52 protein-coding genes (1 of these 52 only partly in view) are annotated in these 56929 nt (G+C 72.2%); 21 read left to right on the top strand and 31 right to left on the bottom strand.

Going from position 1 to position 56929, the window contains the following annotated elements:
• The first annotated feature begins 10 nt into the window (after positions 1-10).
• The gene (locus ISG29_RS06745) at positions 11-916 is read left to right on the top strand and encodes a serine/threonine-protein kinase (protein ID WP_194502605.1); all 906 of its coding nucleotides are present in this window, start codon (positions 11-13) and stop codon (positions 914-916) included.
• Here the strand turns inward: ISG29_RS06745 and ISG29_RS06740 are convergent.
• Positions 889-2526 carry an adenylate/guanylate cyclase domain-containing protein gene (locus tag ISG29_RS06740; RefSeq protein WP_194502604.1) on the bottom strand — a complete coding sequence of 546 codons (1638 nt, stop codon included), beginning with the start codon at positions 2524-2526 and terminating at the stop codon, positions 889-891. The two genes, ISG29_RS06745 and ISG29_RS06740, sit on opposite strands and share 28 nt — an antisense overlap.
• A gap of 224 nt (positions 2527-2750) precedes the next feature.
• On the opposite strand from ISG29_RS06740, the gene ISG29_RS06735 reads away from it, so the two are divergent.
• The gene (locus ISG29_RS06735) at positions 2751-3560 is read left to right on the top strand and encodes a sigma-70 family RNA polymerase sigma factor (RefSeq protein WP_194502603.1); all 810 of its coding nucleotides are present in this window, start codon (positions 2751-2753) and stop codon (positions 3558-3560) included.
• Between the two features lie 51 nt (positions 3561-3611).
• Here the strand turns inward: ISG29_RS06735 and ISG29_RS06730 are convergent, their stop codons facing one another.
• A complete protein-coding gene (locus ISG29_RS06730; RefSeq protein ID WP_194502602.1) occupies positions 3612-3896 on the bottom strand; it encodes a hypothetical protein in 285 nt (94 codons plus the stop codon).
• A 129-nt stretch (positions 3897-4025) separates the two neighbouring features.
• On the opposite strand from ISG29_RS06730, the gene ISG29_RS06725 reads away from it, so the two are divergent.
• The 3 genes from ISG29_RS06725 to ISG29_RS06715 all read left to right on the top strand — a co-directional run bounded on the left by ISG29_RS06725 (position 4026) and on the right by ISG29_RS06715 (position 7137).
• On the top strand, positions 4026-4949 hold the full coding sequence (locus ISG29_RS06725) for a MerR family transcriptional regulator (RefSeq protein ID WP_194502601.1): 924 nt from the start codon (positions 4026-4028) through the stop codon (positions 4947-4949).
• 145 nt (positions 4950-5094) lie between these two features.
• A complete protein-coding gene (locus ISG29_RS06720; protein WP_194502600.1) occupies positions 5095-5757 on the top strand; it encodes a helix-turn-helix transcriptional regulator in 663 nt (220 codons plus the stop codon).
• Positions 5758-6042: 285 nt separating this feature from the next.
• Positions 6043-7137 (top strand): hypothetical protein, encoded by a 1095-nt coding sequence (locus ISG29_RS06715; protein ID WP_194502599.1) that lies wholly within the window; start codon positions 6043-6045, stop codon positions 7135-7137.
• Between the two features lie 120 nt (positions 7138-7257).
• Here the strand turns inward: ISG29_RS06715 and ppsA are convergent, their stop codons facing one another.
• From ppsA to ISG29_RS06700, 3 genes are all read right to left on the bottom strand, one after another.
• Complete coding sequence (gene ppsA, locus ISG29_RS06710) at positions 7258-9714, bottom strand: phosphoenolpyruvate synthase (protein ID WP_194502598.1); 2457 nt, start codon at positions 9712-9714, stop codon at positions 7258-7260.
• Positions 9711-10598 (bottom strand): pyruvate, water dikinase regulatory protein, encoded by an 888-nt coding sequence (locus ISG29_RS06705; RefSeq protein ID WP_328828240.1) that lies wholly within the window; start codon positions 10596-10598, stop codon positions 9711-9713. The genes ppsA and ISG29_RS06705 overlap by 4 nt, the downstream gene beginning before the upstream one ends.
• Before the next feature lie 122 nt (positions 10599-10720).
• On the bottom strand, positions 10721-12265 hold the full coding sequence (locus ISG29_RS06700) for a fatty acyl-CoA synthetase (protein ID WP_194502597.1): 1545 nt from the start codon (positions 12263-12265) through the stop codon (positions 10721-10723).
• Positions 12266-12446: 181 nt separating this feature from the next.
• Here ISG29_RS06700 and ISG29_RS06695 point away from each other — a divergent pair, with 181 nt between their 5' ends.
• On the top strand, positions 12447-12947 hold the full coding sequence (locus ISG29_RS06695) for a pyridoxamine 5'-phosphate oxidase family protein (protein ID WP_194502596.1): 501 nt from the start codon (positions 12447-12449) through the stop codon (positions 12945-12947).
• A 280-nt stretch (positions 12948-13227) separates the two neighbouring features.
• Here the strand turns inward: ISG29_RS06695 and ISG29_RS06690 are convergent, their stop codons facing one another.
• From ISG29_RS06690 to ISG29_RS06680, 3 genes are all read right to left on the bottom strand, one after another.
• A complete protein-coding gene (locus ISG29_RS06690; protein WP_194502595.1) occupies positions 13228-13533 on the bottom strand; it encodes a GIY-YIG nuclease family protein in 306 nt (101 codons plus the stop codon).
• A 365-nt stretch (positions 13534-13898) separates the two neighbouring features.
• Complete coding sequence (locus tag ISG29_RS06685) at positions 13899-14819, bottom strand: dihydropteroate synthase (protein WP_194502594.1); 921 nt, start codon at positions 14817-14819, stop codon at positions 13899-13901.
• Positions 14816-15589, bottom strand: coding sequence for a dihydrofolate reductase family protein (locus ISG29_RS06680; RefSeq protein WP_235958674.1), 774 nt, complete (start codon positions 15587-15589; stop codon positions 14816-14818). Before ISG29_RS06680 ends, ISG29_RS06685 begins: the two co-directional genes overlap by 4 nt.
• Positions 15590-15647: 58 nt before the next feature.
• On the opposite strand from ISG29_RS06680, the gene ISG29_RS06675 reads away from it, so the two are divergent.
• From ISG29_RS06675 to ISG29_RS06655, 5 genes are all read left to right on the top strand, one after another.
• Positions 15648-16826, top strand: coding sequence for an acyl-CoA dehydrogenase family protein (locus ISG29_RS06675; RefSeq protein ID WP_194502592.1), 1179 nt, complete (start codon positions 15648-15650; stop codon positions 16824-16826).
• Between the two features lie 74 nt (positions 16827-16900).
• Positions 16901-17197: a type VII secretion target gene (locus ISG29_RS06670; RefSeq protein WP_194502591.1), complete on the top strand. Its 297-nt coding sequence runs from the start codon at positions 16901-16903 to the stop codon at positions 17195-17197.
• Between the two features lie 1037 nt (positions 17198-18234).
• The gene (locus ISG29_RS21825; protein WP_407940171.1) at positions 18235-18840 is read left to right on the top strand and encodes an Mbeg1-like protein; all 606 of its coding nucleotides are present in this window, start codon (positions 18235-18237) and stop codon (positions 18838-18840) included.
• A 29-nt stretch (positions 18841-18869) separates the two neighbouring features.
• Positions 18870-19406, top strand: a complete 537-nt coding sequence (locus tag ISG29_RS06660; protein ID WP_194502589.1) for a hypothetical protein — start codon at positions 18870-18872, stop codon at positions 19404-19406.
• The gene (locus ISG29_RS06655) at positions 19403-19906 is read left to right on the top strand and encodes a hypothetical protein (protein WP_194502588.1); all 504 of its coding nucleotides are present in this window, start codon (positions 19403-19405) and stop codon (positions 19904-19906) included. The genes ISG29_RS06660 and ISG29_RS06655 overlap by 4 nt, the downstream gene beginning before the upstream one ends.
• A 10-nt stretch (positions 19907-19916) precedes the next feature.
• On the opposite strand, the gene ISG29_RS06650 is transcribed toward ISG29_RS06655, so the two are convergent.
• Positions 19917-20630, bottom strand: a complete 714-nt coding sequence (locus ISG29_RS06650) for a TetR-like C-terminal domain-containing protein (RefSeq protein WP_194502587.1) — start codon at positions 20628-20630, stop codon at positions 19917-19919.
• Between the two features lie 120 nt (positions 20631-20750).
• On the opposite strand from ISG29_RS06650, the gene ISG29_RS06645 reads away from it, so the two are divergent.
• Positions 20751-21668: an NAD-dependent epimerase/dehydratase family protein gene (locus ISG29_RS06645; RefSeq protein ID WP_194502586.1), complete on the top strand. Its 918-nt coding sequence runs from the start codon at positions 20751-20753 to the stop codon at positions 21666-21668.
• Between the two features lie 18 nt (positions 21669-21686).
• Here the strand turns inward: ISG29_RS06645 and ISG29_RS06640 are convergent, their stop codons facing one another.
• Positions 21687-22736, bottom strand: a complete 1050-nt coding sequence (locus tag ISG29_RS06640; RefSeq protein WP_194502585.1) for a DNA polymerase IV — start codon at positions 22734-22736, stop codon at positions 21687-21689.
• Complete coding sequence (locus tag ISG29_RS06635) at positions 22733-24166, bottom strand: aldehyde dehydrogenase family protein (protein ID WP_194502839.1); 1434 nt, start codon at positions 24164-24166, stop codon at positions 22733-22735. Before ISG29_RS06635 ends, ISG29_RS06640 begins: the two co-directional genes overlap by 4 nt.
• Before the next feature lie 37 nt (positions 24167-24203).
• On the opposite strand from ISG29_RS06635, the gene ISG29_RS06630 reads away from it, so the two are divergent.
• Complete coding sequence (locus ISG29_RS06630; protein ID WP_194502584.1) at positions 24204-25877, top strand: FAD-dependent oxidoreductase; 1674 nt, start codon at positions 24204-24206, stop codon at positions 25875-25877.
• A 141-nt stretch (positions 25878-26018) separates the two neighbouring features.
• Here ISG29_RS06630 and ISG29_RS06625 read toward each other — a convergent pair whose 3' ends face one another.
• Genes ISG29_RS06625 through ISG29_RS06600 form a run of 6 tightly spaced genes read right to left on the bottom strand, consistent with a single transcriptional unit; the run spans position 26019 to position 31713 of the window.
• Positions 26019-27596 carry a long-chain-fatty-acid--CoA ligase gene (locus ISG29_RS06625; RefSeq protein ID WP_194502583.1) on the bottom strand — a complete coding sequence of 526 codons (1578 nt, stop codon included), beginning with the start codon at positions 27594-27596 and terminating at the stop codon, positions 26019-26021.
• 47 nt (positions 27597-27643) lie between these two features.
• A complete protein-coding gene (locus ISG29_RS06620; protein WP_194502582.1) occupies positions 27644-28099 on the bottom strand; it encodes an SRPBCC family protein in 456 nt (151 codons plus the stop codon).
• Between the two features lie 2 nt (positions 28100-28101).
• Positions 28102-29010, bottom strand: coding sequence for a phosphoribosylaminoimidazolesuccinocarboxamide synthase (locus tag ISG29_RS06615; protein WP_194502581.1), 909 nt, complete (start codon positions 29008-29010; stop codon positions 28102-28104).
• Positions 29011-29047: 37 nt separating this feature from the next.
• Positions 29048-29635: a hypothetical protein gene (locus ISG29_RS06610; protein WP_235958607.1), complete on the bottom strand. Its 588-nt coding sequence runs from the start codon at positions 29633-29635 to the stop codon at positions 29048-29050.
• 52 nt (positions 29636-29687) lie between these two features.
• Complete coding sequence (locus ISG29_RS06605; RefSeq protein ID WP_194502580.1) at positions 29688-31118, bottom strand: phytoene desaturase family protein; 1431 nt, start codon at positions 31116-31118, stop codon at positions 29688-29690.
• A gap of 10 nt (positions 31119-31128) precedes the next feature.
• Positions 31129-31713, bottom strand: coding sequence for an antibiotic biosynthesis monooxygenase (locus tag ISG29_RS06600; RefSeq protein WP_194502579.1), 585 nt, complete (start codon positions 31711-31713; stop codon positions 31129-31131).
• Positions 31714-31767: 54 nt separating this feature from the next.
• Between ISG29_RS06600 and ISG29_RS06595 the strand changes: the two genes are divergently transcribed.
• On the top strand, positions 31768-33198 hold the full coding sequence (locus tag ISG29_RS06595) for an MFS transporter (protein ID WP_328828229.1): 1431 nt from the start codon (positions 31768-31770) through the stop codon (positions 33196-33198).
• Here the strand turns inward: ISG29_RS06595 and madM are convergent.
• The 3 genes from madM to ISG29_RS06580 are packed head-to-tail and all read right to left on the bottom strand — an operon-like array spanning position 33168 to position 35919.
• The gene (madM, locus tag ISG29_RS06590) at positions 33168-33929 is read right to left on the bottom strand and encodes a malonate transporter subunit MadM (protein ID WP_194502578.1); all 762 of its coding nucleotides are present in this window, start codon (positions 33927-33929) and stop codon (positions 33168-33170) included. The genes ISG29_RS06595 and madM overlap by 31 nt on opposite strands.
• Positions 33926-34333, bottom strand: a complete 408-nt coding sequence (madL, locus tag ISG29_RS06585; protein ID WP_194502577.1) for a malonate transporter subunit MadL — start codon at positions 34331-34333, stop codon at positions 33926-33928. Before madL ends, madM begins: the two co-directional genes overlap by 4 nt.
• On the bottom strand, positions 34333-35919 hold the full coding sequence (locus tag ISG29_RS06580) for an AMP-binding protein (protein ID WP_207792818.1): 1587 nt from the start codon (positions 35917-35919) through the stop codon (positions 34333-34335). Before ISG29_RS06580 ends, madL begins: the two co-directional genes overlap by 1 nt.
• A gap of 110 nt (positions 35920-36029) precedes the next feature.
• On the opposite strand from ISG29_RS06580, the gene ISG29_RS06575 reads away from it, so the two are divergent.
• Positions 36030-36689, top strand: coding sequence for a GntR family transcriptional regulator (locus tag ISG29_RS06575; protein ID WP_194502576.1), 660 nt, complete (start codon positions 36030-36032; stop codon positions 36687-36689).
• A 316-nt stretch (positions 36690-37005) separates the two neighbouring features.
• Here the strand turns inward: ISG29_RS06575 and ppc are convergent, their stop codons facing one another.
• From ppc to ISG29_RS06545, 6 genes are all read right to left on the bottom strand, one after another.
• Positions 37006-39870, bottom strand: coding sequence for a phosphoenolpyruvate carboxylase (gene ppc, locus ISG29_RS06570; protein ID WP_194502575.1), 2865 nt, complete (start codon positions 39868-39870; stop codon positions 37006-37008).
• 97 nt (positions 39871-39967) lie between these two features.
• Positions 39968-41398 (bottom strand): adenylosuccinate lyase, encoded by a 1431-nt coding sequence (gene purB / locus ISG29_RS06565; protein WP_194502574.1) that lies wholly within the window; start codon positions 41396-41398, stop codon positions 39968-39970.
• Positions 41399-41411: 13 nt separating this feature from the next.
• Complete coding sequence (locus ISG29_RS06560; protein WP_194502573.1) at positions 41412-41993, bottom strand: Uma2 family endonuclease; 582 nt, start codon at positions 41991-41993, stop codon at positions 41412-41414.
• Positions 41994-42096: 103 nt separating this feature from the next.
• Complete coding sequence (gene purD / locus ISG29_RS06555; protein WP_194502572.1) at positions 42097-43356, bottom strand: phosphoribosylamine--glycine ligase; 1260 nt, start codon at positions 43354-43356, stop codon at positions 42097-42099.
• Positions 43357-43366: 10 nt separating this feature from the next.
• Positions 43367-43918: a hypothetical protein gene (locus ISG29_RS06550; protein WP_194502571.1), complete on the bottom strand. Its 552-nt coding sequence runs from the start codon at positions 43916-43918 to the stop codon at positions 43367-43369.
• Positions 43828-45411: a hypothetical protein gene (locus tag ISG29_RS06545; RefSeq protein ID WP_194502570.1), complete on the bottom strand. Its 1584-nt coding sequence runs from the start codon at positions 45409-45411 to the stop codon at positions 43828-43830. The genes ISG29_RS06550 and ISG29_RS06545 overlap by 91 nt, the downstream gene beginning before the upstream one ends.
• Before the next feature lie 129 nt (positions 45412-45540).
• Here ISG29_RS06545 and ISG29_RS06540 point away from each other — a divergent pair, with 129 nt between their 5' ends.
• The gene (locus tag ISG29_RS06540) at positions 45541-46434 is read left to right on the top strand and encodes a DUF559 domain-containing protein (RefSeq protein ID WP_194502569.1); all 894 of its coding nucleotides are present in this window, start codon (positions 45541-45543) and stop codon (positions 46432-46434) included.
• Between the two features lie 56 nt (positions 46435-46490).
• On the opposite strand, the gene ISG29_RS06535 is transcribed toward ISG29_RS06540, so the two are convergent.
• Positions 46491-47774, bottom strand: coding sequence for an adenylosuccinate synthase (locus ISG29_RS06535; protein WP_194502568.1), 1284 nt, complete (start codon positions 47772-47774; stop codon positions 46491-46493).
• Between the two features lie 185 nt (positions 47775-47959).
• On the opposite strand from ISG29_RS06535, the gene ISG29_RS06530 reads away from it, so the two are divergent.
• Positions 47960-48871, top strand: coding sequence for a diacylglycerol/lipid kinase family protein (locus ISG29_RS06530; RefSeq protein WP_328828220.1), 912 nt, complete (start codon positions 47960-47962; stop codon positions 48869-48871).
• Between the two features lie 16 nt (positions 48872-48887).
• On the opposite strand, the gene ISG29_RS06525 is transcribed toward ISG29_RS06530, so the two are convergent.
• Positions 48888-49877, bottom strand: coding sequence for a helix-turn-helix transcriptional regulator (locus tag ISG29_RS06525; RefSeq protein ID WP_328828217.1), 990 nt, complete (start codon positions 49875-49877; stop codon positions 48888-48890).
• A 97-nt stretch (positions 49878-49974) separates the two neighbouring features.
• Here ISG29_RS06525 and lysS point away from each other — a divergent pair, with 97 nt between their 5' ends.
• Complete coding sequence (gene lysS, locus ISG29_RS06520) at positions 49975-51711, top strand: lysine--tRNA ligase (RefSeq protein WP_194502567.1); 1737 nt, start codon at positions 49975-49977, stop codon at positions 51709-51711.
• Positions 51712-51756: 45 nt separating this feature from the next.
• Here lysS and ISG29_RS06515 read toward each other — a convergent pair whose 3' ends face one another.
• From ISG29_RS06515 to ISG29_RS06505, 3 genes are read right to left on the bottom strand one after another with little or no spacing between them, the layout of a single operon-like run.
• Entirely contained in the window at positions 51757-52191 is a 435-nt protein-coding gene (locus ISG29_RS06515) for a DUF3151 domain-containing protein (RefSeq protein ID WP_194502566.1), read from the bottom strand.
• Between the two features lie 47 nt (positions 52192-52238).
• On the bottom strand, positions 52239-52991 hold the full coding sequence (locus ISG29_RS06510; protein WP_194502565.1) for an IclR family transcriptional regulator: 753 nt from the start codon (positions 52989-52991) through the stop codon (positions 52239-52241).
• Positions 52992-53037: 46 nt separating this feature from the next.
• Positions 53038-54249, bottom strand: a complete 1212-nt coding sequence (locus ISG29_RS06505) for a 4-hydroxybenzoate 3-monooxygenase (RefSeq protein ID WP_194502564.1) — start codon at positions 54247-54249, stop codon at positions 53038-53040.
• A gap of 104 nt (positions 54250-54353) precedes the next feature.
• Between ISG29_RS06505 and pcaH the strand changes: the two genes are divergently transcribed.
• The 3 genes in view from pcaH to ISG29_RS06490 are tightly spaced (each overlapping or abutting the next) and all read left to right on the top strand, a layout consistent with a single transcriptional unit that may run on beyond the window.
• Positions 54354-55130, top strand: a complete 777-nt coding sequence (gene pcaH, locus ISG29_RS06500; protein ID WP_194502563.1) for a protocatechuate 3,4-dioxygenase subunit beta — start codon at positions 54354-54356, stop codon at positions 55128-55130.
• Positions 55130-55732, top strand: a complete 603-nt coding sequence (gene pcaG / locus ISG29_RS06495; protein WP_194502562.1) for a protocatechuate 3,4-dioxygenase subunit alpha — start codon at positions 55130-55132, stop codon at positions 55730-55732. The genes pcaH and pcaG overlap by 1 nt, the downstream gene beginning before the upstream one ends.
• Positions 55729-56929, top strand: the 5' portion of a protein-coding gene (locus ISG29_RS06490) for a lyase family protein (protein ID WP_207792816.1). The gene runs 50 nt beyond the window's last position; 1201 of the gene's 1251 nt are visible here — the first part of the coding sequence; the start codon lies at positions 55729-55731; its stop codon lies off the right edge, out of view. Before pcaG ends, ISG29_RS06490 begins: the two co-directional genes overlap by 4 nt.

Here is a 56929-nt window from a genome sequence, read left to right as displayed (position 1 = left end):
GGGAGCATGAATGGGCAGCGAACACGCGTCGACCCCGCGCGACGACACACGACTGGCGGGTCGATACCGCCTACACGAAGTCATCGGTCGGGGCGGTTTCGCGGAGGTGTTCCGGGCCGACGACGCCCGCCTGGGGCGCGCCGTGGCCCTGAAGCGGCTGCGCTCCGACAAATCCGACACGGCGTCCCGCGCCCGACTGGCCGAGGAGACACGTGTCATGGCCGGCCTCCAGCACCCGCGGATCATCCGGGTGCTCGACGCCGCGCCCGCCGAGGGCTGGATGGTGCTCGAGCTCGTGGAGGGCCGTGACCTCTCCGCGGCGATCGCCGACGGCCCGCTGCTGGCCGACCACGTGACCCGCATCGGCATCGAGTTGTGCCACGCCCTCGCCCACGCGCACAGCCGCGGCGTGGTGCACCGCGACGTGAACCCGGCGAACGTGCTGCTCGACCAGCGCGGCCACGCCCACCTCACCGACTTCGGCGTCGCCGCCACCGAGGGCTCACCGGCCCACGACACCGAGGGGCGCACCCTGGGCACGCGCGCCTACCTCGCCCCGGAGCAGGTCCGGGGCGACACCGTCACCGGGCGCACCGACGTCTATGCCGCCGGACTGGTGCTGCTCGAGGCGCTGACCGGTCGGCGCGAGTACCACACCGGCAACAGCGACGAGATCGCCTTCGCCCGACTGGCCCGATTCCCGACCATCCCGGCCTCCCTGCCTCGCGGCTGGCCGCGCCTGCTCGCCTCGATGACCGCGCTGGAGCCGCAGGAGCGACCGGCTGCCGAGGACGCCGCCAACCAGATGCTCTCGCTGCTGCGCGGCGGGGGCGTCCCCGAGCACGACCGAGCGACCCGACCGGCCGGCGCGACGACGACCTCGACGATTCAGACCCCGCCGGTCTCCATCGCCTGACTCCGCTCCCCGACCTCGCCGTCATGCTCGCCCCTCGGCTCGGCTGCGCTCGTCGGGCGCGCCAAGCGGGCCACCCGCGTCTGCTTAGACCGGCCGCGCAGCGTGAGGGTCTCGCCCCGGCACCAGTGCGCCTGCTCCTCCGGGCCGGCCGCCTCGATGGTGCTGACCGTGCTCGCGACCCGGCCCTCGACGCCCTTGGCGACCTCGGTCAGCCGCGAGGCGGCGTTCACCGCGTCGCCGATCACGGTGTACTCGAAACGCTCCTGGGTGCCGACGTTGCCGGCGACCACCGTGCCGGCGTAGACCCCGATGCCGGCAGCGATCTGCGGCTGCTCCTCGGCCAGGCGCCCAGCCATGCGCCGCGCGCACCGGACGCCGCGGGCGGCGTGGTCGGGTAGGTCGGTGGGGGCGCCGAAGACCGCGAGCACCGCATCGCCCACGAACTTGTTCACCAGACCGTCTTCGCGCAGCACCTCCTCGACCACCACGTCGAAGAAGCCGTTGAGCATGTCGACCACGACCGCGGGCTTGTGGTCGGCGGCGAACCGGGTCGAGCCCACCAGGTCGACGAACAGCACCGTGACCTCCCGCGACTCACCGCCCAGGGCGACCTCCTTGTCGGCGGCCGCGCGGGCGACGTCCTGGCCGACATGGCGGCCGAACAGGTCGGCCAGCCGCTCCCGCTCGGCCAGCCCCTCGGCCATGTGGTTGAAGCCGTCCTGGAGGCGGCCGAGCTCGGTGGCGTCGTAGACGGGGAGCCGCAGGTCGAGCCGGCCGCTTTGCACCTCGGCCATCCCCTCGCGCACCGAGGCCAGCGGCGCCACGACCGACCGGGCGTTGAGGGTGGTGACGAAGAATCCGAAGGCCAAGACGACACCGCTGACGACCAGCACCTGCACCGCCAGCCTCGTGACCGTGACGTCGTCGCGCACGAGGGCTGCCACCGCGCCGAAGGCGAGGCCCACCAGCGGGGCTCCGGTGCCGAGCAACCAGAACGTCAACTGCCGCCCGCCCACGCCGAGTCCACGCGGTCGCGCCTCGGCCCCGGCGGCCATCGCCAGCGCAGAGAGCGGGCGCAGAGCGAACTCGCTGAGCAGATAGGTGATCGTGCACACGACGATGGCGCCGATGCCCACCGTCGGCGCGATGCCCAGCACCCGCTCGGGCTGGATCAGCACCGCGAGCACGACGAACAGCACGAGGCCGAGCCCCCAGAGGACGCCTGAGAGAAGCGTCAGGTTGAGTGGCACGCGCAGTGCGCGGCGCCGCTCCCGCAGGGTCGGCTCGCGCTCGTCGAGCACCCACAGCAGTGCCCCGAAGGAGACCCGGGTACCCCACACGGATCCGACCAGCACGGCAAGCGCCACGTAGACCGGGACGCCGATCACCGTCGCCAGGCCCATCGCGTGGTTGGCGCGTGGCGCGGGCACGACCAGCACGCTGAGCACCACGACGACGCCGGCCCCCAGCAGGTGCGTGGTGGTGATGAAGACCGTGAGCAGCATCTGGATGCGCCACCGCAGCCGGCGCGGCGACTGTCCCTGCGGCCCCAGCAGCCACGAGCCGAACGGGCTGCGCTGCGAGGGGGGATACGGGGGCACGGGAGGCATTCTGCCCGGCTCGCGGCGCGCACACAGGCAACCGCGACCACAGGCGGCCCCGATTCCCGCGGGAGCCGGGAGGGTGCGACCGCGGGGAAACCCGGTCGGGATCTCGCATCGGGCCATCCGCCCGACGGTCCGCACCGAGGGCCCCCAGACACCTCCGCTACCGGCGTCGAAACCGAAGGGGTGATCGCTGTACAAGGTTTGTAGAAACTTCTACAGTCTCTGCCATGACCACCTCCCCCCGCGAAGAGCGAGCACCGAGGTTCTCCCTCAGCCACGAGGAGCGGGCCGCCCGCACGGCGGACCTGCTCATCGGCGCCGCGGAGGCCGCCGCGCGCGGGGACGACGCCGAACGCGCCCGATGCCTCGAGGGCGTCGTCGAGTTGAACATGCGCATCGCCGAGGCGCTGGCTCGTCGCTACTCCAACCGCGGCATCCCGCTCGAGGATCTCACCCAGGTCGCCTACCTCGCCTTGGTGCGCGTCGCGCGCAGCTTCGACCCCGCGCACGGCCGCGACTTCCTCTCCTACGCCGTGCCCTCGATGACCGGCGAGATTCGCCGCCACTTCCGCGACCACGGGTGGACCATCCGTCCCCCGCGGGGCGTCCAGCGGGCGCACTCTCGACTGCTCCGCTCCGAGCGAGACTTCGACCGCCTCGACGAGCGCAGCGTGTCCGAGCTCGCCGCCCAGGTCGAGGAATCGGTCGAGACGGTGCGTGAGGCGCTGGCGGCACGGTCGTGCTTCTCGCTCACGAGTCTCGACGCCCCGGTCGGCGACAGCGAGGCCCCCCGCGACGTGCCCGCGGGCGACCGCGCGGCCGAGCAGACCGAGGCGCGGCTCGTCGTGGAGCCGTTGCTGGCTCAGCTCTCAACGCGCGAGCGCGACGTCGTCCGACTGCGTTTCGCCGACGAGCTCTCCCAGCGCGAGATCGCCGAGCAGTTGGGTATGACCCAGATCCAGGTCTCCCGCCTCCTGCGCCGCGTCCTCTCACAGTTCGCCGGCGCCCTGCACGCGCCTCATCCGGTGGCCAGCTGAGCCGAACGAAGCCGAGGAGGCGCCTACGATGGGCGTGGGAGCGGGGCGACGTCAGCTGTCGTCGCGTGCGTCGACACCGTCGAGCTCGGCGGTGTCCCATCGTCCCGACGGACGCATCGGGATGTCGGTCTGGGCTGCGGCCTGGTGCATGCCCACGCGCTCCATCCAGGTCAGACCGGGCGACCAGGTCGATCTCATCGAGACCTGCCCGTCCGGCTCCAGAACCTTGAGCAGCACGACGGCACCCAACACGAGCTCGCCCTCCGCAGGCTCGTGGCCCACGCCGAGTTCGTCGATGAGCGATCCCAGGGGCCGCGATGGTGGTGGCGCGGTCATCGCACGGGCCTCCCTGCGTACTCGTTCTGCTCTTCCATGCCCCCCCGGTATCCCGCCTGGCACGCAAGTAATCGACACCAGGCCCCGAACCTGCGAAACCGCACCCGAGGCCGCCAGAATGGGTCGGCCATGACTGAATCGACCGAGCGTGTCCGCATCGGCGCACTGGCGACCCGCGTGGGCGTCAGCGAGACGGTGCTGCGCGCCTGGGAGATGCGCTACCAACTGCTCGACCCCCAACGCACCGCCGCCGGCTACCGGCTCTACGGGCCGGACGACGAACGCCGGGCCCGCGCCATGCTCGCGGCGCGCGAGCGCGGCGTCCCGGCCCGACAGGCGGCCTCGGAGATCCTGGCGAGCGAGCGCGTCCGCACCCACGGGCCCACCTCGACCGCACACGCCGCCGCACACGGGCTCGACGTGAGCCAGGCGGCGTCCGAGCTCGAGGCCGCGATGGTGGCCTACGATCTCGGCTCCATGCACGAGGTGATCGACCGCGCCTTCGCCGCGATGTCGGTCGAGGCCGCGATCCGCGACGTGCTGCTGCCCTTCATGGCGGCCGTCGGCGATGGCTGGGCCAGGGGAGCCTTCGACGTGGCCGACGAGCACTTCGCCAGCGACCTGGTGCGGGCCCGCTTGGCCGCGCTCTCCGTGGGCGCGGTCTCGCGCACAGGCCCGACCGCTCTCCTCGCGTGTCCGCCCGACGAGAGTCACGACATCGCCCTCAAGGCGTTCGAGGTGGTGCTCCAGCGCGCCGGCTGGCGCACCCGGTTCCTCGGACCCAACACCCCCGTGTCGTCGATCGTCGCGGCAGCCGAGGTGATCGGGCCCGACCTGGTCGTGCTGGCCGCCGCGTCGCCCGTTGCCCTCGACCTCGACACCGAGGGGCTCCGTGATCTGAGCGTGCTGACCGAGCGGTACGACGTGGCCGTCGCCGGGTCGGGAGCCGACGCCTCCGTGGCGCTGCGGATGGGTGCGCGTCATCTGGCCGGCGACCCGGTCACGGCCGCGCGGTCACTGGTCGAGGAACGCCGACGCCGCACCAGCCACTGAGCGCTGCGGCGTTCGCTCTCCACAGCCTGTGGAAGGTTTGTGGAAACCGAAAGGGTGAGCCGACTCAGCTCCGCTCCTCGCGGTTACCGAGCAGGTGTTGATGCCCGTGAGGGCACCCCCCAATCGATCACACGAGGTGGAACTGATGACTCGGAACGACAGCCCGCTCATCGCGACGATCGTCGATGACAACGACCTGGCCGTGGCTGGCCTGAACTGCCTGCTGGAGTCCTACGACTCGCGGGTCCACCTGGTCGACGTCCGCACCGCCCTCGCGCACCCCGAGGACGTCGATGTCGTGCTCTACGAGCCGATGGAGCAGTCGGCCTTCAGCGCCTCGATGCTGCGCGACCTCCAGAACGCGGCCGGGGCCCAGGCGATCGTGTTCAGCTGGGCGCCGTCGGACCAGCTGCCCTCGAACGCCAACCCGTACCTCTCCAAGTCGATGACCGCCGCCCAGCTCGTGGTCGCGCTGGAGGATCTCAAGGCGGGTCGCGGCGTCCCGGCGCCGCCGAAGCACACCCTCGCCCAGCCGGTCCAGGTCGTCGAGCCGCCCGCACCGATCCGCACCCCCCAGGCCCCCGTCGGCAGCCGGCTCACCCCGCGCGAGCTCGAGATCCTCACCCTCATCACTCGCGGCCTGACCAACGGCGAGATCGGCGAGGAGCTGGGGCTCTCGATCAACTCGATCAAGACCTACATCCGGCAGGCCTACCGCAAGATCGACGTCGAGCGCCGCACCCAGGCCGTCGCCTGGGGTATGGCCAACGGCCTCATGCCCGCGGTCGACGAGGCCGCCGCCGGCTGAGCGCGCCTCTCCCCCTCCCCCCGGGACACCCCCGCAGCCCGCGCGGGTGTCACACCACGACGCCGACCCAGGCACCCCGGTCGGCGTCGTGGTGTTTTTTCTTCGCAGAGCAGTCAGGCCGCTCCCCGTCGCGGCCTAGTCATTGCGGGCCATCTAGGCCGCCGATCGGACCGCACGTGCGAAGACCGCTGCACGCCGGCCTGCGCCTGCCCTAGCGTCCTCTCGGGCGCTCCCACCCCCCGGCGGAGTGCTGTCCTTTGGGAGGGAGACCCAGTGAAGTTCCAGATGAAGCGTTCCCTGATCACGGGAGCGATCAGCGTGGCCCTGGTGGCGGGCGGTGTCGCCACCGGCGGCGGAGTGGCCGTCGCATCCCCGGCATCGAGCGGCATCAGCACGCTCGCGATGGCGACGACGTCGTGCGCCGAGGCGAAGGGCGACGTGCGGCAGGCCCGCACCGACCTCGCGAGGGCCAAGCGGCAACTGCGCCGTGCCAAGCACGCGACCAGCCACCGCGCCGCCAAGGTGCGCCGGGCCAAGCATCGCGTGGCCGTGCGCAGGCATCGCCTCGGCCAGGCCCGTGACCAGCGCGACCAGGCGTGTGCCGCCAGCCCCACCGACCCGGCGTCCGTGCTCGCGGAGATCACGAAGGCCCAAGACCAGCTCGGTGCGCTGCCGACCGGTCAGCTCGACGGCCTCCTGCCCGCGGAGCTCACCACCGCGCTGGACGACGCGATCGCCCAGCTCACCGCCGCGCTCGACCAGCTCGCCGCGCAGGCACCGACCGCCACGCCGGAGGAGCTCACCTCGCTCCTCGCTGCTCTCGCCGCTCTCGACGTCCCGGCCCTGGTCAGCGCCGTCGAGGGGCTGCTTCAGTCCCTGACGAGCATCCCCGGGCTGGGCGACGCCGGCGACGGCCTCCAGGTGCTCATCGACCTGCTCCAGGGCAGCCAGCTGCCCGACGGCGGGGCACTCCCGGGCGACCTGGGCAGCTACCAGGCGCAGTTCACCCAGGCGATCGCGCAGCTCCAGGCAGCGGCCGGCGCGGCCGACCCGACGCAGCTCGCCGCCCAGCTTCAGGCCGCGGTGGCCACGCTGCAGGGTCTCGCCGGCGGCTTCGGCGGCGACAACGCTCCCTTGGGCGACCTGCTCGAACTGCTGGCCCAGCTGCAGGATCTCGGCCTGGTCACCCCCGGCGACCCGAGCGCCCTCGGCGACTTCGGCGCCGTCCTCAGCGCGCTCATGACGGTGCTGGACGAGCCGGACGCGTTCTTCTCGGACCTCGGCGACCTGCTCGCCAGCGGCGGCCTCTCGACCCTGCTCAGCCTGATCGGACAGCTCCCGAGCCTCCCCGGCCTGCCGACCCTGCCGCGCACCGCCTGACCCGCGAGGGGTCGCATATCGTCCCTCGAGGAGTCAGAAATTGCTCCTCGAGGGGCCGGGCGATCGACCGGCCGAGAACGATATGCGACCCCTCGGGCAGCAATTCGCGACCCCTCGCGGTTACTCGGCGGCGACCCCGCCGAGCCGGAGCCAGGTGTCGACGACCGTGTCGGGGTTGAGCGACATCGACTCGATGCCCTGGTCGAGCAACCACTGTGCGAGGTCGGGGTGGTCGGAGGGGCCCTGACCGCAGATGCCGACGTACTTGCCCTGCTTGCGGCAGGCCTCGATGGCCAGCTCGAGCATGTGCAGCACCGCGGGGTCGCGCTCGTCGAACTTGTCGGCGACCAGGCCGGAGTCGCGGTCCAGGCCCAGGGTCAGCTGGGTCATGTCGTTGGACCCGATCGAGAAGCCGTCGAAGTGCTCCAGGAAGCGCTCGGCGATCACCGCGTTGCTGGGCAGCTCGCACATCATCACGACCTGCAGGTCGTTCTCGCCGCGCTTGAGGCCATGGCTGGCCAACAGGTCGATGACGCCCTCGGCCTCGCCCAGCGTGCGCACGAACGGGATCATGATCTTGACGTTGGTCAGCCCCATCTCGTCGCGCACGTGGCGCAGCGCCTCGCATTCCATCGCGAAGCAGTCGGCGAAGTCGGGCGAGAGGTACCGCGAGGCGCCGCGGTACCCGATCATCGGATTCTCCTCGTCGGGCTCGTAGTGCGTGCCTCCGACGAGGTTGGCGTACTCGTTGGACTTGAAGTCGCTCATGCGCACGATCACCGGCTCCGGCGCGAACGCCGCCGCGATCGTGGCGACGCCCTCGGCCACGCGCTTGACGAAGAAGTCGCGGGGAGAGTCGTAGGCGGCGATGATCTCCTCGACCTCGGCGCGCAGTCCGGCGTCGAGGGACGACGGGTCGGCGGCCAGGTCGAGCAGCGCCTTGGGATGCACGCCGATCTGGCGATTGATGATGAACTCCAACCGCGCGAGACCGACACCGCTGTGCGGCAGCCGCGAGAACGCGAACGCCTGCTCCGGCGTGCCGACGTTCATCATGATCTTGACCGGCACCTCAGGCATCGAGTCGAGCTCGGTGCGCTCGACGGAGAAGTCCAGTGCGCCCGCGTAGACCAGGCCGGTGTCGCCCTCGGCGCAGGAGACCGTGACCTCGGTGCCGTCGGCCAGGTCACGCGTGGCACTACCGGTGCCGACGACGGCCGGGATGCCCAGCTCGCGGGCGATGATCGCCGCGTGGCAGGTGCGGCCGCCGCGGTTGGTGACGATGGCCGAGGCGCGCTTTATGATCGGCTCCCAGTCGGGGTCGGTCATGTCGGCCACGAGCACGTCACCCTCGACGAAGTCGTGCATCTCGTCGATCGAGGCGAGCACGCGCACGGCGCCGGCACCGATCTTCTGACCGATCGCGCGGCCCTCGACGAGCACGTCGGCACCCTTCGTGACCGACGGGTCGATCTTGAAGCGCTCGAGCGCCCCGGTGCGGCGCGACTGCACCGTCTCCGGGCGGGCCTGGAGGATGTAGAGCTTGCCGTCGAGACCGTCCTTGCCCCACTCGATGTCCATCGGGCGGCCGTAGTGCTCCTCGATGACCAGCGCGTGCCGGGCCAGCTCGGTGACCTCGTCGTCGGTGAGCGAGAGCCGGCGCGACTCCTCCGCGGGCACGTCGACGAACTCGGTGGTGCGCCCCACGGTGGTGTCCTCGGTGTAGACCATCTTCATGGCCTTGCCGCCGACCCCGCGCTTGAGCACCGCGGGTCGCCCGGCCCGCAGCGCGGGCTTGTAGACGTAGAACTCGTCCGGGTTCACCGCGCCCTGCACGACGCCCTCGCCGAGCCCGAACGCGGAGGTGACGAAGACGGCGTCGGTGAACCCCGACTCGGTGTCCATCGTGAACATGACGCCCGAGGAGCCGACGTCGGAGCGCACCATGCGCTGCACACCCGCGGAGATGCCGACGGCGTCGTGAGCGAAGTCGTGGTGCACGCGGTAGGCGATGGCGCGGTCGTTGTAGAGGGAGGCGTAGACCTCGCGGATCGCGGTGAGGATCGACTCGACCCCGCGCACGTTGAGGAACGTCTCCTGCTGGCCGGCGAACGAAGCGTCGGGCAGATCCTCGGCCGTCGCCGAGGAGCGGACGGCGAACGAGGGCTCCTCTCCGCCGGCGCCGCGCGCCTCGGTGGCCAGGGTCTCGAACGCCGTCCGGATGTCGGCCTCGAGGTCGTCGGGGAACGGCTGGGAGAGCACCAGGTCGCGGATCTTCTTGCCGGTGGCGGCGAGCGCGCGCGTGTCGTCGGTGTCGAGCCCGGCCAGCGCCTCGGAGACCTGCGAGGCGAGCGTGCCGTGGCCGTCGACGTCGGTGGCGATGAAGCGGTAGAAGGCATCAGCTGTGGTGGCGAACCCGTTGGGCACCGACACGCCGAGGTCGGAGAGCTGGGAGACCATCTCGCCCAGAGAGGAGTTCTTGCCGCCGACCTGCTCGAGGTCGCCGAGCCCGAGGTCGGCGAACCACCGGACGTTGCTGTGCCCCGCGGCGGGCTGAGGCGTGGACTGGTCGGTCATGCGGTGGTTCCCCTTCGGGTGGTGCCGGCGGCATGGCTGATGCTCGCGCGCATGCGCGCCCTGCGACTCTGCAGGATGAGCGTGGAGATCTCCTCGACCGAGCGGGCCGAGGAGTCGATGACGGGCAGGTCGTGGGTCTCGAAGAGACGGGCCGCCTGACGCAGCTCCCACCGGCACTGCTCGACCGAGGCGTAGCGGCTGTTCGGACGGCGCTCGTTGCGGATGCGCGTGAGCCGCTCGACCGTGGTGGTGATCCCGATGCAGCGGTCGGCGTACTCGCGCACGGGCCGGGGCAGCTCGGTGGTCTCGAGATCCTCGTCGACGAGCGGGTAGTTGGCTACGAAGAAGCCGTGCTGGAGCGCGAGGTACATGCTGGTGGGCGTCTTGCCGCAGCGCGAGGGTGCCAGCAGGATCACGTCGGAGCGGTCGAGTGCCCGCAGGCTCTGGCCGTCGTCGTGCTCGATGGTGAACTCCACCGCGGCCATCCGGGCGTTGTAGCGCTTGATGTCGCCCACGCCGTGCAGACGGTGCGCCTGCCGCACGCCGCGCTGGCCGAGGATCTCCTCGACCCGGCTCATGTGCATCTCGAAGAAGTCGATGATCGGCGCCCTGGTGCGGGCCAGCTCGGCGCGCACCGCGTCGTCGGCGGCCGTGGTGAACACCAGCGGGTGCTCGCCCTCGTCGACCAGCGCATCGAGCATCTCGACCACCTCGCTGGCCTGCGCGGCGTCCGCGATGAAGGGGATCGTGGTCTTCTCGAAGGTCGTGTCGGGGAACTGGATGAGCAGGGCGTTGCCCATCGTCTCGGCGCTGATGCCGGTGGAGTCGGAGAGGTAGAAGACCGGCACCACGCGCTCGGCGTCGACCATCACCACTCCTCGCACTGGGCCTAGCCTCCCTCGGCGGGCAGGCCCCGGGTTGTGAACCGTAGCGTCGCCGCCGCGGTTCGCGACAGTGTCCCTCAACTCGTCCGTTCCGCGGACGTGTCGCTGGTCACGTCGTCGGGTCAGACGTCGCGCAGCACCCGCTTGAGGAGCTTGCCCGACTGGTTGCGCGGGAGCTCCCCGACGAACCGCACCGACTTGGGTCGCTTGTAGCCCGCGAGTCGGCCACGGGAGTGCTCGATCAGAGCGGCCTCGTCGGCGTCGTGCCCGTCCTTGAGGACGACGAACGCGGTGACGGCCTCGATCCAGCGGTCGTCGGGGGTGCCGATGACCGCCACCTCGGCGACCGCCTCGTGGGTGTAGAGGGCGTCCTCGACCTCGCGCGAGGCGACGAGCACGCCGCCGGTGTTGATGACGTCCTTGATGCGGTCGACGACCGTGATGTAGCCCTCGGCGTCGATGCGCACGAGATCGCCGGAGTGGAACCAGCCGTCGCGAAACGCCTCCGCGGTCTCCTCGGGCTTGTCCCAGTAGCCAGCGCAGAGCTGCGGTGAGCGGTAGACCACCTCGCCGGTGCCCTCGCCCTCGACGAAGGCGCCGTCCTCGTCGATGACCGCGAGCTCGACGAACAGCACCGACCGGCCGCACGAAGCCGGGCGCGCGTCGTGCTCCTCGGGCTGGAGCACCGTGGCGAGGGGGCCGATCTCGGACTGGCCGAAGCAGTTGTAGAGCGCCAGGCCGGGCAGGGCGTCGCGCAGCCGCTGGACGATCGGGCCCGGCATGATCGAGGCGCCGTAGAAGGCCTTGCGCAGCGAGCCGAGGTTCCGGGTGGCGAAGTCGGGATGGTTGGCCAGCGGCACCCACACGGTCGGGGCGAGGAAGAGGGCGGTGACCTCGCGCTCCTCGACCGCCGCCAGCACGGTCGGCACGTCGGGCGTCTCGAGGAGGTGGTTCTCGGCTCCCACCGCGAGGTAGGGCAGCAAGAACACGTGCATCTGCGCGGAGTGGTAGAGCGGCATCGGGTGCAGCGGCCGCTCGTCGTGGCGCAGGTCCAGCGCCACGATGCAGGAGAGGTACTCGTGCACCAGCGCCCGGTGCGTCATCATCGCGCCCTTGGGCTGTGACGTCGTGCCGGAGGTGTACAGCAGCTGCACGAGCTCGTCGTCGGCCACCGGCGGCTCGCCGTCGGGCAGCGGCGTGTCGGGCACCGGCCCCGAGCTCGACGCCTCGAGCAGGGAGCCTGCGGCGTCGCGCAGCGGCATCACGCACGCGACGTCCGGCAGGTCGACGGCGTCGAAGGTGTCCCGCAGCCCCGGGTCGACCAGCGCCGCCCGGCACCCGGCCTGGTCGACCAGGTAGGCCAGCTCGGCGCCGGTGAGGGCGTAGTTCACGGGCACGTGCACGAGCCCGGCCCGGGCACAGCCGAGGAACCCCAGCAGGTAGGCGTCGGAGTTGCGACCGAAGGCCGCGACCCGGTCGCCGCGCTCGAGCCCCAGCGACCGCAAGGACGCCGCGGCGCGCGACGTGGCGGCGTCCAGCTCGGCGTAGGTCCAGGACCGGTCGGCGAACCTCAGGGCCACGTGGTGAGGGGTGCGCGCCGCCGAACGCGCGAGGACGGCGTCGACGGTGCTGACGTGCTGGATCGGGCCGATGCTCGGAGCGGGCATGGAGCCAGCAGACCACACCGTGACCCTGGTCACCTCACCTGCACCAGTCCTCCACGAACGGCCGGCTCAGCCCCTAGGCTCGGCGACGTCGTGTTCCTCGGGGGAGGCACGACGACACGAGGGCTCCGCCGCGGCACCCGGCGGGGCCTTCGTGCTGCCCGGAGCCCCTACGCTCGGGCCCATGGGTACCAACCAGCGCTCGCAGATCGTCATGAGCGACGAGGAGATCGACGCCTTCATCTCCGGCCGGCGCACCGCCGTGCTCACCACCCTCGGCCCCACCGGGCATCCGCACTCGGTGGCCATGTGGTTCGCCTACCTCGACGGTGTGCTGTGGTTCGAGACCAAGGCCAAGGCGCAGAAGGCCGTGAACCTGCGTCGCGACCCGCGCGCCACGATCCTGCTCGAGGACGGACTTACCTACGACACGCTGCGCGGCGTCTCCCTCGAGGGCACCGCCGAGGTCGTGGACGACGCCGACGCGCTGTGGCGGGTCGGCGTCGACGTCTGGGAGCGCTACAACGGCCCGTACACCGAGGATCTGCGCCCCTTCGTGGAGGTGATGCTGCACAACCGGGTCGCCGTGCGCTTCGACGCCACCCGCACCCGGTCGTGGGACCACCGCAAGCTCGGCCTCGACCCGATCCCGCTGGGCGGGAGCACCGCCCCCACCGCTGGTTGAGCCGGACGAGCCGCCAGGCCAGACCGCGTCGAAACCCGGCGAGGCCACAAGCAGCCCCACCCCACCGGTGGTCGAGCCGGACGAGCCGCCAGGCCAGACCGCGTCGAAACCCGGCGAGCCGACAAGCAGCCTTTCCCCACCGGTGGTTGAGCCGGACGAGCCGCCAGGCGAGACCGCGTCGAAACCCGGTGAGGCGAAAGGCGGCGCTGTCTTCAGAGTTGCCGGGTTTCGACGCGCTCGGCCGTGGACGGCCTCACGGCTCAACCACCGGCGGACCGGGTTAGCTCCCCTGGGCAGAAGGCCGATAGCCCTTGCGCGAGAGACCCGGTAGGTCGGTGTAGCGCCCCGCAATGAGGGCTTCACGCTTGGCGCGGCTCCAACCCTGGACCCTCTTCTCGAAGTAGAAGGCGTCATCGATTCGATCGAACTGCGCAGACCACACCAATCGCACCGGCCTCCGACCCGGTGCGCGCGTATAGGCCGCGCCCTCGCCCAGGGCATGTTCGGAGAGACGACGTTCGATGTCGACGCTGCTGCCAACGTAGTAGGAGCCATCGGCGCAACGGAGGATGTAGGTCCAAGCCATGGAGCCACCGTGGTCGCGGTGTCACCCCGCGGCAACGGAAAGATTTCAGGCTGTGGAGATCGTGTTCGGCGCGGGGCCTGTGGAGAGTTCCGACCGGTGGTTGAGCCGTGAGGAGCGCCAGCGACGAGCGCGTCGAAACCCGCCAACTCTGAAGACAACGCCCCCTTTCACCTCACCGGGTTTCGACACGGTCTCGCCTAGCGGCTCGACCGGCTCAACCACCGGTCGGGCAACGCCCCCTTGCACCTCACCGGGTTTCGACACGGTCTCGCCTAGCGGCTCGACCGGCTCAACCACCGCCCGGGGAGACCCCGCCTAGCGGCTCGACCGGCTCAACCACCAGCGGGGAGGCGCCGCCCAGCGGTTCACTCACCGGCCTCCGGGAAGACGGGTAGCTCGTGCATCGCGTCGAGGACGGCCTTGACCTTGGGCACCTCGTGGGTGCGGTAGAGGCCTGTGCGGCCCAGGTGGGCGAGCACGGAGAAGAAGCCCTCGGCGGTGCGCACCTCGTCGGCGAAGAGGTCCATCGCGGCGGGCAGCACGTTGCACACCGGCACCCCGAGCGTGCGCAGCCGGAAGGCGTGCAGCAGCACCGTCGACTGGTAGCGGAACCGCTCCCGGCGATCGCTGATCCACCCGAACCCGAAGCCGATGCCGGGGTCGACGGCCAACGACGGCACCCCCAGCTCGCGGGCGTGGGCCAGGCGCCGCTCGAACTGCTCGAGCATCGCCGGCAGCGGGTCGGCGCGGACGTCGGCGCTCGCGGCGTCCGCGAGATCGCGGGCGTGGGTGCCGACGACGTGGCACAGCACGACCGTGGCGCCGTACTGCCCGGCGAGGCCGAACATCTCCTCGTCGGTCCCCGACCCGGTCAGGTTGACGACGCTGGCCCCGGCGCGCAGGCACGCCTCGACCGTGGAGGGGTGGTAGCTCTCGACCGACACCGGCACGCCGGCCTCGACCAGTCCCTCCACGACCGGCACCAGCTGCTCGGTCTGCGCGTCGGCCTCGACCCGCGCGGCGTGCGACTGCACCGACTCGGCGCCCACGTCGATCACGTCGGCGCCCTGGATCTGCATGACCCGCCCCCGCCGGACGGCGTCCTCGCGGCCGGCGACCACGCTCTCGCGGTACCAGGAGTCCTGCGAGAGGTTGAGCACGCCCATGAGCGCCGGCCGCGCGTCGGTGTCGAGGTCGCGGCCGCCGACGCGCAACGTCGCCACGGGGTCGTCGAGACGGTCGCCGTGTTCGGCCACCAGCGCCGCGAGGGCGCGCAGGTCGATCACGCCCGCCCCTCCGCACCGGGCTCGGCGCCAGCGCGCACGTAGCGGCACATCAGGAACGACTCCGCGGTCAGCACGTGCGCCAGCTCGAACTCCCGGGCCGAGGAGAGCATCGGCGCGTCGGGGGTCTGCTCGGTGCCGACGAGCATCGGCGAGATGGTCTGGTCGACCTCGTCGACCAGACCGGCGTCGGCCGCCTGGCCGAGCAGCCCCGGGCCGCCCTCGCACACGATGCGCCACAGCCCCCGGGCACGCAGCTGGTCGACGACCCAGCGGACGTCGACGTGGTCGCCGTCGCTCTGCACGACCTCGCACCGCTCGCGCAGGGCGGCGAGGCGGTCGGCGTCGGGCGAGGCGGTGGTGAAGACCAGCGGCCGCCGCGCAGACGCGGTGAACCCGTCGGGGTCCAGCGGCAGCGTGAGCGAGCCCGACACGACGGCGAGCACCGGAGCCGCCGCCTGCCCGCGCTCGCGCCGAGCGGCGGCGTCCGCGTCGGTGGCGCGCAGCGGCCCGTAGCCCTCGGCGCTCAGCGTGCCGCCGCCGACGAGCACCGCGTCGGCGAAGCGGCGCACGGCGGCGAAGACGTCGCGGTCGACATCGCTGGAGATGGAGCCGCTGAGGCCGTCGTCACCGGCGGCGGCGCCGTCGAGGGTGCCGACCATCATGGCGCGCACCCAGGGCTGCCGGTCGGCCTCCGGCCCTCGTTCGGGCCAGGGGTAGTGGTCGGGCAGCTCGTCGCCCGGCACCGGGCCCGGACGCGGTCCGAAGATCATCTCCACGCCCGAGACCGTAGCGTTGCGGTCAGCCCCACCCCAGACCCAGGAGAAGAGCATGCCCGCCCGCCGCGTCCTCACCGTCGAGGAGCACGCCGACCTGCTGAACCTCACCCGCCGGCTCGCCAGCTCCGAGCTCGCACCGCGGGTGGCCGAGGCCGAACGCACCGAGACCTTCCCCCGCGAGGTGTTCGCCCTGCTCGGCGAGGCCGGCCTCCTCGGCCTGCCCTACCCCGAGGCCCAGGGTGGTGGTGGGGTGCCGTACGAGGTCTACCTGCAGGTGCTGGAGGAGATCGCCGCAGTGTGGGCCTCGGTCGGGGTCGGCGTCTCCGTGCACGCCCTCTCCTGCTTCCCGTTGGCGACCTACGGCACCGCCGAGCAGCAGGAGCGCTGGCTGCCCGAGATGCTGGGCGGCTCCCTGCTCGGCGCCTACTGCCTCTCCGAGGCCCACGCCGGCTCCGACCCCGCCGCCATGCGCACCAAGGCCGTCCGCGACGGCGACACCGAGGACTCCGACTGGGTCATCAACGGGGCCAAGGCCTGGACCACCCACGGGGGCCATGCCGACTTCTACACCGTCATGGCCCGCACGGGCGAGGCCCGCGGCGACATCTCCTGCTTCCTCGTGCCCGCCGAGACCGACGGCCTCGTCGCCGACCCGCCCGAGGCCAAGATGGGCCTGACCGGCTCCGCCACCGCCACGATGCGCTTCGAGAACGTGCGCATCCCCGCCGAGCGACTCATCGGCGAGCAGGGTCAGGGTCTGCGCATCGCCCTCGCGGCGCTGGACTCCGGTCGCCTCGGCATCGCCGCCGTCGCCACCGGCCTGGCCCAGGGCGCCCTCGACCACGCCCTCGCCTACGCCCGCGAGCGCGAGGCGTTCGGACGTCGCGTCCTCGACCACCAAGGACTCGGCTTCCTGCTCGCCGACGCCGAGGCCGCCGTCGAGACCGCACGCGCCGCCACCCTGCACGCCGCCCGACTGCGCGACGCCGGGCAGCCGTTCGGCCGCGAGGCGTCGGTCGCGAAACTCGTCGCCACCGACCACGCCATGCAGGTCACCACCGACGCCGTCCAGGTGCTCGGCGGCTACGGCTACACCCGCGATTTCCCCGTGGAGCGCTATATGCGCGAGGCCAAGGTGATGCAGATCTTCGAGGGCACCAACCAGATCCAACGCATGGTCATCGCCCGCTCGCTCGACAAAGACGCCGCCGGCACCATCAGCGCGATCTGACCAGGGTCTGGGCCTGAGAAAGTTCTGAGCCGGATCCGTAGCCGCGCGCGATCTCTTTACCCTAGATTGCCGACATGGATCTCGGAGTCGACACTGCGGTCGTCGCCCGCGGCGGTGACCGCGTGAACGACCTGGCACACCAGCTCGGCGACCTCGTGCACCGGGCCGAGACGGCGGTGCGCGAGGTGACGTCGACGACCGGCCACGACGACCTCGCGCGCACCCTGGCCTCGCTGCTCTCCACCATGGAGCACAGCCATCGGCGGGTGGTGGAGTCGTTGACCCAGCACGCGCAGGAGCTGCACGTGGCCGCCCAGGCCTACGAGCGCATCGATGCCGAGCTCGGTGCCGCCGTGGAGGTCACCCAGTGAGTCTCTCGTGGCTGGAGGTGCCGCAGCCCGACGGCGACCTCGCGGAGATGGAGTACGCCGTCAGCACGCTCGACCAGCTCGCGCGGCTGGTCTTCGAGGGCGAGAGCGAGCTGCACTCGGTCGGGCAGAGCGTCGGCGCCGCCTGGGAGAGCGCCGCCGGCAGCCAGTACCGACTGGCGAACTCCCTGGCCTCCGAGGCGGTGCACGCCATCGGCGTGGCCCAGACCGACGCCGCCCGCACGATCAGCGACTACGCAGCAGAGTGGGAGCGCACGCAGCAGGCGGCGGAGAAGGCGCACCGCGACATCGAGTCGGCGGTCGACACCTTCACCCACGGCGCGCTGTCGGCGCTGAAGTCGGTGGCCGACGTCATCAACGCCTTCCTCGACAACCCGCTCGCCAAGCTCGTCGAGCACCTGATCCCGAAGGCGAAGGAGATCGTCGACCGGGTGCTGAGCTGGCGTCCGCCGTCGATCCGGCCCTCACAGGTCGTCACGACCGTGCAGCACCTGCCGTCGCTCACCAGCGGCGGGATCCTCTCCATCGTGCAGGGCACGGAGTGGGGCGTCTCGCACCTGCTCGACGGCATCGAGACGATCGTCTCGCACATCCCCGGCCCGATCGGTCTCTACGTGCAGGCGGTGCACGCGGTCGAGGAGGCGTTGGCGCACGCCGTGTCGATCGCGCAGAGCTTCGTGCGCAGCGCGCTGTCGACGCTGTGGGATCTCGGCAAGCGTGCCGTCGGTGAGCTGACGCGCATCGTCTCCGACGTGGCGCGCACCGTGTTCGAGGCGACGGTCGAGGCGGTCAGGCAGGGCGTCGACTTCCTCATCGAGGTCGGCAAGGGCGTCCTCGCCATCGCCACCGCCACCCGGCAGCTGGCCAACACGCTGGCGGGCGCCGTCGTGCTGCTCGCCGGCACCATCAACCGCTACCTCACCGACCCGTTCGGCGACGGACGCCGCATCGCCGACCCCGACGAGGCCGACGCGACCGCCCTGCGCAGGTTCCTCTCCGACCCCGACTACCAGCAGCACGTGAAGGATCTCGCCGACCTCGCCAAGGACGCCTACCAGGACTCCGGCGCGCCCGACGGCTGGAGCCGCCTCGAGAACTACCCGGGGCCCGAGGGCTTCTACGCCGTCGCCTACCGCAACGACGAGACCGGCGAGATCGTGTTGGCCTACCGCGGCAGCCAGCCGCCGCCCGACCTCGACCTCGGCGACTGGTCCGACGACGTGAACAACGCCAACAACCTGCCCACGGCGCAGGGCGCCTGGGCCTTGAAGACGGCCCAGGAGCTGGCCGAGAAGTACCCCGGGCACGTGGAGTTCACCGGCCACAGCCTCGGCGGCTCCCTGGCCTCGATGGCGAGCATCGCGACGGGCTATCCGGCCACCACCTACAACGCGGCCGGCATCGGCACCGGCAACTACGCGGCCGCCGTGGCCGCGGCCGCCCTCAACCACGGCGGCGGGGTGTCGGAGCAACAGATCACGAACTACCACACGCCCAACGACATCTTGACCAACGGCCAGAAGGCGCTGCACGTCACCGGCGCCGCCGGTGCCCAGGTGACCATCGCGTCGAACACCGGCAACCCGGGCAAGGCGCACGGCCTCGGCTCGTTCGTGTGGCCCTGATGACGACGCAGATGAGGGAGACTCGCCTCATGACCACCCGCCCCCGCGTCACCTTGATGCTCCCCGGCGAGTGGACCCGACTCGCGTGGGCCGACGAGCGTCAGTCCCGCACGCTGCGCGTTGCCCTCGTCGAGGGCGGGGCCGGCGACGACGCCGCCGCGGCCACGGTCGCGAGCATCGACGCCGAGCTCGCCACGGTGCAGCGCGCCGGGGGCGACCAGGCGTTGCTCCGGGTCGGATCCCAAGAGCCCACTCTGCTGCTCACCTCGTGGCCCGATCAGTGGCCGTGCCGCACGGTCGCCGACCTCCGGGCCTTGGCACCGGACGACGCGAGCGTCACCGTGCTCGAGCACCAGCGCGGGTACCCGTCGGTGCGGCTCGAGCGCACCGACGCTCCCGAAGGCACCGTGCTGCGCACCTACTGGGTGGCGAACCCGGACTCGGGGCGGCTGCACGTGGTCGACGTGACCTTCTTCGGCACCGCGTTCCCCGCCGAGCACCTGGAGCTCTACGACCTGCTGGCCACCACCTTGCACTGGACCGAGAGCGAGGACGTCGCGTCGTGACGAGGAACTCGCGACTCAGGCTGGTCGGTGTCGCGCTGACGGCATTGCTGGGCACCGCCCTGAGCGGGTGCAGCGCGTTCGGTGACGGCGTCGGCGGTTGCTCCGATGCCCCGTCGAGCGTGCTCGACGCGGCGCGCACGACTGCGCAGAGCGGCTTCCGCTACGGCCAGGAGGGCAACGTCATCTCGAAGGTCGAGGTGCTGCGCGCCAACTCGATGCCGCTGCCTGAGGATCTTCAGCAGTTCGGCGCCACCGAGATCGCGATCGTGTGGTCCGACATCTACCCCCGGGGCAACGAAGACAGCGCCGTTCCCGGCGTGCAGGGTGCGGCGTTCTTCGCCGCTGCCGACGACGGCACCCTCATCGGGCCGCTCGACGACCTGAGCGCCGCCGCCTTCGACGTCTCGCCGCCCGACGACGCGGGGTGGTCGGACTGGGTCTCCGAGGTCGCGTCGTCCGACACCTTCCACGACGCGCTGGGCTGCGGCAGCCCGAACTGACGACTGCCCCTCAGCTCGCTCGGGCGGCTCGGGGCAGGCCGACCAGGTCGGCGAGCAGCCCGACCTGGTGCTCGAAGAAGGCGCCGCGGTCGGTCAGGGTCTCGGCGCCGTACTGGTCGAAGACGTCGAAGGAGACCAGCCCGAAGAGCCCACTCCACAGCGCGAAGGCCCGCGCGAGCGCAGCGGTCGGGAGGGCCAAGCCCAGCTCGCGCACCTGGCGCTCCAGGTCGGCGCGCACGGGACGGGCCAGCCGCTCCTGCGGTGACGCGAGGACGCCGGCGGCGTAGGCCTCGTCCAGCACGCCGACCAGGGCGAGGGCCACCCGGATGCCGGGGTCGACGGTGTCCCGCGGTGCCCGGTAGCCGGGTACGGGCGTGCCGTAGAGCAGGGCGAACCGCGAGGGCTCCGCCACGGCCCACTCACGCGTCGCCCGGGCGCCCGCCAGGATCCGCGCGCGGAACCGGGCCTCACCCCGGGTGCGTACCCCGGCGATCGCCGTCTCGACAGCGCCGCCCAACTCGTCGTAGGCGTCGACGATGAGCAGCGTGAGCAACGCGTCGCGGTCGGCGACGTAGCGGTAGACCGCCGAGGACACCACGCCCAGCTCGCGGGCGACGGCACGCAGCGAGAGAGCGGCCGGCCCGACCTCGCCCAGATGCTCGCGTCCGATCCGGACGATCTCGCGCATCGTCTGCTCGCGGGCGAGGGCACGGGGCGTCGGCATGCGCACATCCTGCCTTCTGCGACGGTTGATCACAAATGTGAGCACTGCTCTTGATTATCTCCTCCGCATGGCGCACTCTCGTCAATGAGAGAGCACCGCTCACATTTCAAGGAGACCGTCATGATCGTCGTCATCGGAGCCGGCCCCATCGGCACCCACATCGCCGAGCAGTACACCGCCGCCGGTACCCCGGTCCGCGTGCTGACCCGCTCCGGCTCGGGCCTCGCACACCCACTCGTTCGGCGCGTGCGCGTCGACGTCACCGATCGCTCTGCGTTGCAAGCGGCCCTGGAGGGCGCCCGGGTGGTGCACGATTGCATGCACGCGTCCGTCTACCACGAGAGCACATGGGAGGCCGAGCTGCCCGGGGCGGAGCAAGCCGTGCTGACCGTCGCCGCCGACGTGGGCGCCGCCGTCGTCTTCCCCGAGAGCCTCTACGCCTTCGAACCCGCTCCAGGCGAGGCCATCACCGAGCGGACGCCGACCTCGCGCACCGCTGGGATGGGCGGCGTCCGGCGTCGCCTGCTCGAGGCACGGGCGGCCGCACCCGCTGCGACGATCAGCGTGGCGGCGTCGGACTACCTCGGCCCGGGCGCCGCCGACCGGGCCGTCGCGGGCGACCGGATGGTGGGCCCGGCCGTGCGCGGCACGACGGCCTGGACGATCGGCCGCACGGATCAGCCACACAGCTGGACCTACCTGCCCGACCTGGCCGCCGCCATGATCGCCGCCGCCGAGCTGCCCAACGAGCCCGACCGACTGCTGCTCGCCCCGACGAACGAGCCCCGCACCCAGCAGGAGCTCGCCGACGGCTACGCCCGCGCCGCCGGACGTGAGGGCGCGCGCCTGCGCCGGTACCCGCGGTGGCTGATGGCTGCCCTGGGTCGGTTCGACCGCGGCACCGCCGGCCTCGCGTCGATGGTGCACCTCTTCGAGGCTCCGCTGGTGATGGACTCCTCGGCCAGCGAGACGCTGCTCGGCGTCGCGCCCACCCCGTGGGAGACGGTGCTCGAGGAGACGGTCGTCGCCTTCGGGTGAGGGCGGATCGGCCTCGACTCAGTACCCACCCTCCGGCTCGACCATCTCGGCCCGGACCCCGAGCAGCCGCACCGGCCGCTCGTCGTCCAGGGCGTCGAAGAGGTCCAGTGCGATGGCGGCCACGACGCGGGCGTCGGTCGTGGGCCTGGGGAGCATCCGGCTGCGGTGCACGGTGAAGAACGGCACGAACCGGGCCTTGAGGTGCACCCGGCGGCAGGGCCGCCCCTCGGCGGCGATGTCGGCGACGACACGCTCGGCCAGCGCGGCGAGCGCGGCGGCGATCTCGTCGCGGGTGGTCAGATCCTGCTGGTAGGTGGTCTCACGACCGTGGGCGCGCGGTACCCACGGGGTGTCGTCGGGCCAGGCCCGGCCACCGCCCCGACCGAGCCGGGAGAGAGCGGGTCCGCTGGTGGGGCCGAACTCGGCCACGAGCGCGGTGTCGTCGGCGCGGGCCAACTGGTCGACGGTCTCGAGACCGAGCGCAGCGAGCCGGGAGCCGATCCGCGGCCCGACGCCACCCAGAGCCGTGGTCGGCCTCTCCCCCATCACCGCCAGCCAGTTCTCACGGGTCAACCGGAAGGTGCCGCGCGGCTTGCCGAAGTCGGTGGCGGTCTTGGCACGCACCAGGGTGTCGCCGATGCCGACGCTGCAGTGCAGACCCGTGCGCTCGAGCACCGCGGCCTGGAGACTGCGCGCCGTGGCCGCGGGGTCGTCGTCCGGATCGAGCTCGACGCCGACGAACGCTTCGTCCCAGCCGATCACCTCGACGACGGTGCCGGGATGCCCGCGCAGCGCGGCCATGACCTCCGCGGACGCCGCCTCGTAGTGCGGCTTGTCGACGGGGAGGAACACCGCCTCGGGGCACTTCCGCGCGGCCACCCGCAGCGGCATGCCCGAACGCACCCCGTGCCCGCGCGCCTCATAGGAGGCCGTCGACACCACGGCCCGCTCGCTCGGGTCACCTCGGCCGCCGACCACCACCGCACGCCCGGTCAGCTCGGGATGCCGCAGCAGCTCCACGGCCGCCAAGAAGGCGTCCATGTCGACGTGCAGCACCCAGCGGGTCACCGGCGGCGGATCGGCACCGCGGCGCCTCGCGCAGCGAGGAACCGCTTCACCCTGCCGTACGGCGGCATCGCGGCCCGCAGCGTGTCGGGGCGGTGCGGCTTGTGCACGACCGGCTTGAGATGGCTGAACGTCCGGAGCGAGAACTCACCGTGGTAGGCACCCGCGCCGCTCTGGCCGACGCCACCGAACGGCACGCTGTGCATGCCCGCCTGGAGCATCGGCACGTCGAGCCCCACGGCGCCGGAGGACGTGCGCTCGACGAACGCCTGCCGAGTGGCGGGGTCGGCGGAGAAGACGTAGAGCGCGAGCGGCTTGTCACGGCCGAGGATGTGCCGGATCGCAGCGTCGGCGTCGGGCACGGCCACGATCGGGAGGATCGGCCCGAAGATCTCCTCGGTCATCACAGCGGTGTCGTCGTCGAGGCGCGCGTGCACGACCGTGGGGGCGAGGTACTTCTGGTTCGCATCGTGCTGACCGCCGAAGGCGATCGCGGCACCGTCGAGGGCGTCGACGAGCCGGGCGTGGTGTCGCTCGCTGACGATCCGGCCGTAGTCGGGCGAGGTGCGCGGATCCTCGCCGAACATGGCGTCGACCGCCGCTTGGAGGGCCCTGGTGAGCGCGTCGACCCGGCCCGGGGTGGTCATCACGTAGTCGGGCGCGACGCAGGTCTGGCCGCAGTTGAGCCACTTGCCCCACGCCAGCCGACGGGCGACCTGCTCGAGATGCTCGTCGTCGTCGAACCACACCGGCGACTTGCCGCCGAGTTCGAGCGTGGTCGGGGTCAGGTGCTCGGCCGCGGCCCGGGCGACGACGCGGGCGACAGCCCCGTTGCCGGTGTAGAGGATGTGGTCGAAGCGCTGCTCGAGCAGCGCCGTGGTCTCGGGCACCGCACCCTCCACCACCGCGAACGCCTCGGCGTCGAGGTAGCGCGGCAGCAGGTCGGCGATCGCCGCCGAGACGGTCGGTGTGAGCTCGCTCGGCTTGAGCACGACGGCGTTGCCGGCAGCGATGGCTCCGACGAGCGGCATCAGCAGCAGGTTGACCGGGTAGTTCCACGGGGCGATGACCAGCACGACGCCCAGCGGCTCAAGCACGAGGCGGCTGCGTATCGGCAGCAGCTGGGCCTCGCCCGGAACCTTCCGCGGCGCCGTCCACCTCTCGAGGTTCTTGCGAGTGTGCCGCAGCTCGGCGAGCACGGTGCCGATCTCGGTCAGCTGGCTCTCGGTGGGGTGCTTGCGCAGGTCGGCGTGCAGCGCCTGCTCCAGGTCACGACCCCGCTCGACCAGCAGCCGCTCGAGCGCGTCGAGCTGCTCGCGGCGCCAGGCCAGCGGCCGGGTGACGCCCGCGTCGAACCGGTCTCGGGCCCGGGCGACGACGTGCGCGATCGACACGGCGGAGGTCGACCTCTCGGGCTCGTCGACGTCGGTCATCACCACACAGTCAGCGTAGAGCGTGCATGCTGAGCCCGTGCAGACCGCAAGTGACTCCGCTCACTACGACGTCGTCGTGATCGGCTCCGGCTTCGGCGGCAGCGTCACGGCGCTGCGCCTGAGCGAGAAGGGCTACCGGGTCGGCGTCCTCGAGACCGGACGACGCTGGAGCGATGCCGACTTCGCAGCCCAGGGCCGGCGCGACCTGCTGTGGGCCCCGGCTCTGCGGATGTTCGGCCCGTTGCGGCTCTCCTCCCTCGGCCCGGTGTCGTTGTTCACCGCCGTGGGGGTCGGCGGCGGGTCGCTGGTCTATGCCAACACCCTCTACGAGCCGCACGACGCGTTCTTCGACGACAGCGCGTGGGCCTCGATCACCGACTGGCGCACCGAGCTCGCGCCGTTCTACGACCAGGCGCGCCGCATGCTCGGCGCCGCTCGCAACCCGTGCACGTGGGAGGCCGACGACGTGCTGCACTCGGTCGCCGACGACCTCGGCGCCGGCGCCACGTGGACGCCGGTCGACGCCGGCGTGCTGTTCGGCTCCGACGCGCAGGGCGAGGGCGCCGACGTGGGCGACCCGTTCTTCGGCGGCGCCGGTCCCGGTCGCACCACCTGCACGCACTGCGCCCGGTGCACCACGGGCTGCCCCATCGGCGCCAAGAACACCCTGCCCAAGAACTACCTGTACCTGGCCGAGGCCGCAGGCGCGCGGGTGCACGAGCTGACCGAGGTGGTCGGCATCGAGCCGCGCGCGGGTGGCTACCGGCTGACCACCCGTCGCCCGGGTGCGCGGCGCTCGCCCGGCCCCGTGTTCACCGCCGACCAGGTGGTGGTCTCGGCCGCCGCGCGCGGCACCCAGGAGCTGCTGCTGCGCCAACGGGAGAACGGCAACCTGCCGCGCCTCTCCTCACGGCTCGGGCAGTGGGCGCGGTCGAACTCCGAGGCGATCGTGCTCGTCGACGCCGGCGCCGACCGCGGCTACGACCGCGGCATCGCCATCACCTCCTCGATGCGCCCCGAGACGCACACGCACGTGGAGCTGTGCCGGGCCAGCCCGCAGCAGGAGTCGGGCTCACTCGTGAACGTGCCGCTGGTCGACGGCGGCCCACGGCGACTGCGCCGGTTCGCCGTCGAGCACCTGCGCGAAATGCCTCGCTGGGTACAACGCCCCCGAGGTGCCTCGAAGCGGTCGATCCAACTGCTGGTGATGCAGTCCCTCGACAACTCCCTGACCGCCTACTCTCGCCGCGGGCGGCTCCGCGCCCGGCAGGGCACCGGCCAGCCGAACCCCTCCTGGCTGCCGGTCGCCCACGACGTCGCGCGACGGTTCGCGGCGAAGGTGGGCGGGCGCCCGATGTCGATGGTCACCGACCTGCTGGGCAAGCCCGCCACGGCGCACTACATCGGGGGCGCCGTGCTCGGCGCCACCGCAGAGGACGGTGTGGTCGACCCCTACCACCGGGTGTTCGGCCACCCCGGTCTGCACGTCATCGACGGCTCGACCATCGGTGCGAACCTCGGGGTCAACCCGTCACTGACGATCACCGCGATGGCCGAGCGGGCGGTCGCCCTGTGGCCGAACCAGGGCGAGGTCGACCCCCGCCCCGCCCTGGGCGAGGCCTACGAGCCCGTCACCCCCGTGCCGCCGCTGCGGCCCGTCGTCCCCGAGGCAGCGCCCGGCGCCCTGCGCCTGCCCATCACCCCGGTCTGACGCTGACCCGTCGCTAGTTTTCACGTGACCCGTCGCTAGTTTTCACGTGACCTGCCGCGCGTTTCGACGTGTGTCAAAACTCGTGGCAGGTCGGGTGGAAGGTGGCGACGGGTCACCGGGAAACTGGTGGCGGGTCAGCGCCTACGACAGCTCGCGCTTCAAGATCTTGCCCGTGGCCGTCATCGGCAGCTCGGGCACGATCTCGACGATGCGGGGGTACTTGTAGCCCGCCATCTGCTCCTTGCCCCAGGCGACGAGCTCCTCGGAGGTGAGGGAGGCGTCCTTCTCGAGGATGACGAACGCCTTGACCTCTTCGCCGTGGCTCTCGTGCGGCACGCCGATCACGGCCGCCAGCGAGACGGCGGGGTGGGTGAGCAGCACCTCTTCGATCTCGCGCGGGTACACGTTGTAGCCGCCGCGCAGGATCATGTCCTTGGAGCGGTCGACGATGTAGTACCAGCCGTCGGCGTCACGACGTCCGAGGTCACCGGACTTGAACCAGCCGTCGTGGAGCACCTCCTCGGTGGCCTCGGGTCGGTCGTGGTAGCCCTTCATGACGTTGTGGCCCTTGATGGCGATCTCGCCCACGGCGGTCTTGCCGTCGTCCTCGAGGTCGTCGGGGATCGGATCCCACGAGTCGGGCCGGAGCAGCGCCATCTCGACGCCGGGGATCGGGATGCCGATCGAACCGGGCCGGGGCTCCTCGCCGTGCGGGCTGAACGAGGCGACCGGACTGGTCTCGGAGAGGCCGTAGCCCTCGAGGATGGTGACGCCGAACTTCTCCCGGAAGCTCTTGTGCACCTCGACGGGAAGGGCCGAGCCGCCGGCGGCGGCGATGCGCAGATTCTCGGCGAGTGTGGCGACGTCCGTCTCGGGGGTCAGCGCACCGAGCAGACCCCAGTACATCGTGGGGACGCCCGCGAAGAACGTGATCGACTCCTTGAGCATGAGGTCGAGGGCCGGGGCGGCCTCGAATCGCGGCAGCATCACGACCGTGCCGCCGAAGGCGAACGCACCGTTTTGGATGACGGTCTGCCCGAAGGAGTGGAACAGCGGCAGCACGCAGAGGAAGGTGTCGGGCTGCTCGGCCGAGGCGCCGAAGAGCTGCTCGCCGGCCGTCGCGTTGTCGCGCATGTTGCGGTGCCGCAGTTCGGCGCCCTTGGGCTGTCCGGTGGTGCCCGAGGTGTAGAGGATGACGGCGACGTCGTCCTCGTCGGTCGAGACCGACTCGAAGGTGGTCGGCATCGGCCCCATCGACTGCCCCATCGCGTCGGTGCCCTCGATGGGAGACGCGCCGGCCGGGTCGGCGGTGATCATGAAGAAGTGCTCGCAGCCGTTCGCCTGCTCGAAGCCGGCGTGGCCCTCGGCGCCGATCGGCAGCTCCGGGCTGCCCTGGAAGCAGAAGTAGGCCTTCGCCCCGGAGTCGTCGAGGTGGTAGGCGACCTCGCGGCCCTTGAGCAGCACGTTGAGCGGAACGACCGTTCCGCCGGCCTTGAGGATGCCGAAGTAGACGATCGTGAAGTACGGCAGGTTGGGGCACGAGAGCGCCACCTTGTCGCCCGGCTCGATGCCGCGGTCGACCAGCAGGTTCGCCACCTGGTTGGCCAGCGCGTCGACGGTGCCGTAGTTCAGCCGCAGGTCGCCGAACACGATCGCGTCGCGTTCGGGGACACGCGCTGCGGTGTTCTCCAGCAGGCTGGCGAGGTTATAGGTGGTCACGTGTCCTCCATCACATCGGGCGCTGTCGCGGCTAACCTACCGGGCGGTCACGACTCCCGGCCCTCCAGGATCCGTGCCGCTCGCCGCAGGTCGGCTCGGACGGCGGGCAGCGCGCCGAAGGACGCCGCCCATCCGGCGAACGCCAGCGGTCCGCGGCCGGTGATCCGGAACCGGTAGCCGATGGCGCACCCCTCGGCACACGGCGTGAACCGCAGTTCCAGGGAAGCGCGCACGGCCTTCCACACGCCGTCCTCGGCCCAGAGGCCCGGACGGTCGAAGGCGGTGGTGCGCATGGCCGGGCGGAGTCCGGGTTTGGTGACGTCGGTCCAGGTCTGCCCGAGTCCGGGCTCGCCCTCGATGTCCGTGACGCTGGCGAGACTGGACTGCCACGCGGGGCGGTGGGCCGGGTCGACCAAGTAGTCGAAGGCCACCTCCGGCGACACGCCGACGTGCACCGTGCCACCGACCGTGCGTCCGTGGCCGAGTCCCGAGTCGCCGGACATGGCTAGAAGGTCTCGCCCGTGAGCAGCTCGAAGGCCTCGACGTAGCGGGCCCGGGTGTGCTCGACGACCTCGGTGGGCAGCGGCGGCGGGGCGTCGCCTGAGGAGCGGTCCCAGCCGGACTCCGGCGAGAGCGCCCAGTTGCGCACGATCTGCTTGTCATAGGACGGCTGGGTCTGCCCGGGGTGCCACTCGTTGGCCGGCCAGAAGCGGCTGGAGTCGGGGGTCAGCACCTCGTCGCCGAGCACGAGGGCGGCGTCGGCCGGGCGGCGTCCGAACTCGAGCTTGGTGTCGGCCAGGATGATGCCGCGGTCACGGGCCAGACCCTCGGCCCGCTCGTAGACGGCGAGGGTCAGGTCGCGCAGCGCGGCGGCGTCGTCCGCCCCGATGGTGGTGGCCACGGCGTCGAAGGAGACGTTCTCGTCGTGGTCGCCCAGGTCGGCCTTGGTGGCCGGGGTGAAGATCGGCTCGGGCAGCCGGCTGCCGTCGTCGAGACCCTCGGGCAGCGGTACGCCGCACACCGCGCCGGCCGCGCGGTAGTCGAGCAGACCGGAGCCGGTGAGGTAGCCGCGCGCGACGCACTCGACCGGGAACATGTCGAGCCGCTCGCACACGACCGCTCGCCCGCGGACGGCGGCGGGCACGTCGGCGGTCACGATGTGGCTGGGCACGAGATCGCGCAGCTGCTCGAACCACCACAGCGACATGCGCGTGAGGATCTCGCCCTTGTCGGGGATCGTCGACTCCAGCACGAAGTCGAAGATCGAGAGACGGTCGCTGGCGACCATCAGCAGCTCTCCGGCGTGCTCACCCTCGGTGATCTCGTAGAGGTCGCGCACCTTGCCCGAGTGCACGTGGCGGGTGCCCTCGATCGCGGGTGCGGGCGGGATGCCGAGAGTCGCTGCGTCGCTCACACGGCCAGCGTAGGCCGTGTGAGCCGGCAGTCCGTAGTCAGCAGCCGCAGGTGTAGTAGGTGACGTCCCAGTGGCTGCCTTCGTCGGCGTAGACGTTGCCGCTGGCCGCCTGGTACATCGCCGCGCCGTCGCTGCGCTGACCGATGTAGGAGTACGCCGTGTGCACCCAGCTGGTCAGACACGTGGTGCGGCTGAAGTCGAGCTTGTACCCGTTGCCGTGGGAGTAGGTACCCGAGGAGTGACCGACCTCGGTGCCACCGGTGATGTTCAGGGCGCACCCGGAGGCGCGTTTGAGGGTGATCGCGCCGTCGATCGTGGCCTGGCGGATGCCGTCGAATGAGGTGCAGGTCGAGTTGCTGCGCGTCGTGCAGCCGCCTGAGGAACTCCAGGTGATGCCGGCTGCGCGGAACTGAGACTCGGCGCTGGACTGGGTGACCGCCGAGGCGCTCGGCGCGGCGGCCAGGCCGAGTCCGAGCATCGTTGCCAGCGCGGCGAAGAGCACGGCGAGGCGCGTGACCGGGCGATGGGCAGAGCGATGGGCAGAGCGATGGGCAGAGCGATGGGCCGGGCGATGGGCCGCGACCTGGGCAGGGGCAGGGGCAGGGGTGTATCCCGAGATGGACATGGCTCCACCCTGGTCCAGCCCACCGACCGCCGGCAAGGCCGGTGCCGAGAGTTCATCTGCTCGATACGAGGCCGGCCAGCGCAGCCCGCGCAGCGAGGTGGCCGCACATGCCGTGGGCACCGGCGCCCGGTGGCGTGGCCGCGGAGCAGAGGTAGACGCCGTCGATGCCGGTGGCGTAGGGGTTCGTCGTGGCCCGGGGACGCAGCAGGAGCTGGCGGGCGCTGTTGAGTCCGGTGACGATGTCGCCGCCGACGTAGTTGTGATTGTCGGCGGCGATGGTGGCCGTCGATCGCCTGGTCGTCGCGCGGATGCGGTCGCGGAAGCCTGGGGCGAACCGCTCGATCTGCGCGGTGATCGCCTCGGTCGCATCGCCGGTGTAGCCCGCCGGCACGTGGGCGTAGGCGTCGACCGGGTGCACGTCGCCGGCGCTGCGACCGGGGTCGGCGAGGTACTGCTGCCCCAGCAGCACGAACGGCCGTTCGGGCATGCGTCCGCGGGCGACATCGCGCTCGGCGGCCGCGACCTCCTGGAAGGATCCGCCCACGTGCACGGTGCCGGCGCGGCGCGACGGCTCGTGGGTCCACGGGATCCCGCCCTCGACCGCGAACGCCACCTGGAACGCCGCCGGGCCGTGCCGATAGCGCTCATACGCGCAGCGCACCCGAGCCGGTAGGCGGTCGCCCGCGATCCGCACCGCCGCGCTCGGCGAGGTGTCGAGCAGCACCAGATCGGCTCCGAGGTCGCGCCGGCAGTCGTCGAGGGAGGCCACCCTGACGCCCGTCTCGATTCGGCCGCCGAAGCGCTCGAGTACCCGGATCATGGCATCGGAGATCGCCCGCGACCCGCCGACCGCGACCGGCCAGCCGGCGTGATGCGCCGCCGTCCCGAGCGCGAGACCGATGGCCGAGGAGAGCGGGGCGGTGAACGGCCGGAAGGCGTGCGCGGCCACGCCGGCCCACAGCGCGCGCGCCTCCGGGGTAACGAAGCGCCGGGCCAGGGTGCCGGCCGGGAGGAGCGAGTAGGCCCCGAAGCGCGCCAGCGCGAACGGATGCCGTGGCACGTGCAGCACGGGCTGGAGGAACTCGACCGCGATGGCGTCGAAGCGGTCGTCGAGGGCTCCGAACAGGTGGCGATAGGAGCCCTCGTCGGCGCCCAGCCCCGCGGCGGTTTCGGCGACCGAGCGGACCACGGCCGCGCCACGGCCGCCGTCGAGGGGGTGGGAGTACTGCACCGTGGGCCAGGCCCACTCCAGGCCGGACGCCTCGAGCCCGGCCACCCGCGAGAACGCGGTGTCGACCGCGAGCGGATGGAAGCCGGAGCACTCGTCGTGCAGCAGGCCGGGCAGGGTGGCCTCGACCGACCGGGTGCCGCCGCCGGGGGTGTCGTTCGCCTCGAGCACGGTGACCTCGACGCCCGCGCGGGCCAGGGTGATGGCGGCCGCCAGCCCGTTCGGGCCACTGCCCACCACCGCTGCTGAGGTCACGCGGGTCAACCTACGTGGCCGAGCGCCACGGCGGCGGTCGCCCCTGGAGGAACCACTCCATCGTGCGGGTGATCCACGGCAGGGCGACGTAGACCATGGTCGGGGTCATCACGAGGATCGTGGCGAGCACGCGGAGCACCAGCGGCAGGCCCGCCACCGGCGTGTGCGGGAGCAGCCAGTTCACGACCAGGCTGAGCGGGAAGAACACGATGAAGATGGTGGTGGCCTGCTTCCAGCGCGGTGGCGCGACCGGCTGGTCGAGGTCGTGCACCACGCGGTGGGCCGGGTCGTCGAACCAGCCCTCGATGCCGGTGCGCCGCTCCATCCGCTTCTCGGTGACCCCGAGCCCGGCCGCGGAGTCACGCCACCAGGCGCGCTCCCGCGAGGTCTCCCAGGCCTCGAGCGAGGCCGCGTCGGCGAACCGGTAGAGGATGTGCCAGGTCGCCGACCCGTCGTCGGGCCGCACCCACCCCGCGCCGAGGAAGCCGGGGAACCGCTGCGCCAGCGCGGTGCCCGCCTGGAGCCAGCTGCTCATCTCGGCCTCGCGATCGGGGCCGAGCTCGCGGGTGATCGAGACGGTCACGGGCTGGTCCATGCCCCCATCGTCGCCCACCCGCCCGGGCGTTGGGAGCGCAGGCAGGCTGGAGCGGTGACCGACCAGGCGCACCCCGACCGCTGGCGCATTCTCGCCGTCACCTTGGTCGTGGGCTTCATGAGCCTGCTCGACGTCTCGATCGTCAACGTCGCCATCCCCTCGATGCAAAGCGGTCTCGGCGCCAGCCCCGGCGCCATCCAGTGGGTCGTGTCGGGGTATGCGCTGAGCTTCGGGCTCATGCTGGTCGCCGGGGGTCGCCTCGGCGACGCCTTCGGACGCCGGCGGCTCATGCTGATCGGGCTCACCGGCTTCGTGCTGGCCAGCGCGGCGGTCGGACTCTCGCCCACCGTCGAGCTGGTCGTCGCCGCCCGACTGCTGCAGGGCGTGGCGGCCGGCCTCCTCACCCCGCAGAACTCCGGCATCATCCAGCAGCTGTTCTCCGGAGCCGAGCGCGGCAGGGCCTTCGGTCTCTTCGGCTTCACCGTCTCCCTCGCCTCGGCGATCGGCCCGGTGCTCGGCGGCGGCATCATCGCCGTCGCCGGCGAGGAGCAGGGATGGCGCTGGCTCTTCCTCGTCAACGTACCGGTCGGCGTCGTCGCACTGCTCGCGGTGGCTCGCATGGTGCCCCGGCGCCCACGCGACGACGACGCAGCAGACACCCGCATCGACTTCGTGGGCGCACTCCTGCTCGGCCTGAGCGTGCTGTGTCTGCTCTTCCCCGTCGTCTCCTTGGAGAGCGGGCAACGTGGGCCGCTGCTGTTGCTGGTCGGCCTGCCGCTGGCCGCGTGGGGCTTCGTGCGGTGGGAGCGGCGCCAGGAGCGGCTGCACCGCCCGCCGTTGCTCGACCTGCGCCTGCTGCGCCGGCTGGAGGGCTATCCCAGCGGACTCGCGATCGGCACCCTCTACTTCACCGGGTTCACCGGCATCCTGCTGGTCGTCTCGGTGTTCCTCCAGGAGTCCCTGGGGTACTCGGCGCTGGCCACCGGCCTGGTGCTGATGCCCTTCGCCGTCGGCTCGGCGACCAGCTCGCCGATTGCCGGTCGGTTCGTCACCGGCGTGGGCCGTCGGATCACCGTGGTCGCACTGGCCACGATGATCACCGGCGTGCTCGTGGTGGCGCTGGTGACGCCCCTGGTCGAGAGGTCGTGGACCGTGCTCGTGCCCGCCCTGCTCCTCACGGGCCTCGGAGGCGGCGCGGTGGTCTCACCCAACATCACGCTCACTTTGGCCGAGGTGCCGCCGCGCATGGGCGGCGCCGCCGGTGGCGCCCTCCAGACCGGCCAGCGCCTGGGCTCAGCCGTCGGCGCCGCCCTGGTGCTCACCGCCTACGGCCTGGCCGCGTCGGCCACGTCGGCCCCCCTGGCCTTCCGGACGTCGCTGCTGGTCGCCCTCGTGCCACTCGTCGCCGCCCTCGCCCTCGCCGTGCGGGTGTGGCGGATGGATCCCACCGCGCGTCAGCCGAAGAGCCCCCGCAGCGCGAAGTAGAACACCGACGGGACGAGCAGGCAGCCCATGCCGGTGTAGAACGTGGCGGTCATCGCGCCGTAGGGCACCAGCCGCTTGTCGGTGGCGGCGAGCCCGCCGGCGACCCCGGAGGTGGTGCCCATGAGACCGCCGTAGGCCATGGCCGACTTGTAGTTGTCGAGCCCGATGAACCGGGCGATGAAAGGCGTGCCGATCATGACCAAGACCGACTTCACCAGCCCCGCGGCGACACTGAGAGCGACGACCTCGCTGCTGGCGCCCAGCGCGGTGCCGGTGACCGGACCGACGATGTAGGTGGCCGCTCCCCCGCCGACGGTGGCCATCGACACCGCGTCGGTGTAGCCGAACATCGCGGCGATCGCCGCGCCCACGATGGCGGAGACGAAGACGCCGAGCAGGATCGAGAGGATGCCCGTGGCGCCGCCCCGCCTGATCTCGCGCAGGTCCACCCCGTAGGCGGTGGAGACGATGGCCAGGTCGCGCAGCATCGAGCCGCCGAGCAACGCCATGCCGCCGAAGATCGCGATGTCGGAGATGCCCTTCTCGCCGCCCGTCACGTGGCCGCCCACGTAGGCGAGCACGAGCCCGACGATGATGGCGATGGCCGACCCCTGGAGCCGACCCCGGGTGACCGCCTTCGAGGTGGCGTGGGAGGCCACCATGACCACGCCGACGACGAAGAAGGCGAAGACCAGCCCGTCGTCGACCAGGAGATCCTTGAGCGTGTTCATCGGACGGCCTCCATCGCCTCGTCGTCCCGAAGCGGCGGCAGCGCCTCGGCCCTGCCGCCGATGCGGGCGAGCACCGGCACGAGGGCCAGGCACACCGCGACCGCTGCGACGCCGGCGATGATCGCCATGGGTCCCCCGCTCACGGCCGACACCACGTTCTGCGTGGCCGCCATCGCGACCACGATCGGGATGTACATGGCACTCCAGAACAGGATCCCCTGCTCACTGACGGGCTCGAGATGGCCGCGGCGTCGCAGCTGATCGGCCACGACGACCAACAGCACCATCGCGAACCCCACACCCCCGACGTTGGCCTCGACGCCCAGCGCGAGGCCGAGCAGATCCCCGATGAGCATGCCGACCAGGTAGCACCCGGCCAGCAACGCGACTCCGATGACGACCATCAGCGGTCTCCTTCCTTCTGTGCGCTCTGCGGCGCGGGACTCGTGGTGGGCGTGAACAGGTGCGCGAAGGAGGCTCGCAGCTCGGCCTTCTGCACCTTGCCCATGACGTTGCGCGGGAGCTCCTCGACGGCCTCGACCGCTCGCGGCTGCTTGAACCGGGCCAACCGGTCGGTCAGCGAGGCGAGCAGGTCGTCGGTGTCGAGCCCGCTGCCGGACGACGGCACGACGACGGCGACGACCGCCTCGCCGAGGTCGGGATGGGGGACGCCGATCACGGCCGACTCCAGCACGGAGTCGTGCTCGTCGAGCAGCGCCTCGACCTCCTTGGGGTAGACGTTGTAGCCCCCCGAGATGACCAGATCCTTGTCGCGTCCGACGATGGCCAGGTAGCCGTCGGCGTCGAAGAGTCCGACGTCACCGGTGGTGAACCAGCCATCGGCGGCGAGCTCCTCAGCCGTCTTCTCCGGCTTGTTCCAGTACTCGCGGAACACGTTGGGTCCGCGCACCTCGATGCTGCCGATCTCGCCGGCCGCGAGCGGGGCACCGGTCTCACGGTCGGTCACCCGCACCTGGACCCCGGGCAGCGGCTGGCCGACGGTGCCGGCGCGACGCTCACCGTCGTAGGGGTTCGACGTGATCATGTTCGTCTCGGTCATGCCGTAGCGCTCGAGGATCGCGTGCCCGGTCCGATCGCGCCAGGCCTCGTGCGTCTCGGTGGTCAGCGGCGCCGAACCGGACACGAACAGCCGCATCGGGACGCACTGCTCTCGGGTCAGTCCGGGGTGGTCGAGCAGCCGGGTGTAGAAGGTCGGCACGCCCATGAGCACCGTGGAGGAGGGCAGCAGGTCGATGATGCGGTCGGTGTCGAAGCCGGGGAGGAAGTGCAGGCTCGCCCCGGCGCTCATCGTCATGTTGAGCGCCACGAAGAGGCCGTGCACGTGGAAGAGCGGCAACGCGTGCACGAGCACGTCGTCGGCGGTGAAGCGCCAGGTGCTCAGCAGCGCCTCGCAGTTGGAGGCGAGCCCCCGGTGGGTGAGCACCGCACCCTTGGAGCGCCCGGTGGTGCCGGAGGTGTAGAGGATCGCGGCTGCGTCGTCGGGCCCGATCTCGACCCGCGGCGGGCGGGCGGCGTCGTCCACACGAGCCGCGTGCTCGAGCAACGTGCCGGCGGCGTCGGCTCCCAGGGTGAGGGTGGTGGTCGCGACGCCCGTGGCCTCGACCTCGCTCTCGCCGCCGAGGTCGGCGACCATCACGCGCGGGCGGGCGTCGTCGAGGAAGTACGTCAGCTCGCCACCGGTGTAGGCGCTGTTGAGCGGCAGGTAGACGCCGCCCAGCCGCAGCACGGCCAGGTAGAGCGCCACGGTCTCGGGAACCTTGGGAACCTTCACCGCAACCCGGTCGCCGGGCTGCACCCCCTGCTCGGCCAGGACGACGGCGATCCGGGTCGCGAGGTCGTCGACGTCGCCGTAAGTCCACTCCGCGCCCTCGAGCCGCAGCAGCGGCTCCTGACGGCGGGCCTCGAAGGAGGCCTCGAACAGCGCCGACAGCGTGCTGGCGGCCGGGGCGGTCGTGCTGGTGCGGATCACGAATCTCCTTGTTGTATCTCAAATAACGATGTGATGGATACAACAGAACGTAACCTAGGTCACATGGATGCGCCAGTCCCTCGCTCCCGACGCCTCGATACCTTCGGGCCATGCGCATGACCACGGCGGTGCGGGTACGGCGCGGGCTCGAGGAGAGCATCGTGACCGGGCGGCTCCAGCCCGGCGACCAGCTCGACGTCGACGCCGTCTGCGCCGAGTACGCGTGCTCGCGCACCCCGGTCCGCGAGGCGCTGCACCAGCTGGCGGCGTCCGGTCTGGTCGAGGTGCGCTCCAAGCGCGGCACCTTCGTGTCGCGGCTGACGGTGCGCGAGCTGACCGAACGCTTCGAGGTGATGGCCGAGCTCGAGGGGCTCTGCGCCTCACTCGCCGCCTCGCGCATGGACGCACAGACCGCCGCGCTGATGCACACTCACCTCGCCGCCTGCGAGGAGCGGTGTGCCGCCGACGACGTCGACGGCTACTACGACACCAACAGCGACTTCCACCGCGCCGTCTACGCCGGGTCGGGCAACGCGTTCCTGCGCCGACAGGCCGAGCTGTTGCAGAGCAACCTCGAGGTCTACCGCCGCCTCCAGTTGCGCGTGGGCGATCGCATCCGCCGCAGCCTCGCCGAGCACCGTGCCATCGCCGATGCCATCGCCATGGGCGACTCCGCGACGGCCCGCCGCCTGGCCCACGACCACGTCGTGGTGCAGGGAGACGAGTTCACCGAGCTCGTCATCCGCCTCCAGGGCCGCGTACTCGACTGAGCGTGCCCCAGGCTGCCCCTGGGTGAGGTCTGGAAAGAGGCCGGGGCCGGGGCTGGGGCCGGGGCCGGGGGTCGCGCGTGAGGTCCGGGCCCGAGGTGGGACGGCGCCTGGGGCCGGGGGTCAGGCCGGGGCCGGGGGTCAGGCCGGGGCCGGGGCTGGGGCCTGGGGCCGGGGCCGGGCCTGGGGCCGGGGCCTGGGGCCGGGGGTCGCGCGTGAGGTCCAGGCCCGAGGTGGGACGGCGATTCTGCCCCCGGGACGGTGCAACTTCACCGTCCCGGGGGCGAATTCACCGGACGTCCGGCGAATTCACCCGGCCTCAGCCAGTGTTGCGCAGGCCCGCGGCGATGCCGTTGATCGTGAGCAGCAGGGCACGCTCGAGGTCGGGTGGCACATCGGCGTCGGGATCGTCGCCGGTGAGGTCGCGCGAACGGGCCAGCAGCGAGACCTGGAGGGCGTGCAGCGGGGCCAGATAGGCATCGCGTAGGGCGAGCGTCTGCTTGAGCACCGGCGCCTGCTCCAGCAACTCGGACTGCTCGGTCACCCGCAGCACCTCGGCCACCGTGCGCTCGTGCTCCGCACGGACGAGGTCGAAGAGGCCGGCGGCGTCGTCGGGCACCAGCGTGCGCACGTAGCGGGCGGCGATGTCGAGGTCGGTCTTGGTGAGCGTCATCTGCACGTTGGAGAGGAAGGTGCGGAAGAACGGCCACGAGCCGTACATCTCGCGCAGCATGTCGGCGCGGCCGTCCTCGCGGGCGGCCGCCAGCCCCGAGCCGACCCCGAACCAGCCGGGCAGGATGATGCGCGACTGGGTCCAGCCGAACACCCACGGGATCGCGCGCAGGTCGTCGAGCCCGCCCTCGCCGCCGGGCCGCTTGGAGGGACGCGAGCCGATGTTCATCTTGCCGAGCTCACCGACCGGCGTGGCCGCGTTGAAGAACGGCACCAGCGCAGGGTCGCGCACGACCCCGCGGTAGGCGGTCTGACCGGAACCGGCAACGACGTCCATCGTGGCGTTCCAGTCGTCGAGGACGTCGCGCGGCAGCAGCGAGCTGCGGTGCAGCACCGACGACTCGACCACCGCGGCCAGCGCGCCCTCGAGGTTGAACCGGCCGAGGCCGGGCAGCAGGTACTTGTCGGAGATGACCTCGCCCTGCTCGGTGACCTTGATCGGGCCGTCGAGGGTGCCGTTGGGCTGGGCGGCGATGGCCTGGGCGGTCGGGCCGCCGCCGCGGCCGACGGAGCCACCGCGACCGTGGAAGAGTCGCAGCCGCACTCCGTGCTCGCGCGCCACGTCGCGCAGCGAGCGCTGCGCGCGATGGATCTGCCACTGCGACGCCGCGATGCCGGCGTCCTTGGAGGAGTCGGAGTAGCCGAGCATGATCTCCTGCACGTCGCCGCGGGCGCCGACCACCCGACGATAGGCAGGGTCCGAGAGCAGCCGGTCGAGCAGCGACCCGGCGATCTCGAGCTCGGCCACGGTCTCGAACAGCGGGGCGAAGCCGATGCGCGCCCACGGCTCGTCGAGGCCCTCGCCGACGTCGAGCAGCCCGGCCTCGCGTGCCAGCACCACGACGGCGAGCAGGTCGTCGACGTCGTGGGTCATCGACACGATGTAGGTCTCGATCACGTCGGGGCCGTAGGTGTCGAGCGCGGTGCGGATCGTGGTCATCAAGTCGAGGGACGCCGCCGCGGCGCCGCCGCCGACCGGGCGCCCGGCCCCGACGAGCGGACGTCGTCCGGCCAGCTCGCGCCCGAGCAGCGCGATGCGCGCCTCACGGTCCAGCTCGGCGTAGGGGCCGTCGAGCTCGCCGGTGCGGTCGAACAGCTCGGCCAGGGCGTCGTGGTGCTTCTCCGAGTGCTCGCGCACGTCGAGCGTGGCCAGCCCGAGCCCGACCGCGGTCGCGGTGCGGATGAGCCGGAGGATCGCACCGTCGGCGGTGAGCAGGTCACCGTCGGCACGCATCGACTCGCGCACGAGTGCGAGGTCGGTGAGGAGCTCGTCGAAGCCGAGGTAGTCACGACCGGGCTCGTGTGGGGTGCCCTTCTCGAGCCGGTCGCGGGTGCGCATCAGCCGCACCCGCACGAAGCTGAGCTTGAGCCGGTAGGGCTCCTCGGCGTTGAGCCGGTTGATGGTCGACCAGGTGATCGGCAGCGCCTCGGCGTCGCTCTCCAGCGAGGCGAGCAGGTCGTCGCTGGCCGTGACGACGCGAGTGGTGGCGCTCATCTCGGTGAGCAGCTCCTCGACCTCGGCGATGAGCGTCTTCAGGCCGGTGTCGTGCTGGAGCGCCAGCACCTCGAGGGTCACCTCGGGCGTCACGAAGGGGTTGCCGTCGCGATCGCCTCCGGCCCACGAGCCGAACCGCAGCGGGCGCGCCGTGACGGGCAGCTCGACGTCGATGCTGGCGAGCTGGCGCTGGAGCTCGTTCATCAGGCCGGGGAGCACGTGCTGGGTGATCTGGGTGAGGTAGTAGAGCGCCGTGCGGGCCTCGTCCATCGGCTCGGGCTTGGCGACGCGCAGCTCGTCGGTCTGCCAGAGCAGGTCGACCAGCTCGGCGAGCCGGCTCGCGGTGCGTGCCTCGTCACCCGGGCGCCGGCGTGGATCCTCCGCGAGATCGACGACCTGGGCCACCTTGCGCAACAGTCGCAGCACCGTGCGGCGGCTGGACTCGGTGGGGTGGGCGGTGAAGACGGGGCGGTACTCCACCCGGTCGAGCACGTCGGTGAGCAGGTCGCGGTCGAGGCCGCCGGACTCCAGCGCCTCGCCGATGCGTCCGGCCATGGCGGCGAGCGGGCCGTCGCCGTCGGCTGTGACCTCGCGCCACCGGTGCAGCTGCTCGGTCATGTTGACGAGCTGGAAGTAGTTGGTGAACGCACGCGCCAAGACGACGGCCGTGGCGTCGTCCTGCTCGGCCAGCAGCTCGTGCAACGCGTCGTCGTCCGGGTTGCGGGAGAGCTCGCGCACCTGCTCGACCAGCGCCAGCATCTTTGGACCCTCGTGCCGGGCGATCGCCTCGCCGAGCAGTGCTCCGAGCTGGCGCACCGAGGCCCGCAGAGCCGCGTGCTGCTCGTCGGACGACACCGCGCCGGCGAAGTCGGCGACCCGGGGCTCACGGCGGTCGGCCTGGATCAGCTCCTCGGTGCTGGCTGCGCGTCCGGTGCTGGGTGCGGAGTGGGGTGGCATGGCGACCAGTCAACACCGCCGGTGAGTCACCCGCGTGAACCGGCTCAGTAGGTGAGCGGGGCCGGGGCCCGGGTGCTGCCTGCGCAGACTCCCACGCTCAGAGGATGGCCCCCGGGGCGTAGGCGGCCGCCTGCGGGTGTTCGGCACAGATCTTCTCGACGGCCTGCACCACGGCCTGGGTCTGGGCGACGGCGGCACCGGTGAAGGTGATCGGTTCGGCGACGAGCGACTCCAGCTGGGCCGTCGTCAGGCCGAGGCGCTCGTCGGCGGCGAGCTTGGCGAAGACGTCGTTCTCGGCCTGGCCCTGGCGCATCGCCAGCGCGGTGCCGACGGCGGCCTCCTTGATCGCCTCGTGCGCCGACTCGCGACCGACGCCGTTGCGCACCGCGCTCATGAGCACCTTGGTGGTGGCCAGGTAGGGCAGGTAGCGGTCGAGCTCGCGTTGGATCACGGCCGGGAAGGCACCGAACTCGTCGAGCACGGTGAGGAAGGTCTGGAAGAGGCCGTCGACGGCGAAGAACGCGTCGGGCAGCGCCACCCGGCGCACCACCGAGCACGACACGTCGCCCTCGTTCCACTGGTCGCCGGCCAGCTCGCCCACCATGGAGAGGTAGCCGCGGGTCACGACCGCCAGGCCGTTCACCCGCTCACACGAGCGGGTGTTCATCTTGTGCGGCATTGCCGAGGAGCCGACCTGCCCCTCCTTGAACCCCTCGGTGACGACCTCGTTGCCGGCCATCAGCCGGATCGTCGTCGCCAGGTTCGACGGCGCGGCCGTGAGCTGCACCAGGGCGGAGAGGACGTCGAAGTCGAGGCTGCGCGGGTACACCTGGCCGACGCTGGTCAGCACCCGGTCGAATCCCAGGTGCGCGGCCACGCGCTGCTCGAGGTCGGCCAGCTTGTCGGCGTCGCCGTCGAGGAGGTCGAGCATGTCCTGCGCGGTGCCCATGGGGCCCTTGATGCCGCGCAGCGGGTAGCGGGCCAGCAGCTCGGTGACCCGTTCGAGGGAGACCAGCAACTCGTCGGCCACGGTGGCGAACCGCTTGCCCAGCGTGGTCGCCTGCGCGGCGACGTTGTGCGAGCGCCCGGCCATCACCGTGGTCTCGTGCTCGGCGGCCAGCCGACCGAGCCGGGCCAGGGTGGCGATCGCTCGGTCGCGCAGCAGCGCGAGCGACTGGCGCACCTGGAGCTGCTCGACGTTCTCGGTGAGGTCGCGGCTGGTCATGCCCTTGTGGATGTGTTCGTGACCGGCCAGCGCGCAGAACTCCTCGATGCGTGCCTTCACGTCGTGCCGGGTGATCCGCTCGCGGGCCGCGATGGAGGCGAGATCGACTCCCTGCTCGCCTCGGTCGGCGACCTCCTCGTAGGCCTCCACGACGCCTGCGGGCACGTCGATGCCGAGGTCGGCCTGCGCCTTGAGCACCGCGATCCACAGCTGCCGCTCGAGCACGATCTTGTGCTCCGGGCTCCAGATCCGGGCCAGGTCGGCGGCGGCGTAGCGGGTGGCCAGGACGTTCGGGACGCTCACCTGCCCGATTCTCTCACCCGGCGGCGGGTGGGAGCACGTCGGCGAGTTCGAGGCGGACGACGCCGTGCTCGCCCACCGTCACCTCACCGGCCGGGTGGTCGTCGTCCAGTGCCAGCACCGGCTCCCAGGCCCCGTCGACCAGGTCGAGCACGTCGAGGCGGCGCAGCTCGGGGTCGGCCAGCCAGAGCTGGGCGATGTCCGCCGACGCGTACTCCATCGGCTTGCGCACCGTGTCCTCGGTGCGGGTGCTCGGCGAGAGCACCTCGACCACCAGCACGGGAGGCTCCTCGGCGAACGTGGTGGACTGCACGGCGTCGAAGACGGCGATGTCGGGGCCGCGTAGCCGGTCCCCCGGCAGCCGGAGACCCGCCTCCGGCACGACCTCGAGATCCGGGAGAGCCTGCATCGGTGCACGCATGAGGCGCCCGACCACCACCCCGTGCCGGTGGCTCGGCCGCGGACTCACCACGACCTCGCCGTCGACGAACTCCGCACGCGCGTCGTCGGGCAGCCGGAGGTACTCCTCCCACGACATCCGGAACCGCCGCAACGGCTCCTCCGCGACCTCCACACGCCCTCCAGCGACGACCGGCACGACCACACCCAGACCTCCATGATGACCCCGAGAACACTCCCGGCACCACCATGGACCAGGTCGCCGACGCCCCGCGGGCGCCGTCCTCGAGGCCTCTGCGGGGCTACTCCGTGGCTGCGTCGAGGGCGATGTCCGTGCGGTGCTGGGCGCCGTCGAACTCGATCTGGGCGACGCCGTCGTAGGCGCGCTCGCGGGCGGCGGCGAGGGTCTCGCCGGTGCCGACGACCGCCAGCACGCGCCCCCCGGCCGTGACGGTGGCGCGCTCGACGGTGGCCGTGCCGGCGTGGATGACGTGCACCCCCTCGAGCGCCTCCGCGTCGACGAGCCCGCGGATCACGTCGCCCTTCGACGACGACGCGGGGTAGCCCCCGCTGGCCAGCACGACGCCCACCGCGGCGCCGTCGGCGAAGACCGGGGCGGGCACCGAGGCGAGCGTGCCGTCGGCCGAGCCGAGCAGCAGCGCGCCGAGCGGGGAGTCGAGCAGGGCCAGCAGGGGCTGGGTCTCGGGGTCGCCCCAGCGCACGTTGAACTCGACGACGCGCACGCCGCGCGAGGTGAGCGCGAGGCCGGCGTAGAGCAGCCCGGTGAACGGGGTGCCGCGGCGCGCGAGCTCCTCGACGGTCGGCCTCAGGACGGTGTCGAGCACCTCCTCGACCAGGCCCTCGGGCGCCCAGGGCAGCGGTGTGTACGCGCCCATGCCGCCGGTGTTGGGGCCTTCGTCGCCGTCGAGGGCCCGCTTGAAGTCCTGCGCGGGCTGCAGCGGGTAGACGGTCGCGCCGTCGGTCTCGCTCCACCCGCAGATGGCGAACAGCGAGACCTCCGGGCCGTCGAGGAACTCCTCGATCACGACCCGTCCGCACGCGGCCGCGTGCTCGACGGCGGCGTCGCGGTCGTCGGTGACGACCACGCCCTTGCCGGCGGCGAGGCCGTCGTCCTTCACGACGTACGGCGGGCCGTAGGCGTCGAGCGCGGCCTGCACCTCGACCGGCGTCTCGCACACGAGTGCGGCCGCGGTCGGCACCCCGGCGGCCTCCATGACCTCCTTCGCGAACGCCTTCGACCCCTCCAGCTGCGCGGCGGCGGCGCTCGGGCCGAACACCGCCACACCCCGCGCGCGGACGGCGTCGGAGACCCCCGCCACCAGCGGCGCCTCCGGCCCCACCACGACGAGGTCGACGCCGAGCGAGACGGCCAGGTCGGCCACTGCCTCGCCGTCCATCGCGTCGACGTCGTGCAGGGTCGCCACCGCTGCGATCCCGGGGTTGCCGGGCGCCGCGTGCACCTCCGTGACGCCGGGGTCGAGGGAGAGCGCCCGGGCGAGCGCGTGCTCGCGGCCGCCGGTGCCGATCACGAGTGCCTTCACGAGCCGAACCCTAGCCGCGGAACACCCTGGTACGAACCGTCGCCCGACCGTCGCGATGCCCGGCACGATGCGCCACGACCTCGAGGGTGAGCAGCCGTCCTGCGAGACCCCGCGGAACGCGGAGCGAGCGCCGGTGCCCCAGGACGCGCCCGTCGGAGGACCAGGTGAAGGTGTAGTCCGTGGGCCGCTGGGTCCAGTGCCCACGGCTCACGCGAACGACCCCGCCCGGGAGCGCGGGCGTCACGAAGGAGGGGCGCGCAGTGGCCTGGGGTCGACGCCCCCACCCGATCCTGCGGGCGTCGGATTCGTACACGCCGTCGCGGTAGAAGCGGCGGCTCGTCGTGATGCGCACCGACACCGCGTGGCCGCGGTCGCCGGCGCGCGGCTTGTAGGTGGCCCTGTCGGCACCGTCGATGGGCCTACCGTCGCGGAGCCACTGCCAGGCCGTGGTGACGGGAGTCGGCCACCACGTCAGCGGCGGGGCGTAGAGCCGACCGTCGACCACCGGGTCGTCGGCCGGTACCGCGATCTGCTGGTCCGGGATCTCGTCCGGTCCCCGCACGGCTCGTCGTCGCTGCACGACAGACGCAGGTCGATCGTAAGGCTCTCGACACCGGGCGGACGACGCAGCACGACGGTGCCGGTCTCGGAGATGACCCCGGTTCCGGCACCTTCACGGACGAGGTCATCACCGCGGCACGTCAGCCTCGTCGGGCCGTCGTCCGCAGACACCAGGCAAGGCCGAAGGCCACCGTGGGGCGTGTCTGCCCACGCGACGGGAACGACAGCACCGTCTGGGGCATCGAGCCGGAGATCCTGCGCCGGCTGCGTGCCCAGTACCGCCGCCATGCAGGCGATGGGGTGCTCGTGGTCGAGCACGACCTGCACGGTGACCGGACCCTGGGTCAGGTCCGGCGAGACACAGCGGGGCGCCGCTGCATCCACACCCTGCACTTCGTGCAGGGCGACCCCGTAGTCCTGAGAGCCCACGTCGCCGCCCATGACCACCGCCACGACGGGCACGTCAGTCGGTGGCTGACAGTCGTCCTCCTCACACCACGCACGCCAGCCGGTCGATGTGACCCACGACCAGCCCACCCGCAGACCCTGACCCACAGCGGGCTGTTGATCGGTCACCCGGCCGCCGAAGACGAACCCCTCGTGAGCCGCGACGGGGGTGCCTGGCTCGAAGCGGTAGCAGTCGAGCTCCAGCGGGCTCCCGATCGTGCCCGTCGCCGCGGCGCCGTTCTCGGTGCCCGTCTGGCACGAGGAGCCGTCTGCCACAGGTCGCACGGCGACGGACCATCGCGGGCTCCCCTGGTCCGGCACCACGACGACCGCCGCTCGGTCGTCAGGGTCGTCAGGGTCGGCGGTCGCGCCGGGTCGACAGACGGTGTGCTGCTCGCGCTGGAAGACGTCTCCGTCACTGTCGTAGAACTGCCGGCAAGCGGCGGTGGTGTGGTGAGGTGGAGTCACGGATGCGACCCCCTGGCCGCCGCCGGCGGGGGCCGCCGACAGTACAGTCACGGATCCCAGCCCAGCGGGATCGACCGTCCAGCACATCGCGAAGTCGTCGCCCGAGCCGTCGACGGCAGCGCTCGTGCCGCCGGCGGTGAAGTACGCCGCGGGCTCCAGCTCGGGGCAGCTGGAGGAGTCGTCGAGGCGGACGAGGCCCAGCGCCCAGGTCTCGTCGGACCGTGTGGTCGTCCAGAGCCGGAAGGGCGCGCGGCCGGTCAGGGGGCACACGGCGCCGGCCTGGTCCGCCGAGAACCTGCACTGCTGCTCGCCGTTGTCGTCGACCACACGGGCCCAGCCGACGCGAGAGTCGTACGACGCCACGAACTCGACCTCGGAGCCGGAGGCCACGTCGAGCGTGGTGCAGCCCTCGACGCTCCCAGCGCCCGCCGGCACCTCCCAGTCGGTCGAGCGCACCACCCCGTCGAGGGCGGTCCTGGCCAGGATCCGGCACGAAGGCTCGGCATCGGCCGACGCCGCCGTCGGCACGAGCAGGGTCACGATGAGGACAGCAGCGGCGAAGAGGGCAGGACGCGGCACAGCGAGCTCCCGAGGCGGCCGACAGCCCGGCCCGATGGCGCTGTGCGACGCGCAGCGAGCGGCACTGTACCCGCGAACCGCCTGTGGACGGGGCCGACGGACGACGCCGGTCCGCGGCAGGCTGCGGGTGTGGACGACGAGACCCTCACCCCGGCGCGGGCGCTGGCCGAGCTGGGTGGCGTGGCGACGCGCGCCAGGCTGGTGGAGGTCTGCGGGCGGCGAGCCGTCGACGAGGGCTTGCGCCAAGGCGAGGTCGTGGCGGTGGCGCGGGGGGTCTACGCACAGGCCGGGGTGACGTCATCGCTCACCGCAGCGGCGGCCGTCGGAGGCACGGTGTCGCACCGCAGCGCGGCGCTGCTGCACGGGTGGGGCGTGCTCACCGAGCCGGACCCGCCAGAGGTCACGGTCCGGCGCAACCGTCGGGTGGTCTCGACGGGCGGCGTCACCCTCCACCGCTCCGACCTGGCCCCGGACGACACGGCCGACGGGGCAACCCGGCCGGACCGCACCCTGGCCGACTGCCTGCGTCTACCCGACGAGCGTGAGGCCCTCGCGGTCGCCGACTCGGCGCTGCGCTCCGGCGTCAGCCGACCCCACCTGCTAGCGATCGCCCGCGACCTGCGTGGACCGGGTTCCCAGCGGGCCCGGTGGGTCGCGCAGCGAGCCACCCGGTTCGCCGACAACCCGTTCGAGTCGGCGCTACGACACGCCTGCCTCCGCGTGCCGGGGCTCCGCGTCGTCGCCCAGGTCGACGTGCGCGACCCGCACTGGCTGGGCCGCCCCGACCTGGTCGACGAGCGGTTGCGGCTGGTCCTCGAGGCCGACTCGTTCGCGTGGCACGGCGACCGGGCGGCTCTCGACCGCGACTGCATCAGGTACAACGCGTTCGTCGCCGCGGGGTGGCTGGTGCTGCGCTTCAGCTGGGAGCAGGTGGTCCTGCACCCCTCCTCGGTCACGGCCACGGTGCGGGCCGTCGTACAGCGGCGTACACAACGCCCGTGCCAGACCTGCGGCGCCGCCTGAGACGGGGCTGCCCGCCGCCCGACGGCCCCGTTGTGTACGCCGCTGTACGAGACCCCTCAGATGAGCGGGTGCACCACGACGGTCGCGTCCCGATCAGGGCCGACGCCGACGGCGGAGATGCGGGCGCCGGACATGCCCTCGACGGCGCGCACGTAGTCCTGGGCGTTCTGCGGCAGGTCGGCGAAGGTGCGGCAGTGCGAGATGTCCTCCCACCAGCCGGGCAGGTACTCATAGATCGGTACGGCGTGGTGGAAGTCGGTCTGGTTGACCGGCATCTCGTCGTGGCGCGCGCCGTTCACGTCGTAGGCCACGCACACCGGAACCTGCTCCAGGCCGGTGAGCACGTCGAGCTTGGTGAGCACGAAGTCGGTGACGCCGTTGACCCGCGCGGCGTAGCGGGCGATCACGGCGTCGTACCAGCCACAACGGCGGGGGCGACCCGTGGTCGTGCCGAACTCGGCGCCGACCTTGCGCAGGTGCTCACCGGAGTCGTCGAACAGCTCGGTGGGGAACGGGCCCTCCCCGACGCGGGTCGTATAGGCCTTGACGATGCCGATCACCTGGTCCAGGCGCATCGGCGGGATGCCCGAGCCGGTGCACGCGCCGCCTGCGGTGGCCGAGGACGACGTGACGAAGGGGTAGGTGCCGTGGTCGACGTCGAGCAGCGTGGCCTGGCCGGCCTCGAGCAGCACGACCTGGCCACGGTCGAGCGCCTGGTTCAGCAGCAGCCCGGTGTCGGCGACCATCGGCCGCAGCCGGTCGGCGTGGCGCACCAGCTGCTCGACGATCTCGTCGGCCTCCGGCGCGCGCCGGTTGTAGATCTTGGTGAGCACCTGGCTCTTGAGCTCGAGTGCTCCCTCGACCTTCTGGCGCAGGATCTTCTCGTCGAAGAGATCCTGCACGCGGATGCCGATGCGGTTCATCTTGTCGGCGTACGTCGGCCCGATGCCGCGGCCGGTGGTGCCGATCTTGCGCGAGCCGAGGAACCGCTCGGTGACCTTGTCGACCTGGCGGTTGTAGTCGGCGATCACGTGGGCGCTCGCGCTGACGACCAGGGCCGAGGTGTCGACTCCTCGCGCCTCCAGGCCGTCGATCTCCTCGAACAGCACGTCGAGGTCGACCACCACACCGTTGCCGATGACCGGCGTGCAGCCCGGGGTGAGGATGCCCGAGGGCAGCAGGTGCAGGGCGTACTTCTGGTCGCCCACGACCACGGTGTGGCCGGCGTTGTTGCCGCCGTTGAACTTCACGACGTAGTCGACCGACGAGCCGAGCAGGTCGGTCGCCTTGCCCTTGCCCTCGTCGCCCCACTGCGCGCCGATGATGGCGATGGCGGGCATCTGCTGCTCCCTCGTGCCGGTGGTCGTCTGGCATCCGAACGCACGAAGAGCCCGGGCGCACCGGGCTCGTGCGACCACACGCTACCAAAGGTGAGGCCGCGGTCTCGGCGCTCGCCCGGGTCGCGGCTCCCGATCGCTCGCCGTTCGCAGCCGTGGGTCAGGGAGCGTGCCCTAAGGTCCGGATGGTGGAGCCCTTGCTCGTGATCAAGAACAGCGACGCCGGCACCGCCGACGACGAGACGCTCGAGCGGGGCCTGGCCGTGCTGCGTGCCGAGACCTCCGTCGAGGTCGCCGGCACCTCCGACCCCGGTGAGCTCAACGGCGTGCTGCACCGCGCCGGCTCGCGGCCGATCATCGTGGCCGGCGGCGACGGCAGCATGCACGCGGTCGTCTCGGCGCTCCAGCGGCGACACGAGCTGACCGACCGGGTGCTCGGCTTGTTGCCCCTGGGCACCGGCAACGACTTCGCCCGGGGCAACGACATCCCGCTCGACATCGAGGGCGCCGCCCGCGTCGTCCTGGCCGGCCGACGACGCCGCCTCGACCTCATCGTCGACGAGGTCGGCGAGGTCGTGGTCAACCACGTGCACGTCGGCGCCGGCGCCCAGGCCAGCCGCCGCGCCGACCGGTGGAAGGGCCGCCTCGGCAAGCTCGGTGTCGGAAAGGTCAACCTCGGCAAGCTGGGCTACCCGATCGGCGCGGCCCTCGCCGCCGTCAAGCCGCCGTTCGTGCGTCTACGCGTCGAGGTGGACGGCGCGCTCGTCGTCGACGTCGACCAACCGGTGCTCATGGTCGCCGTGGGCAACGGGGCGGCCGTCGGCGGTGGCACCGAGCTCACGCCCGACGCAGACCCCGGCGACGGCAAGGCCGATGTCATGGTCTCGCGGTCGATCGGGCCGGTGGCGCGGCTGGGCTACGTGGCCGACCTGGTGCGCGGTCGACACCCCGAACGCGACGATGTCGTGTACCTGCGCGGCAGCACGGTCTCGGTGGCCGGCGAGCCGTTCCACTGCTCGGCCGACGGCGAGATCTACGGTCCGGAGCGGCACCGAACCTGGCGGGTCGAGGCTGGCGCCTACACGATGTTCGTGCCGTAGCCGACGCCCGGAGAGGTCACAGCCACCCGCGTTTGGCGGCCTCGGCGCCGGCCTGGAACCTCGACTCCGCGTCGAGCTCGCGCATCAGCTCGGCGATACGCCGACGCACGGTGCGCAGACTGACGCCGAGGCGCCGGGCGATCTGCTCGTCCTGAGCGCCGACGGCGAGCTCCTGCACCAGGAACCGGCGCATGTCGTCGGTCATCGTACCTCGGGTGGAGCCCTCGGCCATCGGCGTGGCCTGCGACCAGAGCAGCTCGAACCAGGCGGTGAGCGCCTCGACCCAGCCCTTCTGACGCACCAGTGAGCGGGGCTCGTCCATGTAGCCGAGCGGCTCGGGCAGGATCGCGTGCGTGGTGCCGATGATGAGCAGCCGGGTCGGCAGGGTGGGCAGCAGCCGGATCTCCTCGCCGACCGCGGAGCGCATCCGCACCGTGCGCGAAGCCTCCGTGGCCGCCCGCACCGGGTAGATCGCGCGCGAGCGGCGTCCGCGCGCGACCTGCTCGGCGATCACCTCGGCCATGGCGTCCTCGCGGGGCTCGCGGAACTGGTCGGGCCGCAGCCAGAGGAGGTCGCCGCTGCTCGCACGGATGAGCGCGGTCAGCAGCTCGACGGGGTTGCCGCCGGAACTGATCTCGCCGTCGACCGGCTCGACCCCCGTGACCGCGCCGGGGGCGGGTCGCACGTTGCTGGCGGTGAGGAACGGGATCGCGCGGGCCACCGCCTCCAGCCGCGCGTTGGTGGCCCGCACCGCCTCGGCAGACTCAGCGACCAGGTGCGCGGTGGCCTCGGCCGGGGTGGTGACGAAGACGCGGGAGTCCTCGATCCGCGCCAGCCCGGCGATCACCAGCGGCTCGATCTGGGCCATCAGCTCGTTCGGGGTCATCAGCAGTGCATGGGCGATGGAGACCATCTCGCGACCGGACTGGCCGAGCACCTGGTGGTAGAGCCGATCCGTGGCGCGGGAGTAGCCCAGGGCGGCGATCACGGACTCGGGCTGGGGCACCCGCAGAGGGTAGCGAGCCCCAGGCCCTTCGTGTGCCCTCGTGCGGGGGCGGTCCGGGCGCCCAGGCGCGGCGCTCGCTCCGGTAGCGTGCGGAACCATGTCACGACGCGGATCGAACGGTGCTCCCCAGACCCCCTCGGACTGGGTGACCCGGGCCGCCGACGACGCGATCCGGCACGCCGGTGGCGAGGAGGCCCTCACCGACGGCCGGATCGTGACCTGTGCCTCGGGCGCGAGCCCCTCCGGGCCCGTGCACCTGGGCAACCTGCGCGAGTTCCTCACGGTGCACTTCGTCGCCGAGGAGATCCGCCGCCGCGGCCTCCCGGTACGCCATCTGCACAGCTGGGACGACTACGACCGCTTCCGCAAGGTGCCCGCCGGCGTCGACGCCTCGTGGAGCGAGCACATCGGCCGCCCGCTCTCGGCCGTGCCCGATCCGTGGGGGTGCCACACCTCCTGGGCCGAGCACTTCAAGGAGCCGCTGGTCACCTCCCTGCGCGAGATGGGCGTCGAGATGGAGGAGGTGTCGCAGACCGAGGCCTACCGCGCCGGCCGCTACACCGAGCAGGTGCTGCACGCGATCCGGCATCGCGAGGACATCGAGCGCGTGCTGGCGCGGTACCGCACCAAGGCGGCGCCCGAGGCGGAGTCGGAGCAGGAGGCCGCCGCGCTGGCCGAGTCCGTCGCCGACGAGGACGACGAGCCGGGCGGGCAAGGCGAGCCGGGTGACCTCGCGCGCTTCCCGTACAAGCCCTACTGCCGCGACTGCGGACGCGACACGGTCACCCTCACCTCCTACGACGACGAGACCACCGACCTCTCCTACACCTGCACGGCCTGCCACTTCGAGGGCGTCACCAACGTCGCGACCCAGCCCGAGGGCAAGCTGGTGTGGAAGGTCGACTGGCCGATGCGCTGGTCGGTCGAGGGCGTCGACTTCGAGCCGGGCGGCGTCGACCACGCCAGCCCCGGCTCCAGCTACACGGTCGGCAAGGACATCGTGAAGCTCTACGACGGCCGCGCGCCGTCCTTCGTCGGGTACTCCTTCGTGGGGGCCGGCGGCCAGGTGAAGATGTCCTCCTCCGCCGGCGGGGTGCCCACCGCGGCCGACGCGCTGCGGATCCTCGAGGCACCGATCCTGCGGTGGCTCTACGTGCGCCGCCAGCCCAAACAGGCCTTCAACGTCGACTTCGGCCCCGAGATGGTGCGCCTCTACGACGAGTGGGACGCCCTGACCCGCAAGGTGGCCGACCCCGAGCGGCGCGACGCCCAGACGCTCGCCTTCGAGCGCGCGGCCGCCACCGCGGCGGCCGGCACGCTGCCGACGCCCGAGGTCGTCGTCCCGTTCCGGCTGCTGTCGTCGGTGGCCGACGTGACCGCGGGCAGCGCCGAGCTGATCGGACGCATCGTGAGCGACGTCGGGCACGAGCACGCGAGCATCGACCAGCTCCAGCCCCGCCTGGGCAAGGCGATGACGTGGATGAGCGAGTACGTGCCCGAGCACCAGCGCACCACCGTGCGCGAGCACCCGGACGCCGCCCGCCTGGCCGCGCTCGACGACGACGAGCAGCTGTGGCTGGCGCAGTTGCTCGACCGGCTGCCCGACACCCTCGAGCTCGAGCCCCTGACGTCCTTGATCTACGGCGTCCCGAAGCTGGGCCGCGGCCTGGGTCTCGACGACGACCCGACCGATCAGGTCAAGGCCGACCAGAAGGCGTTCTTCAAGCTGCTCTACAACCTGCTGGTCGACGCCGACCGCGGCCCGCGGCTACCCACGCTCTTCCTCGCACTGGGAGCCGAGAGGGTGCGCGAGCTGCTCACACCACCGCGCTGACGTCCGGCGCGTCGAGAGGCCGCCCGGCGGCGCGCCTCTCGCGGGTCAGCCCTCGAGACCGCCGAGCAGCGCCTGATAGGCCTCGGGGCTGGTCTCGGCGAGGAAGGTGGAGCACCGCTCCCACTCGTCGGTCTCGCCGATGTCGCGGGCGGCGAGAGCGAGCAGGGCCAGGCACATGAGGAAGCCGCGGTTGGGCTCGTGCGACCAGGGCACGGGTCCGTGCCCCTTCCAGCCGCTGCGTCGCAGCATGTCCAGCGAGCGGTGGTAGCCGACGCGCGCGTAGGCATAGACGGTGATGGGGTCGTCGGTCTCGCCCTCGGCCGACTGGCCGGCCATCGCGGCCCACGCGAACGGCGAGGCCGGGAAGATGCGGGCCACCTCGCGTCGGTCGACACCGGCCGACAACCGCTCCTGAGCGGGGTCCGGGGGCAGGTGCACGGGCGGGGGGCCGGCCATCAGGTCGCGTCCGATCTGAGTCATGGCTGTCATTGTGCCGGAGGGTGCGGGCCGCTGCTCGCGTGGCCGGTTCAGCGTGCGAGCGAGCGCGAGATGCTGCGCCCGGTCAGTTGCAGGGCCCCGACCAGGCGGGACCGATCGCGGCCGATCCGTGGCACCACCATGCCGAGCGCGGCCACCACCTCGTCGTCGGGTCCGCGCACCGGCACGGCGAGTGAGCAGGCGCCCAGACTCATCTCCTCGGCGGTCGTCGCGAAGCCGTCGCGGCGCACCCGCGTGAGCTGGCGCTCCAACACCCCGGGCTGCACCACGGTGTACGCCGTCACGCGGGTCAACGAGCCCAGCACCCGCGCCGCCACGTCGTCCGGCGCGTGGGCGAGCAGCACCTTGCCGACGCCCGTCGCGTGCAGCGGGAGCCGGGAACCGACCGTGCTGACCACGGGCACCGAGGCATTGCCGCGCAGCCGCGAGACGTAGAGCGCCTCGGTGTCCTCGCGCACCGCGAGGTGCACCGTCGCCCGGGTCACGGCGAACAGGTCGTGCAGGTGCGGCGAGGCGAGGTCGACGAGGTCGTCGTCGACCGGGGCCAGGAGCCCGACGTCCCACAGCCGGCGGCCGACGACGTAGCCGGCGTCGTCGAGACGACGCAGGGCGCCCCAGTCGACCAGCTCGCCCACCAGACGATGAGTGGTCGTGAGCGGCAACCCGGCCCGCTGGGCGAGCTCGCTCAACGACAGCGAGCGGTGGTCGGCGTCGAAGGCCCCGAGCAGGTCCAGCGCACGGCGGGTGACGCTGACGCCCGGTCGTGTGCTGCCACCTGCCATGACCCGAATGCTCCCACTGCACCGCCGCCCGGCGCGTCGCCGCGGCTCAGGGGGTGGTGGGCCACCCGGTGTAGCCCTCGGCGAGGTAGCGCCGGCCGGCCTCGGAGTCGACGAGCGTCTCGATCTCACCGATTGAGCGGCGCACGTCGAAGTCCACCTGCTCGGGGTCGCCGTCGGGGCGGTGCAGCATGGTGGTCATCCAGTAGGAGAAGTGCTGCGCCTTCCACACCCGCGCCAGGGCCCGCGCGGAGTAGTCGTCCAACGCCGGCATGGCGCCGCCCTGGCGCAGCGCGCGGGGCAGCTCCTGGGCCAGGATCTCGACGTCGCGCAGCGCGAGGTTGAGGCCCTTGGCGCCGGTGGGCGGCACGGTGTGCGCGGCGTCGCCCGCCAGCACGAGGCGGCCGTGGCGCATCGGCTCCTGGACGAAGCTGCGGAAGGGCAGCACGCTGCGCTCGACGATCGGGCCCTCGGCCAGCTCGAGCCCGTCGTGACCACTCACCCGCGCCTGGAGCTCGGCCCAGATCGCCTCGTCGGCCCACGTGTCGGGGTTCGCGTTCGGGTCGCACTGGAAGTACATCCGTTGGAGGGTCTCGGTGCGCGAGCTGATCAGCGCGAAACCGCGCTCGGAGTGGGTGTAGATCAATTCCTGCGACGACATCGGGGCCTCGGCGAGGATCCCGAACCAGGCGAACGGGTAGGTGCGGCCGAAGCGCCGGCGCTCACCCTTGGGCACCAGGTCGCGGCACATGCTGCGGGATCCGTCGGCGCCGACGACCACCTCGCAGGTCACCTCGCGGGCCTCCCCGCCCTGGGTGAAGCGCACCCGAGGGGTGGGCGTGGCGAGGCCGTCGACCTCGGTGTCGGTGACCTCGAAGAGCACCTCGCCGCCGTCGCGCTCCCGAGCGTCGGCCAGGTCGACGAAGACCTCGGTCTGCGGGTAGAGCCAGGTCGAGGCACCGGCGAGCCGCTGGAAGTCGATGCGGTGCGAGACTCCCCCCACGCGCAGGTTGATGCCCCGGTGCTCGTGGCCGTCGCGGTGCACGCGGTCGGAGACGCCGGTCTCGGCGAGCAGCCGCACGCTGCCCTGCTCGAGGATGCCAGCGCGGTGCGTGGCCTCGATCCGGGCGCGGCTGCGCGACTCCAGCACCAGCGACTCGACTCCCTCGCTGGCCAGCAGGTGCGAGAGCAGCAGACCCGCGGGACCTCCGCCGACGATCACGACCGGGACGGAGAGGGAGTGTGCAGGCTGCGCGGGCATGGGCGCACGCTAGGCCGCCGGCGTGTGCAACGGGAGCCCTTCTCTTCCGCTCAGCGGAAACGGACCGTGGAAGCATCGCCGAGCGGGGTTCTAGGTTGGCGTCCATGACCGGCACCTCCCCCGCGTGCAGCCAGGCGCAGATCGACGACGAGATCGCCTCCCTCGCGCTCGACTCGACGGCCGGCGAGGACCGTGACCCGGCCGGACTCCGAGGCGCCACCCGCCTGGACTACGCCCCCTACCGCTCCACCGTCCTGCGGCATCCGACCAAGGCCTTGCACCCAGCCGACCCCGAGGGGCTGGAGATGTGGTCGCCGGTCTTCTCCCACCGCGACGTCGCCGCGGTCGAGTCCGACCTCACCATCCATCCGCAGGGCGAGCCGATCGGCGAACGGATCCGGGTGACCGGGCGAGTCCTCGACGGCGACGGCCGACCGGTGCGCGGCCAACTGGTGGAGGTGTGGCAGGCCAACGCCGGCGGCCGCTACATCCATCAGCGCGACCAGCACCCCGCGCCTCTCGACCCGCACTTCACGGGCATGGGCCGCTGCCTCACCGACGAGGCGGGCCACTACTCCTTCACCACGATCAAGCCCGGGCCCTACCCCTGGCGCAACCACCTCAACGCCTGGCGGCCGGCCCACATCCACTTCTCGCTCTTCGGCACCGAGTTCGTGCAGCGGATCGTGACGCAGATGTACTTCCCGGGCGACCCGCTGCTCCCCCTCGACCCGATCTACCAGGGCATCGCCGACCGGGGCGACCGCGACCGGTTGGTCGCCTCCTACGCGCACGACCTCTCCGAGCCGGAGTTCCTCATGGGATACCGGTGGGACATCGTGCTCACGGGCGCCCACCGCACCCCTGCCGAGGAGACCTGATGACCCAGCCGACGACCCAGAGCGGGTCCGGCCTCGTGCCCACCGTCGGCCAGACCGTCGGCCCCTTCTTCCACGATGCCCTGCCCTGGCCCGGCGACCGGCATCTGGTGGCACCCGGCGACGCGGGCGCCGTCCGCCTCGCCGGACGCGTGCTCGACGGCGAGGGCGCGCCCGTGCCCGACGCGCTCGTCGAACTGTGGCAGGCCGGTGCCGACGGGCGTCCGGCCACCGCACCGGGCAGTCTGCGCCGCGACGGCCACACCTTCACCGGCTTCGGCCGCTGCGCCACCGACGAGGAGGGCTGGTGGTCCTTCACCACACTGCCCCCGGTCACCCCTCGTGGCGGCGCGGTGGCCTACGTCTCGCTGGCGGTCTTCGCCCGCGGCCTGCTCGACCGGCTGCTGACCCGGGCCTACCTGCCGGGCACGCCGGTCGACGGCACCAGCGGCGACGGCGTGCTCGACGGCGTCGCCGCCGATCGGCGTGCCACGCTGGTGATGGCCGCCGACGACCCGGGCTACCGATTCGACGTACGACTCCAAGGGGAGGGCGAGACCGTGTTCCTCTGCTGGCCACGAGACCCCCGCGCCGGTGGCCGATGACGCACGAAGCCGCTGCTGCGGCGTCCTCGCTGCTTCGACCCGGCGACCACCTGGCCGGCGACCTGATGTCGTCGGCCGCGCTGCTGCGCGCCATGCTCGACGTCGAACAGGCGTGGCTCGACGCCTTGGTGACTGCGGGCGTCGCGCCCGCCGCGGCCCGGGTCGAGGTGACCTCCCTGGCCGGTGCCGGCGACGTCGCGACGCTGGCGCAGGCGGCCGTCGCGACCGGCACCCCGGTGAGCGGGCTGGTCGCCCTGCTGCGCGAGCGCGCCGAGTCGCGGGGCGAGGTCGAGGCGGCTCGCTGGCTGCATCGCGGGTTGACCAGTCAAGACGTCGTCGACACCGCGCTCGTGCTCTGCCTGCGCGAGGCCGCGGCTCGCATCGCCCGAGCGCTCGACGAGCAGGTGGCCTCGCTCGCCCACCTGGTACGCGCCCACGTCTCGACGCCGATGCTCGGGCGCACCCTGACCCAGGCGGCCACGCCCACCACCTTCGGCCTCGTCGCCTCCGGCTGGCTGGCCGCGGTGCTCGACGCCGCCGACGACCTCGCCGCCGCGACCCGACGCGGCTGGCCGATCCAGGCGGGCGGAGCGGTCGGCACCTCGGCCGCGCTCCTGGAGCTCTGCGCGGGCGAGCGAGACCGCGCTGCCGCGGTGCTCGCCCACGCCGCCGATGCGCTCGAGCTGAGGCTGGTGACGCCGTGGCACACGGTGCGCACCCCGATCACCCGGGCCGGCGACGCCCTCGTACGTTGTGCCGATGCGTGGGGGCTGCTGGCCGGCGACGTGCTCCTACTCGGCTCGACCGACGTCGGCGAGGTCACCGAGGCCGACGGCGGTGGCAGCTCGACCATGCCGCACAAGTCCAACCCGGTGCGCGCCACGCTGCTGCGCAGGCTCGCACTGACGGCTCCCGGGCTGGCCTCGACCCTGCACGTCGCCGCCGGTCAGCAGGCCTCCCAGCGCGCGCCGGGCGCGTGGCATGCCGAGGCGGCCGTGCTCGCCGACCTCGCCCGGCAGGTGGCGGCGGGAGCCGAGTTGGCCACCGCCTTGGTGGGCTCCCTCGAGATCCATCCCGACGTCATGCGCGCTCACCTCGACGCCACCGCGGGGGTCGACTCCGAGCAGCGCGTGATGGCGGGGCTGGTCGGCCGCTCCCCCGGCGGCGCGGAGGGCTACCTGGGTCTGGCCGAGCACG

The organism is Nocardioides acrostichi, from assembly GCF_015319165.1.
Lineage (GTDB): Bacteria > Actinomycetota > Actinomycetes > Propionibacteriales > Nocardioidaceae > Nocardioides > Nocardioides acrostichi.
The sequence above is the reverse complement of the archived record's forward strand: the minus strand, read 5'-3'. Positions and strand labels throughout refer to the sequence as shown.

Bases quoted from the DNA above. Each gene is read 5' to 3' on its own strand.
- ISG29_RS06745 (WP_194502605.1), top strand. From the start codon at position 11: ATGGGCAGCGAACACGCGTCGACCCCGCGCGACGACACACGACTGGCG.
- ISG29_RS06740 (WP_194502604.1), bottom strand. From the start codon at position 2,526: ATGCCTCCCGTGCCCCCGTATCCCCCCTCGCAGCGCAGCCCGTTCGGC.
- ISG29_RS06735 (WP_194502603.1), top strand. From the start codon at position 2,751: ATGACCACCTCCCCCCGCGAAGAGCGAGCACCGAGGTTCTCCCTCAGC.
- ISG29_RS06730 (WP_194502602.1), bottom strand. From the start codon at position 3,896: ATGACCGCGCCACCACCATCGCGGCCCCTGGGATCGCTCATCGACGAA.
- ISG29_RS06725 (WP_194502601.1), top strand. From the start codon at position 4,026: ATGACTGAATCGACCGAGCGTGTCCGCATCGGCGCACTGGCGACCCGC.
- ISG29_RS06720 (WP_194502600.1), top strand. From the start codon at position 5,095: ATGACTCGGAACGACAGCCCGCTCATCGCGACGATCGTCGATGACAAC.
- ISG29_RS06715 (WP_194502599.1), top strand. From the start codon at position 6,043: ATGAAGCGTTCCCTGATCACGGGAGCGATCAGCGTGGCCCTGGTGGCG.
- ppsA (WP_194502598.1), bottom strand. From the start codon at position 9,714: ATGACCGACCAGTCCACGCCTCAGCCCGCCGCGGGGCACAGCAACGTC.
- ISG29_RS06700 (WP_194502597.1), bottom strand. From the start codon at position 12,265: ATGCCCGCTCCGAGCATCGGCCCGATCCAGCACGTCAGCACCGTCGAC.
- ISG29_RS06695 (WP_194502596.1), top strand. From the start codon at position 12,447: ATGGGTACCAACCAGCGCTCGCAGATCGTCATGAGCGACGAGGAGATC.
- ISG29_RS06690 (WP_194502595.1), bottom strand. From the start codon at position 13,533: ATGGCTTGGACCTACATCCTCCGTTGCGCCGATGGCTCCTACTACGTT.
- ISG29_RS06680 (WP_235958674.1), bottom strand. From the start codon at position 15,589: ATGATCTTCGGACCGCGTCCGGGCCCGGTGCCGGGCGACGAGCTGCCC.
- ISG29_RS06675 (WP_194502592.1), top strand. From the start codon at position 15,648: ATGCCCGCCCGCCGCGTCCTCACCGTCGAGGAGCACGCCGACCTGCTG.
- ISG29_RS06670 (WP_194502591.1), top strand. From the start codon at position 16,901: ATGGATCTCGGAGTCGACACTGCGGTCGTCGCCCGCGGCGGTGACCGC.
- ISG29_RS06660 (WP_194502589.1), top strand. From the start codon at position 18,870: ATGACCACCCGCCCCCGCGTCACCTTGATGCTCCCCGGCGAGTGGACC.
- ISG29_RS06650 (WP_194502587.1), bottom strand. From the start codon at position 20,630: ATGCCGACGCCCCGTGCCCTCGCCCGCGAGCAGACGATGCGCGAGATC.
- ISG29_RS06645 (WP_194502586.1), top strand. From the start codon at position 20,751: ATGATCGTCGTCATCGGAGCCGGCCCCATCGGCACCCACATCGCCGAG.
- ISG29_RS06635 (WP_194502839.1), bottom strand. From the start codon at position 24,166: ATGACCGACGTCGACGAGCCCGAGAGGTCGACCTCCGCCGTGTCGATC.
- ISG29_RS06620 (WP_194502582.1), bottom strand. From the start codon at position 28,099: ATGTCCGGCGACTCGGGACTCGGCCACGGACGCACGGTCGGTGGCACG.
- ISG29_RS06610 (WP_235958607.1), bottom strand. From the start codon at position 29,635: ATGTCCATCTCGGGATACACCCCTGCCCCTGCCCCTGCCCAGGTCGCG.
- ISG29_RS06600 (WP_194502579.1), bottom strand. From the start codon at position 31,713: ATGGACCAGCCCGTGACCGTCTCGATCACCCGCGAGCTCGGCCCCGAT.
- madM (WP_194502578.1), bottom strand. From the start codon at position 33,929: ATGAACACGCTCAAGGATCTCCTGGTCGACGACGGGCTGGTCTTCGCC.
- madL (WP_194502577.1), bottom strand. From the start codon at position 34,333: ATGGTCGTCATCGGAGTCGCGTTGCTGGCCGGGTGCTACCTGGTCGGC.
- ISG29_RS06575 (WP_194502576.1), top strand. From the start codon at position 36,030: ATGCGCATGACCACGGCGGTGCGGGTACGGCGCGGGCTCGAGGAGAGC.
- ppc (WP_194502575.1), bottom strand. From the start codon at position 39,870: ATGCCACCCCACTCCGCACCCAGCACCGGACGCGCAGCCAGCACCGAG.
- ISG29_RS06535 (WP_194502568.1), bottom strand. From the start codon at position 47,774: ATGCCCGCCATCGCCATCATCGGCGCGCAGTGGGGCGACGAGGGCAAG.
- lysS (WP_194502567.1), top strand. From the start codon at position 49,975: ATGTCACGACGCGGATCGAACGGTGCTCCCCAGACCCCCTCGGACTGG.
- ISG29_RS06515 (WP_194502566.1), bottom strand. From the start codon at position 52,191: ATGACTCAGATCGGACGCGACCTGATGGCCGGCCCCCCGCCCGTGCAC.
- ISG29_RS06510 (WP_194502565.1), bottom strand. From the start codon at position 52,991: ATGGCAGGTGGCAGCACACGACCGGGCGTCAGCGTCACCCGCCGTGCG.
- ISG29_RS06505 (WP_194502564.1), bottom strand. From the start codon at position 54,249: ATGCCCGCGCAGCCTGCACACTCCCTCTCCGTCCCGGTCGTGATCGTC.
- pcaH (WP_194502563.1), top strand. From the start codon at position 54,354: ATGACCGGCACCTCCCCCGCGTGCAGCCAGGCGCAGATCGACGACGAG.
- pcaG (WP_194502562.1), top strand. From the start codon at position 55,130: ATGACCCAGCCGACGACCCAGAGCGGGTCCGGCCTCGTGCCCACCGTC.